Annotated in this window: 53 protein-coding genes and 2 pseudogenes (1 of these 55 running past the window's edge); 41 read left to right on the top strand and 14 right to left on the bottom strand. The window is 70.2% G+C overall.

The genetic code is table 11. The features are described 5' to 3' along the window. Positions 1–206: the 3' end of a glycoside hydrolase family 3 N-terminal domain-containing protein gene (locus HCA58_RS10180; RefSeq protein WP_169597532.1), read on the top strand. Its footprint begins 1,324 nt before the window's first position; only the last 206 of its 1,530 coding nucleotides appear in the window; its start codon lies beyond the left edge, outside the window; its stop codon occupies positions 204–206. Here HCA58_RS10180 and HCA58_RS10175 read toward each other — a convergent pair. Then, on the bottom strand, positions 190–471 hold the full coding sequence (locus HCA58_RS10175) for a GNAT family N-acetyltransferase (protein ID WP_205808289.1): 282 nt from the start codon (positions 469–471) through the stop codon (positions 190–192). The two genes, HCA58_RS10180 and HCA58_RS10175, sit on opposite strands and share 17 nt — an antisense overlap. A gap of 59 nt (positions 472–530) precedes the next feature. On the opposite strand from HCA58_RS10175, the gene HCA58_RS10170 reads away from it, so the two are divergent. The 7 genes from HCA58_RS10170 to HCA58_RS10140 all read left to right on the top strand — a co-directional run bounded on the left by HCA58_RS10170 (position 531) and on the right by HCA58_RS10140 (position 4,819). After that, the gene (locus HCA58_RS10170; RefSeq protein ID WP_169597530.1) at positions 531–914 is read left to right on the top strand and encodes a hypothetical protein; all 384 of its coding nucleotides are present in this window, start codon (positions 531–533) and stop codon (positions 912–914) included. Positions 915–975: 61 nt separating this feature from the next. Next, a complete protein-coding gene (locus HCA58_RS10165; RefSeq protein WP_169597529.1) occupies positions 976–1,797 on the top strand; it encodes a DUF1206 domain-containing protein in 822 nt (273 codons plus the stop codon). A gap of 138 nt (positions 1,798–1,935) precedes the next feature. After that, the gene (locus HCA58_RS10160) at positions 1,936–3,150 is read left to right on the top strand and encodes a mechanosensitive ion channel domain-containing protein (protein ID WP_169597528.1); all 1,215 of its coding nucleotides are present in this window, start codon (positions 1,936–1,938) and stop codon (positions 3,148–3,150) included. 142 nt (positions 3,151–3,292) lie between these two features. Further along, positions 3,293–3,745, top strand: a complete 453-nt coding sequence (locus tag HCA58_RS10155; RefSeq protein WP_169597527.1) for a phage holin family protein — start codon at positions 3,293–3,295, stop codon at positions 3,743–3,745. Then, the gene (locus HCA58_RS10150; RefSeq protein WP_169597526.1) at positions 3,742–4,056 is read left to right on the top strand and encodes a DUF3618 domain-containing protein; all 315 of its coding nucleotides are present in this window, start codon (positions 3,742–3,744) and stop codon (positions 4,054–4,056) included. Before HCA58_RS10155 ends, HCA58_RS10150 begins: the two co-directional genes overlap by 4 nt. After that, positions 4,053–4,325 (top strand): DUF4235 domain-containing protein, encoded by a 273-nt coding sequence (locus tag HCA58_RS10145; RefSeq protein WP_169597525.1) that lies wholly within the window; start codon positions 4,053–4,055, stop codon positions 4,323–4,325. The genes HCA58_RS10150 and HCA58_RS10145 overlap by 4 nt, the downstream gene beginning before the upstream one ends. A gap of 290 nt (positions 4,326–4,615) precedes the next feature. Next, complete coding sequence (locus HCA58_RS10140; RefSeq protein ID WP_011905669.1) at positions 4,616–4,819, top strand: cold-shock protein; 204 nt, start codon at positions 4,616–4,618, stop codon at positions 4,817–4,819. 107 nt (positions 4,820–4,926) lie between these two features. On the opposite strand, the gene HCA58_RS10135 is transcribed toward HCA58_RS10140, so the two are convergent. Continuing rightward, positions 4,927–5,196, bottom strand: a complete 270-nt coding sequence (locus HCA58_RS10135) for a hypothetical protein (RefSeq protein ID WP_240955925.1) — start codon at positions 5,194–5,196, stop codon at positions 4,927–4,929. Beyond that, positions 5,190–6,173, bottom strand: coding sequence for an aldo/keto reductase (locus HCA58_RS10130; protein ID WP_169597524.1), 984 nt, complete (start codon positions 6,171–6,173; stop codon positions 5,190–5,192). Before HCA58_RS10130 ends, HCA58_RS10135 begins: the two co-directional genes overlap by 7 nt. 12 nt (positions 6,174–6,185) lie before the next feature. Between HCA58_RS10130 and HCA58_RS10125 the strand changes: the two genes are divergently transcribed. Both HCA58_RS10125 and HCA58_RS10120 read left to right on the top strand, forming a co-directional pair. After that, positions 6,186–6,374 (top strand): hypothetical protein, encoded by a 189-nt coding sequence (locus HCA58_RS10125; RefSeq protein WP_169597523.1) that lies wholly within the window; start codon positions 6,186–6,188, stop codon positions 6,372–6,374. 41 nt (positions 6,375–6,415) lie between these two features. Beyond that, positions 6,416–7,441 (top strand): adenosine deaminase, encoded by a 1,026-nt coding sequence (locus HCA58_RS10120; RefSeq protein WP_169597684.1) that lies wholly within the window; start codon positions 6,416–6,418, stop codon positions 7,439–7,441. Positions 7,442–7,727: 286 nt separating this feature from the next. On the opposite strand, the gene HCA58_RS10115 is transcribed toward HCA58_RS10120, so the two are convergent. The 3 genes from HCA58_RS10115 to HCA58_RS10105 form a co-directional block, all read right to left on the bottom strand. Further along, positions 7,728–9,137: a HAMP domain-containing sensor histidine kinase gene (locus tag HCA58_RS10115; protein WP_205808234.1), complete on the bottom strand. Its 1,410-nt coding sequence runs from the start codon at positions 9,135–9,137 to the stop codon at positions 7,728–7,730. A gap of 29 nt (positions 9,138–9,166) precedes the next feature. Further along, positions 9,167–9,856 carry a response regulator transcription factor gene (locus HCA58_RS10110; protein ID WP_169597522.1) on the bottom strand — a complete coding sequence of 230 codons (690 nt, stop codon included), beginning with the start codon at positions 9,854–9,856 and terminating at the stop codon, positions 9,167–9,169. Positions 9,857–9,979: 123 nt separating this feature from the next. Next, positions 9,980–10,930, bottom strand: coding sequence for a DUF1775 domain-containing protein (locus HCA58_RS10105; RefSeq protein ID WP_169597521.1), 951 nt, complete (start codon positions 10,928–10,930; stop codon positions 9,980–9,982). Positions 10,931–11,124: 194 nt separating this feature from the next. Here HCA58_RS10105 and thrS point away from each other — a divergent pair, with 194 nt between their 5' ends. From thrS to HCA58_RS10090, 3 genes are all read left to right on the top strand, one after another. Next, positions 11,125–13,128 (top strand): threonine--tRNA ligase, encoded by a 2,004-nt coding sequence (gene thrS / locus HCA58_RS10100; protein WP_169597520.1) that lies wholly within the window; start codon positions 11,125–11,127, stop codon positions 13,126–13,128. 146 nt (positions 13,129–13,274) lie between these two features. After that, positions 13,275–13,787 (top strand): HIT domain-containing protein, encoded by a 513-nt coding sequence (locus tag HCA58_RS10095; RefSeq protein WP_169597682.1) that lies wholly within the window; start codon positions 13,275–13,277, stop codon positions 13,785–13,787. 422 nt (positions 13,788–14,209) lie between these two features. Beyond that, positions 14,210–15,268 carry an aldo/keto reductase gene (locus HCA58_RS10090; RefSeq protein WP_169597681.1) on the top strand — a complete coding sequence of 353 codons (1,059 nt, stop codon included), beginning with the start codon at positions 14,210–14,212 and terminating at the stop codon, positions 15,266–15,268. On the opposite strand, the pseudogene HCA58_RS10085 reads toward HCA58_RS10090, so the two are convergent. Then, positions 15,254–16,729 (bottom strand): annotated as a pseudogene (locus HCA58_RS10085) (GTP-binding protein); the annotation flags it as partial. The gene HCA58_RS10090 and the pseudogene HCA58_RS10085 overlap by 15 nt on opposite strands. A 274-nt stretch (positions 16,730–17,003) precedes the next feature. On the opposite strand from HCA58_RS10085, the gene pgsA reads away from it, so the two are divergent. From pgsA to HCA58_RS10050, 7 genes are all read left to right on the top strand, one after another. Beyond that, entirely contained in the window at positions 17,004–17,636 is a 633-nt protein-coding gene (gene pgsA, locus HCA58_RS10080; protein WP_169597519.1) for a phosphatidylinositol phosphate synthase, read from the top strand. A 25-nt stretch (positions 17,637–17,661) separates the two neighbouring features. Next, positions 17,662–18,540, top strand: coding sequence for a phosphatidylinositol mannoside acyltransferase (locus HCA58_RS10075; protein WP_169597518.1), 879 nt, complete (start codon positions 17,662–17,664; stop codon positions 18,538–18,540). 13 nt (positions 18,541–18,553) lie between these two features. Continuing rightward, a complete protein-coding gene (locus HCA58_RS10070; RefSeq protein ID WP_169597517.1) occupies positions 18,554–19,714 on the top strand; it encodes a glycosyltransferase family 4 protein in 1,161 nt (386 codons plus the stop codon). 25 nt (positions 19,715–19,739) lie between these two features. Further along, a complete protein-coding gene (locus HCA58_RS10065) occupies positions 19,740–20,246 on the top strand; it encodes a hypothetical protein (RefSeq protein ID WP_169597516.1) in 507 nt (168 codons plus the stop codon). A 135-nt stretch (positions 20,247–20,381) separates the two neighbouring features. After that, the gene (pdxS, locus tag HCA58_RS10060) at positions 20,382–21,299 is read left to right on the top strand and encodes a pyridoxal 5'-phosphate synthase lyase subunit PdxS (RefSeq protein WP_169597515.1); all 918 of its coding nucleotides are present in this window, start codon (positions 20,382–20,384) and stop codon (positions 21,297–21,299) included. Between the two features lie 29 nt (positions 21,300–21,328). Continuing rightward, complete coding sequence (gene pdxT / locus HCA58_RS10055) at positions 21,329–21,934, top strand: pyridoxal 5'-phosphate synthase glutaminase subunit PdxT (RefSeq protein WP_169597514.1); 606 nt, start codon at positions 21,329–21,331, stop codon at positions 21,932–21,934. A gap of 263 nt (positions 21,935–22,197) precedes the next feature. Continuing rightward, complete coding sequence (locus tag HCA58_RS10050; RefSeq protein ID WP_169597513.1) at positions 22,198–22,947, top strand: YebC/PmpR family DNA-binding transcriptional regulator; 750 nt, start codon at positions 22,198–22,200, stop codon at positions 22,945–22,947. 91 nt (positions 22,948–23,038) lie between these two features. Here the strand turns inward: HCA58_RS10050 and HCA58_RS10045 are convergent, their stop codons facing one another. After that, positions 23,039–25,045, bottom strand: a complete 2,007-nt coding sequence (locus tag HCA58_RS10045; RefSeq protein WP_169597512.1) for a M48 family metallopeptidase — start codon at positions 25,043–25,045, stop codon at positions 23,039–23,041. A 10-nt stretch (positions 25,046–25,055) separates the two neighbouring features. Beyond that, on the bottom strand, positions 25,056–25,652 hold the full coding sequence (locus HCA58_RS10040) for a LemA family protein (protein ID WP_346775943.1): 597 nt from the start codon (positions 25,650–25,652) through the stop codon (positions 25,056–25,058). A gap of 210 nt (positions 25,653–25,862) precedes the next feature. Here HCA58_RS10040 and dnaE point away from each other — a divergent pair, with 210 nt between their 5' ends. Together dnaE and HCA58_RS10030 are read left to right on the top strand one after the other, a co-directional pair. Next, positions 25,863–29,396: a DNA polymerase III subunit alpha gene (gene dnaE / locus HCA58_RS10035; RefSeq protein WP_169597511.1), complete on the top strand. Its 3,534-nt coding sequence runs from the start codon at positions 25,863–25,865 to the stop codon at positions 29,394–29,396. 174 nt (positions 29,397–29,570) lie between these two features. Further along, positions 29,571–30,608, top strand: a complete 1,038-nt coding sequence (locus HCA58_RS10030) for an aminotransferase class V-fold PLP-dependent enzyme (protein WP_169597510.1) — start codon at positions 29,571–29,573, stop codon at positions 30,606–30,608. A 16-nt stretch (positions 30,609–30,624) separates the two neighbouring features. Here HCA58_RS10030 and HCA58_RS10025 read toward each other — a convergent pair whose 3' ends face one another. Further along, complete coding sequence (locus tag HCA58_RS10025; RefSeq protein WP_169597509.1) at positions 30,625–31,482, bottom strand: SPFH domain-containing protein; 858 nt, start codon at positions 31,480–31,482, stop codon at positions 30,625–30,627. A gap of 139 nt (positions 31,483–31,621) precedes the next feature. On the opposite strand from HCA58_RS10025, the gene HCA58_RS10020 reads away from it, so the two are divergent. After that, entirely contained in the window at positions 31,622–32,236 is a 615-nt protein-coding gene (locus HCA58_RS10020) for a transcriptional regulator (protein ID WP_346775942.1), read from the top strand. 39 nt (positions 32,237–32,275) lie between these two features. Here the strand turns inward: HCA58_RS10020 and HCA58_RS10015 are convergent, their stop codons facing one another. After that, entirely contained in the window at positions 32,276–34,198 is a 1,923-nt protein-coding gene (locus tag HCA58_RS10015; protein ID WP_169597508.1) for a helix-turn-helix domain-containing protein, read from the bottom strand. Positions 34,199–34,215: 17 nt separating this feature from the next. Further along, positions 34,216–34,998: a 3-hydroxybutyrate dehydrogenase gene (locus HCA58_RS10010; protein ID WP_169597507.1), complete on the bottom strand. Its 783-nt coding sequence runs from the start codon at positions 34,996–34,998 to the stop codon at positions 34,216–34,218. Positions 34,999–35,245: 247 nt separating this feature from the next. Between HCA58_RS10010 and ruvC the strand changes: the two genes are divergently transcribed. The 8 genes from ruvC (at position 35,246) to HCA58_RS09970 (ending at position 44,564) form a co-directional block, all read left to right on the top strand. Beyond that, positions 35,246–35,773 (top strand): crossover junction endodeoxyribonuclease RuvC, encoded by a 528-nt coding sequence (gene ruvC, locus HCA58_RS10005; RefSeq protein ID WP_169597506.1) that lies wholly within the window; start codon positions 35,246–35,248, stop codon positions 35,771–35,773. Further along, positions 35,770–36,372 (top strand): Holliday junction branch migration protein RuvA, encoded by a 603-nt coding sequence (gene ruvA, locus HCA58_RS10000; RefSeq protein ID WP_169597505.1) that lies wholly within the window; start codon positions 35,770–35,772, stop codon positions 36,370–36,372. The genes ruvC and ruvA overlap by 4 nt, the downstream gene beginning before the upstream one ends. Next, complete coding sequence (gene ruvB / locus HCA58_RS09995) at positions 36,369–37,433, top strand: Holliday junction branch migration DNA helicase RuvB (RefSeq protein ID WP_169597504.1); 1,065 nt, start codon at positions 36,369–36,371, stop codon at positions 37,431–37,433. The genes ruvA and ruvB overlap by 4 nt, the downstream gene beginning before the upstream one ends. A gap of 138 nt (positions 37,434–37,571) precedes the next feature. Next, positions 37,572–37,910: a preprotein translocase subunit YajC gene (yajC, locus tag HCA58_RS09990; RefSeq protein ID WP_346775941.1), complete on the top strand. Its 339-nt coding sequence runs from the start codon at positions 37,572–37,574 to the stop codon at positions 37,908–37,910. Between the two features lie 278 nt (positions 37,911–38,188). Beyond that, a complete protein-coding gene (gene secD, locus HCA58_RS09985) occupies positions 38,189–40,075 on the top strand; it encodes a protein translocase subunit SecD (protein ID WP_169597503.1) in 1,887 nt (628 codons plus the stop codon). A 1-nt stretch (position 40,076) separates the two neighbouring features. After that, a complete protein-coding gene (gene secF / locus HCA58_RS09980) occupies positions 40,077–41,264 on the top strand; it encodes a protein translocase subunit SecF (RefSeq protein WP_169597502.1) in 1,188 nt (395 codons plus the stop codon). 105 nt (positions 41,265–41,369) lie between these two features. After that, entirely contained in the window at positions 41,370–41,936 is a 567-nt protein-coding gene (locus HCA58_RS09975) for an adenine phosphoribosyltransferase (RefSeq protein ID WP_169597501.1), read from the top strand. Between the two features lie 195 nt (positions 41,937–42,131). Continuing rightward, positions 42,132–44,564, top strand: coding sequence for a bifunctional (p)ppGpp synthetase/guanosine-3',5'-bis(diphosphate) 3'-pyrophosphohydrolase (locus HCA58_RS09970; protein WP_346775953.1), 2,433 nt, complete (start codon positions 42,132–42,134; stop codon positions 44,562–44,564). 59 nt (positions 44,565–44,623) lie between these two features. Here HCA58_RS09970 and HCA58_RS09965 read toward each other — a convergent pair whose 3' ends face one another. Together HCA58_RS09965 and HCA58_RS09960 are read right to left on the bottom strand one after the other, a co-directional pair. Beyond that, positions 44,624–45,457, bottom strand: a complete 834-nt coding sequence (locus HCA58_RS09965; RefSeq protein ID WP_169597499.1) for a peptidylprolyl isomerase — start codon at positions 45,455–45,457, stop codon at positions 44,624–44,626. 65 nt (positions 45,458–45,522) lie between these two features. Then, positions 45,523–46,425, bottom strand: coding sequence for a peptidylprolyl isomerase (locus tag HCA58_RS09960; RefSeq protein ID WP_169597498.1), 903 nt, complete (start codon positions 46,423–46,425; stop codon positions 45,523–45,525). A gap of 235 nt (positions 46,426–46,660) precedes the next feature. Between HCA58_RS09960 and HCA58_RS09955 the strand changes: the two genes are divergently transcribed. The 10 genes and pseudogenes from HCA58_RS09955 to HCA58_RS09910 all read left to right on the top strand — a co-directional run. Then, positions 46,661–47,380, top strand: a complete 720-nt coding sequence (locus HCA58_RS09955) for an MBL fold metallo-hydrolase (protein WP_169597497.1) — start codon at positions 46,661–46,663, stop codon at positions 47,378–47,380. Positions 47,381–47,467: 87 nt separating this feature from the next. Then, positions 47,468–48,796, top strand: a complete 1,329-nt coding sequence (gene hisS / locus HCA58_RS09950; protein WP_169597496.1) for a histidine--tRNA ligase — start codon at positions 47,468–47,470, stop codon at positions 48,794–48,796. 263 nt (positions 48,797–49,059) lie between these two features. Then, complete coding sequence (locus HCA58_RS09945; protein WP_169597495.1) at positions 49,060–50,109, top strand: S1 family peptidase; 1,050 nt, start codon at positions 49,060–49,062, stop codon at positions 50,107–50,109. 198 nt (positions 50,110–50,307) lie between these two features. Next, a complete protein-coding gene (gene aspS / locus HCA58_RS09940; RefSeq protein WP_169597494.1) occupies positions 50,308–52,125 on the top strand; it encodes an aspartate--tRNA ligase in 1,818 nt (605 codons plus the stop codon). Positions 52,126–52,211: 86 nt separating this feature from the next. Further along, complete coding sequence (locus HCA58_RS09935) at positions 52,212–53,027, top strand: sugar nucleotide-binding protein (protein WP_169597677.1); 816 nt, start codon at positions 52,212–52,214, stop codon at positions 53,025–53,027. Positions 53,028–53,237: 210 nt separating this feature from the next. After that, complete coding sequence (locus tag HCA58_RS09930; protein ID WP_169597493.1) at positions 53,238–53,831, top strand: helix-turn-helix domain-containing protein; 594 nt, start codon at positions 53,238–53,240, stop codon at positions 53,829–53,831. Next, positions 53,828–55,123 (top strand): MFS transporter, encoded by a 1,296-nt coding sequence (locus HCA58_RS09925; protein WP_169597492.1) that lies wholly within the window; start codon positions 53,828–53,830, stop codon positions 55,121–55,123. The genes HCA58_RS09930 and HCA58_RS09925 overlap by 4 nt, the downstream gene beginning before the upstream one ends. 62 nt (positions 55,124–55,185) lie before the next feature. Next, complete coding sequence (locus tag HCA58_RS09920; RefSeq protein ID WP_169597491.1) at positions 55,186–55,392, top strand: hypothetical protein; 207 nt, start codon at positions 55,186–55,188, stop codon at positions 55,390–55,392. A 75-nt stretch (positions 55,393–55,467) separates the two neighbouring features. Further along, the gene (locus tag HCA58_RS09915) at positions 55,468–56,985 is read left to right on the top strand and encodes a replication-associated recombination protein A (protein WP_169597490.1); all 1,518 of its coding nucleotides are present in this window, start codon (positions 55,468–55,470) and stop codon (positions 56,983–56,985) included. Next, a pseudogene (locus HCA58_RS09910) lies at positions 56,982–57,671 on the top strand (hypothetical protein); the annotation flags it as partial. The gene HCA58_RS09915 and the pseudogene HCA58_RS09910, both read left to right, overlap by 4 nt.

Here is a 57,671-nt window from a genome sequence, read left to right as displayed (position 1 = left end):
TGGTCCGCGACCTGCACCGGCACGCCTGGATGGGGGACGCGGTCGACCGGGCGTTGGCGACTCGCCCCGACGCGGTGGTCGTCGAACTCGGTGTGCCCGCCCGGGTCACCGGTGCGGTCCACGTGGCCACCCACGGCGCGACACGGGCCGCCGGCCGCGCGGCAGCCGAACTGCTCGCCGGTGGTGTGGTCAGTCCGGGTTGGTGACCAGGTCGGTGTACTCCGGGTGACGATCGATGAAGGCGGCCATGAACGGGCAACGGGGCACCACCCGCTGCCCGTGCCCGCGGACCTGATCAAGGGTGCCGCGCATCAGTGCCGCGCCGACGCCCATGTTCTGGAAGGCCGCGTCCACCTCGGTGTGCGTGAAGATCAGCACCTGTGCGCGGTCCAGGTAAGCGGTGAAGCCGGCGAGCGCGTCGTCGACCAGGATCTCGTAGCGGTGTCTGGCGGGGTTGTCCTCGACAAGCATGCTCACCTCTGCATTGTCCACCGGCGGTCGGTTCGCCGGGGTCTCGTACGCTTGACCGCGTGACGAATCGACCCCCCGCCCGTAGCGCTCCGCGCCCCTCCACCCCCCGCCGCGCCTCCGTCCGGCTGGCCGGACTGCTGACCGGCCTCGCCCTCGGTGCGGCCGTGCTGGCCGGTTGTAGCTCGGAAGGGGCCAGCACCGACTGCGGGCTGGACGCCTGCACGGTCACCTTCGACCGGGGCGTGGACGCCCGGGCGAGCATCCTCGGCGTCGAGGCCCGTCTGGTCGAGGCGCAGGACGACGTGGTGACCATCGAGGTCGGTGGCGAACAACTGTCGCTCACCGTCGGTCAGCAGGCGGCCGATGTCGGAGGCCTCGCGGTCACCCTGGACAGCGTCACCGATTCGGAGGTGAGGGTCCGCATCGCCCGCAACCCGGGTTGACCGGACCGAGGGCGGCGGGCCAGCACGTTTGGGAATCTTCACCTTCGGAGATTGAGGCGCCATGTCTCTTTCCCGGAACGCCGAAGCCACCGCCGCCCGTACGGCAGACAGCCGGTGGCTGGAACTCCTCGCCCGGGCCGGTTTCGTCGGCTACGGGATCGTGCATCTGCTGTTCGGCTGGTTGGCGCTGCAGATCGCGTTCGGCAACTCGTCGGACGACGGCGACCAGTCCGGGGCGCTGCGGACCCTGGCCGCGCAACCCATGGGCCAGTTCCTGGTCATCGCCATCGCCGTGGGCATGCTCGCCATGGCGATCTGGCAGGCGCTGGAGGCGGTCGTCGGACACCGGGCCGAGCGGGGCAACGACCGGCTCAAGGAACGGGTCGTCTCCGCCGCCCGCACCCTGATCTACCTCTGGCTGGCCTGGACCGCCTGGAAGGTCTTCTCGGACGCCAACTCCGACAGCGCCTCCCAGCAGGAGGACCTGTCGGCCCGGTTGATGGAGTCCACCGGTGGTCGCTGGCTGGTCGGCCTCGCGGGTCTGGTGCTCGCAGGCGTCGGCGTCGGCATGACGATCTACGGCCTCAAGAAGAAGTTCATGAAGCGCCTGAAGACCGGTGAGATGAACGCCAGGACCACCCAGCTCGCCCGACGGCTCGGCATGGCCGGTTACGCCTCCCGGGGTGTCGCCTTCTCCGTCACCGGTCTGCTGGTCATACTGGCTGCGGTGAACTACGACCCCGAGAAGGCCCGTGGTCTGGACGCCGCCCTGCGTACCCTGCGTGACCAGTCGTTCGGCACCATTCTGCTCACGCTCATCGCGCTGGGCATCGCGGCGTTCGGCGTCTACTGCTTTCTCCAGTCCCGCTACCGCAAGGTATGACCTTCTCCTCCCCGGCGACCCCCGCGGTGGCCGGGACCGGCGATTCAGGGCACCATTGCCCCTTTGCCGGATCTTGAATGCCCGCACGCCGGACACCACCACCGGATATCGCTGTCGGGTCGGAAGGAGAAGCAACACGTGCACAGCTACCTCGTGACGGTCGTCGCCGCGCTCGCCGCGGCGGCGATCGCTCTTGCCGTGGTGGAGGTGGTGCACCGCCTCACCCGCCGCTGGGGCCGGCGCTCACTGCTGCTGACCGAGCTGACCGAGCACGCGCACCGTCCCTTCCAGGTCGCCGCCACGGTGCTCGCCGTGCAGCTCGCCGTCCGGTTCAGCACCGGGTACGCGATCGGCACCGGCTGGCGCCAGGCGTTGCTGCACCTGCTGGTGCTGGCCGTGATCGCCGCCGCGGCCTGGTTGGTCGCCGCGCTGCTGGTGGTGGTGGAGGACACCGCGCTCGCCCAGTTCCGGGTGGACGTGCCGGACAACCGGCACGCCCGACGGGTGCGAACCCAGGTGGTGATGCTGCGCCGGGTGACGGTCGTGGTGATCGTGGTACTGACCGTCGGTGTGATGCTGATGACCTTCCCCGCCGTACGGGGAATCGGTGCCGGCGTGCTGACAAGCGCCGGTGTGGTCGGCATCGTCGCCGCCCTGGCCGCGCAGAGTCTGCTGGGCAACGTCTTCGCCGGCCTGCAACTCGCCTTCAGCGACGCGGTACGTCTCGACGACGTGGTGGTGGTCGAGGGGGAGTGGGGCCGGATCGAGGAGCTGACCCTCAGCTACGTGGTGGTCCAGATCTGGGACGACCGGCGACTGATCCTGCCCACCTCCTATTTCACCAGCAAACCCTTCCAGAACTGGACCCGCACCGAGGCGAAGGTCCTGGGCACCGCCGAGTTCGACGTCGACTGGTCGATTCCGGTCCAGGCCATGCGGGAGGAGCTACGCCGACTGGTCGAGTGCACCGAGCTGTGGGACGGCCGGGTGTGTGTCCTCCAGGTCACCGACGCGACCGGCGGGACGATCAAGGTACGGGCGCTGGTGAGTGCCGCCAACGCGGGCGCGCTGTGGGACCTGCGCTGCCGCGTGCGGGAACACCTGGTGGAGTGGGTACGCGACCACCGCCCCACCGCGATGCCCCGACTGCGTACCGAGGTGGGTGACGGTGGGAGCGACCTGCCGTGGCAGTGGGTCCAGCCTCGGCACTCGACACGACGCGGCACCGGCACCGACGTGCCCGACGACGCCCGTCTCTTCGGCGGCAGTGACGACGGTCAGGCTCGCAACGAGGCCTTCGTCGGTCCTGACGAGACCGTCGAAGCCCGGGAGCCCGCCGAACCCCGCCGTTGACCGTCTCGTTGTCCACTCGGACGTGGAGGTTTGGCGCGGCTTTCGGCGGGGACGTGCTGCACGACGTCCCCTTTTTTCGGGAACAGGATTGACGAGCGGCGGCTCCGGGCATACAGCGCGGAGATGACGAGAGGGGGACAGCATGGCTGACGTGGCGAATGCCCAAATATCCCACAACGGGCGTACGTCCCACAACGGGACGGAGCCGTCTACCGCCGAACTGGTTCAGCGGGCAACAGAGCAGGTCTCGCGCCTGGTCCGGGACGAACTCACACTGGCCCGGGCTGAGCTGACCGAGAAGGGCAAACAGGCAGGCATCGGTGTCGGCCTGTTCGCCGGTGCCGGAGCCCTCGCCTTCTTCGGCCTGGGAGTCCTGGTCGCCGCCGCGATCCTCCTGCTGGCCCTGGTGCTGCCGGCGTGGGCAGCCGCCCTGGTCGTGGCGGCGGCCCTGTTCGTGGTCGCCGGAGTGCTCGCGCTTGTCGGCAAGCGGAGGGTAAGCCGCGCGGTTCCACCGGTGCCGGAGGCGACCGTGCGCAGCCTGCGGGCCGACGTCGACGTGGTCAGCGCTGCGGTGAAGGACAGGGGACGGGCATGACGGGCAACGGTACGGGTGACACGGAGGCGCTGCGGGAGGAGATCCGGCGTACCCGCGTCGAACTGGGCGAGACGATGGAGGCGTTGGCCGCCAAGGCCGATGTCAAGAAGCGGCTGAAGTCCTCGGCGGATCAGGCCCGCGGTCGGGTACGCGAGCAGGCAGCGGTGACCGTCGCCCGGGTACGCGCCCAGGCGGGCATCAACCACCAGCAGGGACCGGGGCGCCAGGGGCCTGCTCCGTTCATCGCGCTCGCGGCCGGTGCCGTGGCCGCCGCCGTGGTGTTGATGATCATTAGAGGGAGGCGTGCGTGAGCAAGGGAATCGGCAGGGCCGCCTACAAGCCGGTCGGCGTGCTGATGGGCTTCGCCGCCGGCGCGATCGCGGGCGCGGTCTTTCGCCAGGTATGGAAGATGACCTCCGGTGACGGTGAGGCTCCCAACCCGACCGACGAGGACCGCCGCTGGGGTGAGATCCTCGCGGCGGCGGCCCTGCAGGGAGCCATCTTCTCGGTCGTTCGGGCTGCCGTGGACCGAGGCGGTGCCGTCGGCGTCCGTCGGCTGACCGGCAACTGGCCGGACTGAAAACACTCGTGTCAAGGCCCTCTCACCAGTTGACGGTGAGGGGGCCTTTCGCCTTATCGATCGTCGCCACCCGACAGATCCCACGCATCCGTCAGGTCACATGTCGGAGAATTTCGTCGGGTAGGCTGTGCACAGTTTCTGCGTACGTGGTTAAGCTGTTCCACGCTGTTGAGAGATGGCGTGGGTTGAGAGAAGTCTCCTGCACTGGGGGCCGCCTCAGGCACCGCTGCTCGATAACGGCCAACCGGCCGCACGGTGTGCTCGGCCGCCAGTTTTAGAAGGAGATACACATGGCGCAGGGAACCGTGAAGTGGTTCAACGCTGACAAGGGCTTCGGCTTCATCACCGTCGACGGCGGGGGTGCTGACGTGTTCGTCCACTTCTCGGCCATTCAGACCAGCGGCTACCGCACGCTGGAGGAGAACCAGCGGGTGGAGTTCGAGATCGCCCAGGGCCAGAAGGGTCCGCAGGCCGAGCAGGTCCGCCCCCTCTGAGGCACCGGTCGGCGACCGTCGGCCAGTGGCGAGGCAGTCCCCGAATCAGTGCGAAGCCCCGCGCCCCCACGGGCGCGGGGCTTTCCGCGTCGTCGTTCGCGGCTGCCTCAACGGCGGCTGCGGGCGCGCGTACCGAGCCAGAGCAGAGCCAACCCGACAAGTATCAGCAGCGGTCCGAGTATCGCCCAGATCCGTTGGCCGGTCAGCACGCTGCCGTCGACGTAACCGAGCCCCTGCACCGTCCACACCGCACCGACGACCACGGCCAGCAGGCCGAGCGTGAGTCGCAGCCAACCGTCCAGTGGTGTCCCGTTCTCCTGCGGACCGTCACCTGGCTGCGCGTCGCCGGACGCTCCGGCTCGCCCGTCACTCACCATCGGTGGTGCACCTGGGGACGGATCAGGTCGTCGTAGACCGCCGTCACCTCGGCCAGTTCCTCACGGGACAGCGCGGGCTGGGCGGCCACGGCGGCATTGCCGCGGGCCTGGGTGGCGTCGCGCGCTCCCGGAATGACCACGGTGACACCGGGCTGATCGAGCACCCAGCGCAGCGCGAACTGTGCCATCGTGCGGCCCTCGCCCACCAGCGGAACGATTCGTCGCACGGCGGCCAGGCCGGTGGTGAAGTCCACCCCGGAGAAGGTTTCGCCGACGTCGAACGCCTCGCCGTGCCGGTTGTAGGTGCGGTGATCGTCGGCGGCGAAGGTGGTGTTCTCGTCGTAGCGGCCGGAGAGCAGGCCGCTGGCCAGCGGAACCCGGGCGATGATGCCGACCCCGGCGGCCGAGGCGGCCGGAAGCACGCGTTCGAGTGGCTTGTGACGCAACGCGTTCAGGATGATCTGCACACTGGCCACCCCGGGCCGGGCGATCGCGGTGAGCGCCTCGTCGCAGGTCTCCACGCTGACGCCGTACCCGGCGATCCGCTTCTCCGTCACCAGGGTGTCGAGCGCGTCGAAGACCTCGTCGGTGCCGAAGACGGCCGTCGGCGGGCAGTGTAGCTGCACCAGGTCCAGGGTCTCCACGCCCAGGTTCTTCCGGGACCGGTCGGTCCATCGGCGGAAGTTGTCCAGGGTGTACGCCTCGGGGGTCTGTGTCACCCGCCGGCCCATCTTGGTCGCCACGGTCAGGCCGGCGTCGGGGCGGGCCGCCAGGAAGCGTCCGATCAGCTGCTCGCTGCGCCCGTCACCGTAGACGTCGGCGGTGTCCAGGAAGGTGACCCCAGCGTCGACTGCGGCGGTCAGCACCGCCATCGCGTCGTCCTCGGTCACCGTGCCCCAGTCGGCGCCGAGTTGCCAGGCACCGAGCCCTACGACGCCGACCTGGCGATCCAGCCGAGGGAACATGCGTTGCTCCATACCGTGAGCCTAGTGACCCGGCTCGTCACGACGGTCGCCGGGCCGTACCGCAACAAGACGTACGTACGGCTTTCGGGATCGTGGTCGACGTCCACCGCGGCGGGGCGATCCCGGTCCCAACCGCTGCGCCTGACTGCCGGCGTCGACCCGGTCGACCACCCCCGTTCGCTGGTCGCTGGCGGCGGCACCGTTACCGCCTGAGAGACTACGTACGTGCACAAGCTGCGGGAGAACTCGTGACCATGACCGACTTGCGTACCTTCATTGCCGGGCTGCCCAAGGTGGAGCTGCACGTGCACCACGTCGGCTCCGCCTCGCCCCGCATCGTGGCCGAGTTGGCCGCCCGGCACGAGGGACGCAGCCCCGTCCCGGCGGACCCGCAGCTGCTGGCCGACTATTTCGTCTTCCGCGATTTCGCCCACTTCATCGAGCTGTACCTGAGCGTGGTGGACCTGATCCGCGACCCCGACGACGTCTGGGTCCTCACCCACGAGGTGGCGCGGGAACTCGCCCGCCAGCAGGTCCGCTACGCCGAGCTGACCATCACCCCCTACTCCCACGTGCGACGCGGCATCGCGGCACCGGCGTTCTGCGAGGCGATCGAGGACGCCCGCACACGGGCCGCCGCCGACTTCGGCATCGAGCTACGCTGGTGCTTCGACATCCCCGGCGAGGCGGGCCTGCCGGCAGCCGAGGAGACGCTGCGGATCGCGCTCGACGAACGCCCCGACGGGCTGATCAGCTTCGGTCTCGGTGGCCCGGAGATCGGCGTGCCGAGGCCACAGTTCAAGCCCTACTTCGACAGAGCACGGGCCGCCGGCCTGCGGTCGGTGCCACACGCCGGGGAGACCACCGGCCCACAGACGATCTGGGACGCGCTGTACGAGCTGGGTGCGGAGCGCATCGGCCACGGCATCTCCGCCGTACAGGATCGGGAACTGCTGGCGTACCTGGCCGAGCGGCAGATCGCCCTGGAAGTCTGCCCGACGTCGAACGTGCGCACCCGAGCCGTGGCCGACATCGACGGGCATCCGCTGCGCCGGCTCGTCGACGCGGGACTGCTGGTCACCATCAACTCCGACGATCCGCCCATGTTCGGCACCACCCTCGCCGACGAGTACGCCGTCGCTGCCCGGCTGCTCGGAGCCGGCCCGGACGAGGTGGCCGAACTGGCCCGCAACGCGGTGACCGCGTCCTTCCTCGACGAGAGCGGCAAACAGCGGATACTCGCGGAGATCGGCATCTACCTCGCCGGTCACCACGCCTGACGACGTCGCCTACGGGCGAACCGATCGAGCGGGTACGCAGCCCGCGCGACGTCAGCTCGGTCGGCTCCGGCCACGTGGCGCGCGACGGGAGAGAGGTGTGGGGGGACCGTGTCTCCCGCCGCGCGCACGGCTCCACCGGCCGGATGCGCTGGGAGGGAAGGCCGGAGGAACTACTGGGTTCGCAGCCATACTGTCAGCCCGGATTTGTCGGGTGGAACGCGGTTAATTCGGATCTAAGGAAGACTTGTGCCGGCGCACAACCCGAGGTGCGGGCCCACCCCGGTGCTCAGTTGTCTGTCGCGCGCTGCCGGGGCCAGCGGCGTCCACCGGTCTTCGGTTCCCGGCCCTCGCGTGCCATCCGACCCACCAGGCCGAACCGGCTGACCTGACGCGGGGTCGCCTCCGGGTCGGTCAGCAGCATCACGACGCTCGCCCCGCCCAGCCGTGCCCGGTCGATGCTCACCGAACCGTTGGCCTGCAACGCCACCCGCTTGGCGATGTCCAGCCCCAGCCCGGTGGAGCCCTGGTCACTGGCGCCGCGTCGCAGGGCCCGATCCGGGTTGGCGATTCCGGGTCCGGCGTCATCGATGCGCAGGGCCACATAGCCGTCCCGCCGCGACACCGCCACCTCGAACGCGGTGCCCTGTGGGGTGTAACGGAACACGTTGCCGATCACGGCGTCCAGGGCAGCGGCCAGCTCGGCCCGAGGGACCGGCGCGGGAATGCGCAACTGGGCACCGGATACCCGGTGCGGGCGGTTCTGGTCACCGGCGAGAGCCGCCCAGAAGACCATCCGGTCTCGGACCACCTCGCTCACGTCGCACATCGCCGGGGGTGGCGTGGCCTCGGTCGTCACCGCCTTCCGGGTCGTTTTGATCAGTACGTCGATCTCACCCTCCAGGGTGACGATCGCCTGTCGGATCCGCCGGATGCCCCGCCGGTAGTCCAACTCGGCCTGACTGAACGAACCGATACTCGTGTCGTCGGACTCCAGTGCCTCGGCGTCCAGCCGCAGCACGGTGAGCGGGGTGCGCAGCCGGTGGGACAGATCCGCCACCAGCTCCCGCTCCTCGGTGCGCGCCGCCACCAACCGTTGTGCCATCCGGTTGAAGGCGTGGCCGGCCTCGACCAGCTCGCGCGGACCGTGCGGCTCGACGCGTACCCCCAGGTCGCCGTCGCCGATCGCGAGCGCCGCCTTGACCAGACCCCGGCTCGCCTCCACCGCCCGGGCGGCGAGCCGGTCCACCACGAGCATCGCGGCGCCCACGAGCGCGACGGCAACCCCGGCCAGCAGCAACCACCGGCCGCCGCCACCGGCGTCGAGCGCGGTGTCCGGGACGAAGACCTCCACCACTGCGGTCCGGTCGCCCACCACCACCGGATCCAGCCGCAGCACCCCGCCGTCGACGTCGACGACAAGTGACCGGCCCTGCTCCCGGGCCTGCTCCAGGTGGGCAGAGTCGGCCCGTCCAGCGGCGGAGTCCACGTCGAGCCCGTGCACGACGGGTCGACTGACCGGGTCGCCGCCGCTGGCCTCGATCGCCCGGGTCACCACCTCCGACTCGGTGCTGATCGCCAAGGCCCCGGTCACCAACGCGCTGCGCCGGGCCGCGTCGGCGATCGCCTCCTCCCGTGCCTGCCCGCCCAGGGTCAGCCCGAGCGGTACGAGGAAGGCCAGGGTCAACAGGGTGCCCATGCCGGCCGTCAACAGGGCCAGCGCGGTTCTCAGTCCGGTGCCACCAGCCGGAAGCCCACCCCCCGCACGGTGCGCAGGTAGCGCGGCTTCGCCGCGGACTCGCCCATTTTGCGCCGTAGCCAGTACAGATGAACGTCGATGGTCTGATCCTCGCCGACCGATGGCTGCCGCCATACCTCCTCCAAAAGTTCCCGCCGGGACACTACCCGGCCAGGACGGGCGGCGAGATACGCCAGCAGGTCGAATTCCTTGCGGGTCAGTGCCAGCGCCGCACCGTCGAGGTGGGCACTGCGTTCGCCGACATCCACCCGCAGCCCACCCACGCAGTGCACGGCCGGTTGGGCTGAGCGACTCGCCCGGCCCGCGCGACGCAACACGGTGGTGATCCGGGCGTCCAGGTGCGCTCCGGTGAACGGCTTGATCATGTAGTCGTCGGCGCCTGCCCGCAACAGCTTGACCACCGACTGCTCGTCGTCCCGGGCGGTGGCGATGATGATCGGCACGTCGGTGATGCCCCGGAGCATCCGCAACGCGTCCGAGCCGTCCAGATCCGGCAGGCCGAGGTCGAGCACCACCAGATCCGGTGTCTCGGCGGCTACCCGGCGCAACGCGTCCAGGGCGGTGCCCACCGCGTGTACGGCGTGACCCCGGTCGGTGAGGGAGCGAAGCATCGCGCCGCGTACGACGTGATCGTCTTCGACCAGGAGGACGGTGGCCACCCAAGCACGGTACTCGGAGCGGCAAGTGGCGCAATCGCGGCCCACCCGGGTACCGCCCGAGCCGACGTGACGGTGACGTTCAGCTCTCCGGGCCGGCCCAGGCGGATGCGCCGCACCCACCGGTCACCGCCGCGCGCCCGCCTCGGCCACCTCGGAGTCGGCGCTCCGCGACGCCGCACCACAGTCCTCGGCCCCGCTGGTCGTTGCGGCCGGGGCCACCTCAGGTGCGTTCGTGCCGCCCGTCTCGCCTCCGCCGGATCCCGCCGGCTCAGGGCCGACTGCCGGCTGCTCGACGGACGGCTCCTCATCGAGCACCGACCTGTCGATCTCCTCTGCCGTGGAGCGGCGTCGACGGCTGATCAGCCAACCCACCACGGCGCCGCCACCGAGGCCGGCGACCAGCCCGGCAGCGAGCAGACTGTTGGCGTTCGGTCCGCCGTCGGACGTGGCGGTGGTCGGTGGGGTTTGGGCCGGTGCGGCACCGCCGGGAGCCCCGCCGTGCGCGCCGTGCCCGCCGTGCGCGCCCGGGTACGCCGGGTCGCCCGGCAACAGCGTCAGCGCCGGTAGCGGACGCTTACCGGCACCGTTGCCCCAGTTGACCTCAAGGCCGTCGGCGTACGTCTGCACCACTTCGAAGTACATCCGCTCAGACAGCGGCAGCGGCGCCATCGAGAACACCAGCCGGGCCGGGCCGTCACCGGCCTGGCCGTCGGCCCGGGTCCAGATCAGCGAAGCGGTCACCACGTCGGTGGCCGGCCCGTGCATGCCCGCCACCGGCCGGTCCAGCCGGCGAGTGGTGATCGTCGGCGCCCAACCGTCCACCGACAACGGGTACACCTCGGCGATCGGCGGGTCCTCCGGAATCTTGATCTCGACCTTCTCGGTACGGACACCGGGCCGTTCGTCGGGCACCACGAACTCGAGCTTGACCGCGTTGCCCTGCTGCGCCTCGGCCGGCGAGAAGGTCACCCCGTCGGCCCATGCGGCGGCGGGCCAGAGCAGCATCCCTACCGTGGCCAGGGCGGCCAGCAGCACGCCCCGGCGTCGACGGCTCCCGCCGTGCGTCATCGCCATCTGGTTCCCATCCGTGTCCACGCGGCCGGAACCGGCTCCGGCCACACCTGGTAGTTCGGATCCCGGGCGGGAAAGGTTCAACGGTGATGACGATCGTCTGCCGCCGGTGTCGACGACGGTCAGTCCCGGGCGACCGATAGCATCAGTTGGCCGGCATCGGCACCATCCGTCACAACTGCTGCGAGGAGTCATCCGTGTCCGCACCCCGTACCCCCGCCGTGGCCGACCCTGTCGTCGTCGCCGCCGGGACGACGGCGGCCGACGCGGTGACCGCGGCCGGACTGCCCAGCAACGGACCCCGGGCGATCGTGGTGGTTCGCGACCCGCACGGGGTGCTGCGCGACCTGGACTGGCGGCCGGCGGAGGAGACCGTCGTCGAACCGGTCACGCTGGAATCGCCGGACGGGCTCGACGTGCTGCGCCACTCCACCGCCCACGTGCTGGCCCAGGCTGTGCAGGACATCTTCCCGCAGGCGAAGCTCGGCATCGGCCCGCCGATCGACAACGGCTTCTACTACGACTTCGCGGTCGACAAGCCGTTCCAGCCCGACGACCTGGCCAAGCTCGAAAAGCGGATGCAGGAGATCATCAAATCGGGTCAGCGGTTCCGGCGTCGCCGCTTCGCCAGCCTGGACGAGGCAAAGGGCGAGTTGGCGGCCGAGCCGTTCAAGCTGGAGCTGATCGACGTCAAGGGCGAGGGACTGGACTCCTCCGAGGTGATGGAGGTCGGTGGGGGCGAGCTGACCATCTACGACAACCTCGCCGCCGACGAGGACAAGGTCTGCTGGTCGGATCTGTGCCGGGGCCCCCACCTGCCGACGACCCGGTTGATCGGCGCGTTCAAACTGATGCGCTCGGCCGCCGCGTACTGGCGTGGATCGGAGAAGAACCCGCAGCTGCAGCGGGTGTACGGCACCGCCTGGCCGACCCGCGACGCGCTGAAGGCGTACCTGAAACTGCTCGAGGAGGCCGCCCGGCGCGACCACCGCAAACTCGGCGCGGACCTCGACCTGTTCAGCTTCCCCGACGAACTGGGCTCCGGCCTGGCGGTGTTCCACCCCAAGGGCGGCATCATCCGCCGCGAGATGGAGAACTACTCGCGGCTCAAACACGAACAGGCCGGGTACGAGTTCGTCAACACCCCGCACATCACCAAGGGCCACCTGTACGAGGTGTCCGGACACCTGGACTGGTACGCGGACGGGATGTTCCCCCCCATGGAGATGGAGGGAGCCCGGTACTACCTCAAGCCGATGAACTGCCCGATGCACGACCTGATCTTCCGCTCCCGGGGCCGTTCCTACCGCGAACTGCCGCTGCGGATGTTCGAGTTCGGCACCGTCTACCGGTACGAGAAGTCCGGTGTGGTGCACGGCCTGACCCGGGTACGCGGCATGACCCAGGACGACGCGCACATCTTCTGCACCGAGGAACAGATGGCGGGCGAGCTGAAGTCGCTGCTCGCCTTCGTGCTCGAACTACTACGCGACTACGGCCTGGACGACTTCTACCTGGAACTGTCGACCCGCAACCCGGACAAGTCCGTCGGCACCGACGAGAACTGGGGGCGGGCCACCGAGGCGCTGCGCTCGGCTGCCGAGGAATCCGGACTGGCCCTCGTGCCCGACCCGGGTGGCGCGGCCTTCTACGGGCCGAAGATCTCCGTGCAGGCCAAGGACGCCATCGGTCGGACCTGGCAGATGTCCACGATCCAGGTCGACTTCAACCTGCCGGAGCGGTTCGGCCTGGAATACCAGGCGGCGGACGGCACCCGGCAACGCCCCGTCATGATCCACCGGGCGCTGTTCGGCTCGATCGAACGGTTCTTCGGCGTCCTCACCGAGCACTACGCGGGTGCCTTCCCGGCCTGGCTGGCCCCGGTGCAGGTGGTCGGAATCCCGATCCGTGCCGAGCACGCCGACCATCTGCACGGCTTCGTCGCCGCGCTACGTGCCGAGGGCATCCGCGCCCAGGTCGACGCGGGCGACGAGCGGATGCAGAAGAAGATCCGCACCGCCCAGCAACAAAAGATCCCGTTCATGGTCATCGCCGGTGACGACGACGTGGCCGCGGGTACGGTGTCGTTCCGCTACCGAGACGGCTCACAGCGCAACGGGGTGCCCCTGGCCGAGGCGGTCAACCACGTCCTCGACGTGGTCAACTCCCGTACCAACACCGGCCCCTCCGCGGAGATGTAGGCGAGGGCACCTGTCGACGCCTGCCCGGTCAGGAAGGCCTCCCTTCCCAACCGTCGGCGGGCACGTCGGGCCGTACGTCGGTGGTGCCGGGCCTGGCCCGTAGGATCGCCGGTGTGACTGGGGCGGAGGAGCACACCGACAAGGGCATGGCCGACGGGATGGACCGGCTCTGGACGCCCCACCGGATGACGTACATCTCCGGTGCGGATCGACCGGAGGGCGGCTACGAGCAGCCCTCCGGTTGCCCGTTCTGCCTGGCCCCGGCCCGGCCAGCCGAGGAAACTCTGGTCGTGGCGCGTGGCGGGCACGTGTTCGTGGTGCTCAACCTGTACCCGTACAACCCAGGGCATCTGCTCGTCTGTCCGTACCGGCACGTGGCCGACTACACCGACCTGGACGGGCCGGAGACCGCCGAGCTTGCGTCGTTCACCCAGACCGCCATGCGGGTGGTCCGTCAGGTCAGCAGCGCGCACGGCTTCAACCTGGGAATGAACCAGGGTGGGGTGGCCGGCGCCGGCATCGCCGCCCATCTGCACCAGCACGTGGTGCCCCGGTGGGGTGGCGACGCCAACTTCATGCCGGTGATCGGGCGTACGAAGGTGCTGCCGCAGCTACTCGGCGACACCCGGGACCTGCTCGCCCGAGCCTGGCCCTCCTGACCGGGTGCCCGCCGCGGCGCTTCGCGTCCGCGCGTCGCTGCCCGTTGCCGGTGGCGGCAGCCCTACATGAGCCGCCGGTGGCGGCAGCCCTACATGAGCCGCCGGTGGCGGCAGCAGCCCCTGTGAGCCGCCGGTGGCTCGTCGAGGCGGTCCGGCGCTGCGACGACCCACCGTCGCTCTGCTTGATCCCGCTCCGATGGTCACCCAGTGAAGTCGATGCGTGTCGGTGAGCAGAGCACAGGTGCCGCACAGCAGAACGGCTTCCACACTGCGGCCCAGGTCGCTAGCGATACGACCTGGAAGCCGGAGGAAACCGCACCGGTTGCACCCCGTCCGGGTGATCCGTACGGACACCGGTGCCCGTACGGATGATCGTGCTGGAACTTCGTCAACGTCTGTCCGAAAGATGGCACGATGCGCCGGTGGCCGAGTCGACGCGGACACTGGGCCGCAGCGGCATCCAGGTCAGCGCCCTGGGTATGGGCTGTTGGGCGATCGCCGGCCCGTGGGCTCAGGGGCGTATGCCGTTGGGCTGGGGGGCCGTCGACGACGAGGAGTCGGTGCGGGCGATCCGCCGGGCACTCGACCTCGGCGTGAACCTCTTCGACACCGCCGACAGTCACGGAGCCGGGCACGGCGAGCGAATCCTCGGGCGGGCCCTGACCGGCCGTCGCGACGACGCGGTGATCGCCACCAAGTGGGGGTACACGTTCGACGAGCGGACCCGGCAGGCGATCGGGCCTGACGCCTCACCGGGGTACCTGCGGCGGGCCGTGTGGGATTCACTGCGACGCCTCGGCACCGACCGGATCGACCTCTACCAGCTGCACCTGGCCGACCTGCCGGTGCCCCGGGCCCATGAGCTGATCGGTGCGCTGGAGGACCTGGTGTCCGACGGACTGATCCGCGCGTACGGCTGGAGCACCGACCGGGCCGACCGGGCGGCTGCCTTCGGCCACGACGCCCCGCACGCCGCCGCCGTGCAGCACAGCCTTTCGGTGTTGCGGGACGCACCTGAACTGCTCACCGTTTGCGAGAAGTACGACCTGGCCAGCATCAACCGTGGTCCGCTCGGCATGGGGCTGCTCACCGGCAAGTACCGTCCCGGGTCGGTGCTGCCCCGCGACGACGTGCGGGGGATGACCTCGGGCTGGTTGGAGTGGTTCCGCGGTGGACGGCCGGCCCCGGAGTGGTTGCGCCGGGTTCAGGCGGTCAGGGCGACGTTGACCGCCGACGGACGCACCCTGGCCCAGGGGGCTCTGGGCTGGATCTGGGCGCGCAGCGACCGGGCCGTTCCGATTCCGGGTTGCCGTACTGTCGCCCAGGTGGAGGAGAACGCCGCCGCGCTGGCCCTGGGCCCACTCACCCGGGACCACTTCGTCGAGGTGGAGCGGCAACTCGCCGCCCTGCGGGCCGCCGCGCTACGGGAGGCCGACCGCCCCTACTGGCCCAGCCCGATGCTCCCCACCGCCCGCCCGTAGTCGGTCGAGGACCACGTCGGCGTGCGCCTCACCCATGCACCACAGCACCAGTTGGTGGGTCTCCGGGTTGCGCTCCAGTCGCAACGTCGGGTCACCGGCCACCAGCCGACCGAGGTTGCGGGCCAGGGCGTCCTCGTCGGACCGGGACTTCGCCACGACCGCCACCGGAAGCAGCGGCTCCGGCATCTCCCACGGTGCGATCAGCAGCGGGTTCTCCCGGGCGGAGATGGTGTCACCGGTCTCCGCGCTGCCGGACTCAGTGATCGCGCAGATGTCGCCGGCCACCGCCACCCCCACCTCTCGCAGGGTGGCACCGAGTGGGCTGTAGAGCCGGGAGATCCGCTCGTCGGCGTCGTGGTCGGGGTGACCGCGTTCGACCAGACCGTGCCCGGACACGTGCACGATCTGCTCCGGGCGGAGTGTGCCGGAGAAGACCCGGACCACGCAGACCCGTCCGACGTGCCGGTCGATCGTGGTCCGCACCACCTCGGCGACCAGCGGGCCGTCCGGGTCGCAGGTGAGTGGTGGTCTTGGGGAGCCGTCCACCCCGGACACCGCGGGCAGGGCATGCTCCGGTGGGGCCGGGAAACCGGCGGTGAGCAACTCCAGCAGCGTGTCCAGGCCGACTCCGGTCGCCGCGCAGACCGGTACCACCGGGTAGAAGTGGCCCCGGGCGACTGCCTTCTCCAGCTCCTCCACCAGGATGCCGGGGTCGATTTCCTCGCCGTCGAGGTACCGGTCCATCAGGGTGTCGTCTTCGCTCTCGGCGATGATCCCCTCGATCAGTTCGTCACGGGACTCGACGATGGCCGGCAGGTGCTCCGGGTCGGGTTCACGTACCTGCGGCGGCAGCCCTGCGGTGTAGTCGAGGACCCGCCGTGTGATCAGCCCCAGTAGACCGACTGTAGACTCCCCGTCGTCGCCGAGCATCGGCAGGTAGAGCGGGAGCACATTGTCCCCGAAGACCCGCTGGCACAACGCCACCGCCTCGTCGAAGTCGGCCCGGGGATGATCCAGCCGGGCCACCGCGACGGCCCGGGGCATGTCCACTGCCGCGCACTCCTCCCACAGCGCCGCGGTCGCCGCGTCCATCCCGTCGACGGCGGAGACCACGAACAATGCGGCGTCGGCGGCCCGCAGCCCGGCGCGCAGCTCACCGACGAAGTCGGCGTACCCGGGCGTGTCGAGCAGGTTCACCTTGATTCCGTCGTGCAGGAGTGGCGCGCAGGCCAGGGCCACCGACCGTTGCTGGCGTACGGCGGCCGGATCGTGATCGCAGACGGTGGTGCCGTCGGGGACCGAGCCGGCCCGGGGGATCGTGCCGGAGGCCGCCAGCAGCGCCTCGACGAGCGTCGTCTTCCCCGCCCCCGAGTGCCCGACGAGCACCACGTTGCGGATTCTGGCGGGTTCGGTCACCGCCGGTACACCGATGGCACCCTTGTCCTGACTTCTCTGCGCCACCGGGGCGCACCTCCCTCAGCGTTGGTGGGTGGTGACCGCCGCACGCGACGGGAATGCGGCCCGAGCGGGGTGCCGCGGCGATATCCTCCGGGGGCCAACGAGGAACCGGGCAGTCAACAGGCGGCAGGGTGAGCCGGGTCACCATTCTGGGTGGATTCACACCCGACGACGGGCCCGCACAACCCCTCGCGGCGAGCCACGCGCCAGCCGAGCATGGCTGGTCAGATGGCCGGTGTCGCCGGGGTGGAACGCCGACCGTTATCGTGGGACCGCCATGGCGAAGATCTTCCAAGTGTCGGTCCGCGCGGGGATGACCCGTGTCGTCGAGCCGATCGCCCGTAGCCTGCTGCAGGCGGGCGTGTCCCCCAACGCGGTCACCGTCGCGGGCACCCTCGGGGTGCTCGTCGGCGCGTTAGGCTTCGGCGCCCGAGGTCACCTGGTCGCCGGTGCGCTGATCGTGACGGTCTTCGCGCTCACCGACCTGCTCGACGGGACGATGGCCCGGATGAGCGGTGGTTCGACCCGGTTCGGCGCGTTCCTCGACTCCAGCATGGACCGGGTGGCCGACAGTGCGGTGTTCGGCGCGGTCGCCTTCTACCTGGCCACGGAGGGCGACCGCGCGGGGTTGGCCGCCGCGCTGATCTGCCTGGCCGCGGGCGGGCTCGTGTCGTACGTCAAGGCCCGCGCCGAGGGGCTCGGGATGACCTGCAACGTCGGAATAGCCGAGCGTACGGAGCGGCTGCTGATCGTCGGTGTCGGTGGTCTGCTCGCCGAGCTGGTCCATCCGGTGGCGCTGCCGATCGCGCTGTGGCTGCTCGCGGCGGTGTCCCTGTTCACCGTCGGACAGCGGATGCGACACGTGTACCGGCAGGCCCAGCAGGTCGACGTGCCGGGCGGCCACGGGTGATCGGCACAGCCGGGCGGAGTGACCGGTGAACCTCACCGAGTTCGGTTTCGTCGCCGGCTGGCGGCTGGTCCGCGCGCTACCTCGACCGGTCGCCGCCGCCGCGTTCAGCGCCGTGGCCGACCGCGCCCACCGCCGCCGGGGGGCTGGGGCCACCCGGCTACGCGCCAACCTCCGCCGCGTCGTCGGTCCGGAACTGCCCGAGGCCGAACTCGACGACCTGGTCCGCCGGGGCCTGCGGTCGTACGCCCGCTACTGGATGGAGGCGTTCCGCCTGCCGTCGCTGAGCCGTGGCCAGGTTCTTGCCGGATTCCGACTGGACGGCACCGAGTTGCTTGCCGCCGACGTGGCCGCCGGCCGGGGTGCGGTGGTGGCGTTGCCGCATGCCGGCAACTGGGACATGGCCGGCGCGTGGGTGGTGGCGAACGGTTGGCCGTTGTCCACCGTCATGGAACGACTCAAGCCGGAGGGCGTCTATCAGCGGTTCACCGCGTTCCGGGAACGGTTGGGGATGGAGATTCTGCCCACCACGGGTGGGGTCCGGCCGCCGCTGGACGTGCTCACCGACCGGGTGGCCGCTGGGGCGGTGATTCCGCTGCTGGCCGACCGGGACCTCTCCGCCCGGGGCGTGGCGGTGGACTTCTTCGGCGGTCGGACCCGGATGCCGCCCGGGCCGGCGCTGCTGGCGTTGCGTACCGGCGCGCCGCTGTACGTGGCGTCGATGTGGTACGAACCGGATGCGGCGTGCGCCTCGCTTGTGGGTCCGCTGCCGGTGCCGGGGCCCGAGGTGGGCACGCTCGACGTTCGGGTCAGGTCGCTGACCCAGCTGATCGCAGACGGTCTCGCGGCGGGCATCGCCCGCCATCCGGAAGACTGGCACATGCTGCAACGGATGTGGCTGGACTGAGGGGACGGGCGCAATGCGGATCGGCATCGTCTGCCCGTACTCCTTCGACGTACCCGGCGGAGTGCAGAACCACGTCATGGACCTGGCCGAGGCGTTGATCGGGCTGGGCCACGAGGTGAGTGTGCTCGCCCCGGCGGACGAGGACTCGCCTCTGCCGCCGTACGTGGTGTCGGCGGGCAGGTCGGTGCCGCTGCCGTACAACGGCTCGGTGGCCAGGATCGCCTTCGGGCCGGTCTCCACCGCACGGGTGCGCCGTTGGATCACCCGGGGCGACTTCGACGTGCTGCACGTGCACGAGCCGCTCGCCCTGAGCCTGTCGATGCTGGCTGTGCTCTCTGCCCGGGGGCCGGTGGTGGCCACCTTCCACACCGCGATGACCCGATCCCGGATGCTCGCCGCCGCCCAGGGGGTGCTTCAGATCGTGCTGGAGCGGATCACCGCGCGGATCGCGGTGAGTGCCCTGGCCCGCAAGGTGCAGGTCGAGCACCTCGACGGCGGGGCGGTGGAGGTTCCCAACGGGGTGGCGGTGGCCAAGTTCGCCGGGATCGAGCCGTTACCCGGTTGGCCGGGGGAGTGCGGGCCGGGCACCGGCGGCACTCTCGGTTTCCTGGGCCGCTTCACCGAGCCCCGCAAAGGTTTCCCGATCCTGCGGGACGCTTTCGTGGAGCTGGCCCGGCAGCGTACCGGCCTGCGTCTGCTGGTCGCCGGTCCCGGCGACCCGGACGACCTGTTCGCCCGGTTCCCGCCCGACCTGCGGGACCGGGTCACCTTCCTCGGCCTGGTCTCCGAGCCTGAGAAGGCGCGGATGCTGCGCAGTGTGCACCTCTACGTCGCGCCTAACACCGGCGGTGAGTCGTTCGGCATGATCCTCACCGAGGCGCTGGCCGCCGGCACCACCGTCGTGGCCAGTGACCTGGACGCCTTCCGGCGGGTGCTGGACGGGGGCCGGGCCGGTCGGTTGTTTCCGACCGGGGACGCGGCGACCCTGCACGCGACGCTGTCGCAGTTGTTGGACGACCCGGTCCAGCGGGCGGAGCTGACCGCCTGCGGTGATCAGGTGGTGGCGAATTTCGACTGGCCCGTGGTTGCCCGGCGGGTTCTGGAGGTATACGCAGCGGCGATCGAGGCCACCGACGGGCGGGTGATCGACCAGGAGTGGGTGGGGTTGACCTGATCGGGTAAACGGGAGCAGCACTACGATGCCGGGCATGTGGTGGGTGGTGGGCGCGACGGTGGTCGTCGCCCTGGTCGCGGTGTACCTGGTCTGGACGGCAGGGCGGGTCGAGCGGCTCCAGGACCGCGCTCAGCTCGCTGCCCGCGCACTGGACGCCCACCTGTTGCGCCGGGCCGCCGCGGCGGCGGTGTTGGCCGAGCGCCGCGAGGGCGTCGAGCTGTACGCGGCGGCCCGCATCGCCCTCGACGCGGGGCCGGAGGAGCGCGAGGCAGCCGAGAACGACCTGACCCGGCAGCTGCGGGCGGTTCGGCTCGATCCCAGCGACGCTGACTGCGAGGCGATCGTCGCCGCCAGCCGGCGGTTGGCGCTGGCCCGCCAGGTGCACACCGATCTGGTCCGTGATGCCCGGTCGGCGCGCGGCCGGCCGCTGGTGCGGTTGTTGCGGATGGGGCGTGGGCACACGTGGCCGCGCTACTTCGACATCGACGACCCCACCCTCACCGTTCCCGCCGCGGACGTGCCCAGTCGCTGAGTTCGCCAGCGGGTCGCGCGGGTGACGGCGGCCACAGAGCAGGCCACCACGGGGCTGATTGGCTGTCGGAGTGGCGTCGGGGGCGGGCGTAGCATCTGCGCTGCCACCTCCCGAGGACGCCTGAGGAGCGACGACGTGTCCGAGACGACTTCCCCGAACGCCGGTGCCGCCCAGGTCGTCGGCACTGCGCGCGTGAAGCGCGGCATGGCCGAGATGCTCAAGGGCGGGGTGATCATGGACGTGGTCACCCCCGAGCAGGCCAAGATCGCCGAGGATGCCGGTGCGGTCGCGGTGATGGCGTTGGAACGGGTGCCCGCGGACATCCGAGCTCAGGGCGGGGTGTCCCGGATGAGCGACCCCGACATGATCGACGGCATCATCGACGCGGTCTCCATCCCGGTGATGGCCAAGGCCCGCATCGGCCACTTCGTCGAGGCGCGGATCCTTCAGTCCCTCGGTGTCGACTATGTCGACGAGTCCGAGGTTCTCACCCCGGCCGACTACGCCAACCACATCGACAAGTGGGCGTTCACGGTGCCGTTCGTCTGTGGTGCGACGAACCTGGGCGAGGCGCTGCGCCGGATCACCGAGGGCGCCGCGATGATCCGTTCCAAGGGTGAGGCTGGTACCGGCGACGTCTCCAACGCCACCACCCACATGCGGAAGATCCGTCAGGAGATCCGCCGGCTGACGTCCCTGCCCGTCGACGAGTTGTTCGTCGCGGCGAAGGAGTTGCAGGCACCGTACGAACTGGTCAAGGAGATCGCCGAGACCGGCAAGCTGCCTGTGGTGCTCTTCACCGCCGGTGGCATCGCCACCCCGGCCGACGCGGCGATGATGATGCAGCTCGGCGCCGAGGGCGTCTTCGTCGGCTCCGGCATCTTCAAATCCGGCAATCCCGCCCAGCGGGCCGCCGCGATCGTCAAGGCGACCACCTTCCACGACGACCCGGATGTGCTGGCCGAGGTGTCCCGGGGCCTCGGCGAGGCGATGGTCGGCATCAACGTCGACGACATTCCCGTTCCGCACCGCCTCGCCGACCGCGGCTGGTGAGGTGCGAGCAGGAGGGGTGAGGAGCGCACGTGCCAGCACCTGTGATCGGTGTCCTCGCCCTGCAGGGTGACGTCCGTGAGCACGTCACGGCCCTGACCGCGGTGGGCGCACAGGCCCGTCCGGTACGCCGTCCGGCCGAGCTGGACGCGGTCGACGGCCTGGTCATCCCGGGTGGGGAGTCCACCACGATCAGCAAGCTCGTCGACATTTTCGAGCTGCGTGGCCCGATCGACAAGCGGATCGCGGACGGGATGCCGGTCTACGGTTCCTGCGCCGGGATGATCATGCTGGCTGCGGAGGTGCTCGGCGGTCGACCGGACCAGCGTGGCTTCGACGGCATCGCGATGACCGTCCGCCGCAACGCGTTCGGCCGGCAGGTCGACTCGTTCGAGGCGTTGGTGGAGATCTCCGACATCCCCGGTGGGCCGCTGCACGCGGTCTTCATCCGTGCGCCCTGGGTCGAGTCGGTCGGCGAGGACGTGGAGGTCCTCGGTAGGGTTTCCGATGGACCGGCTACCGGCCGGATCGTCGCCGTACGGCAGCGCAACCTGCTGGCCACCTCCTTCCACCCGGAACTAACCGGCGATCCTCGGCTGCACGCCTACTTCGTGGATCTGGCCCGTGCCGCCAGGTGACCGGCGATGTGCGGGCCGTACCTCCGCTCTGACCCGCACCAGGGAATTCGTCCGTTTTGTGGGCATCGGGAAGGCGTGTCGACGGGTGACGTGCGGCGGGTGACGACCAGCTGCCGCACGCCGGTAGGATTGTCGAGATTCGGGCAGGGCCATCTGGCCGCCTCAGCTTCCACCAGAGCTGACCGGCACCACCGTGTGCGCCGGTGCGGAGCGGGGCGCTCGGTGCGGTCGATGCAGACGGCGGGTAGCAACGGAGGTAACAGATGTCCGGCCACTCAAAGTGGGCGACGACCAAGCACAAGAAGGCGGTCATCGACGCCAAGCGGGGCAAGATGTTCGCCAAGCTGATCAAGAACGTGGAGGTCGCGGCGCGTACCGGCGGCGGTGATCCGGCCGGTAACCCGACCCTGTTCGACGCGATCCAGAAGGCCAAGAAGAACTCGGTCCCCAACGACAACATCGACCGGGCGGTCAAGCGCGGCTCGGGTCTGGAGGCCGGAGGCGCGGACTACCAGACGATCATGTACGAGGGGTACGGCCCGAACGGTGTCGCGTTGCTCATCGAGTGCCTGACCGACAACCGAAACCGCGCCGCCACCGAGGTACGCACCGCCCTGACCCGTAACGGCGGTTCCTTCGCCGACGCCGGCTCGGTGTCGTACATGTTCTCCCGCAAGGGCGTCGTGATCGTGCCGAAGGCCGGCACCACCGAGGACGACGTGATGCTCGCTGTCCTCGACGCCGGTGCCGAGGAGGTCAACGACCTGGGCGAGGCGTTCGAGGTGGTCTCCGAGCCGGGTGACCTGGTGGCCGTGCGGGCCGCCTTGCAGGACGCCGGCATCGAGTACGAGTCGGCCGAGTCCTCCCTGGTGCCGAGCGTCACCGTGCCGCTCGACGAGGAGGGTGCGCGCAAGATCTTCAAGCTGATCGACGTGCTGGAGGACAGCGACGACGTGCAGAACGTCTACGCGAACTTCGACGTGTCGGACGAGGTCATGGCCGTCGTCGGCTGACAAGAAGCGCGCGACCGCCCATCGGCTGGTGGAGGTCTCGGTGCTCACCCTGGGCAGCATGCACCCCCCGTGCAGTCCGCCGCCCGGTCGGTCAGTGGGTGCCGTGGCCGACCATGGGCGGCAGCGGGCAGTGCAGGAGTCCGCAGATCGTCCGCAGCAACTCGATCTCGGCCACGGTCATCATCCCGTCGTGGCTGATCACCGCGACCGTGGCCGCCACCAGCTGTTCCTTGTCGGTCGGCCGTAACCCGTCGAGGACCGGCCAGGCGGTCTCCAGGGCGAGCACACCGTTCTCCGGAGGTGCGTACGGCAGAGGTGTCCCCGGTAGCAGCGTGTCGACGCCGGACCGGTAAGCCCGTTCCGCCTCGGTGTGGTCAGGGTGCCCGACCGAGGCGAGGACAGCCAGCAACGCGGCGGCGGCAGAGCGCGCGTCGGTGAGTCTGCGCCGGTCGGTACGCCAGCGTGAGTCCGGCCGTAGTGACTCCTCCAGCCCGGCGAGCAGCAGTCGGGACAGGCAGTACTCGGTCACGTTGATCGCGCCGTCGGCTCGGATCAATGTGAAGACCGCTGCCAGCAGTGCTTCCAGCTCGGTGTCCGGACGCTCACGGAGCGCCGGGAAGGCCAGTTCGGCCAGGGGCAACCGCAGCTCGGCGGTGAGATCACCCAGGTCTTCGGCTGCGCGCCGCGCGCTGTCGGCCAGTTGCTGGCCATGCCGCTGGGCCACTGCGGCGTACTGGTGTTGCCGGGCCTCCGGCTCGGCGCTGAGCAGCAGCCCGAGGAGCAGCGGTACGGCCGCCTCTCGACTACGGGCCTGTTCGAGGAGCGGGTCCGGAATCCGGTCGAGGATCGCGGCGGCGTGGGCGTAGGCGCTCGCCGTGGGGGCGGCGACTTGAGCCAACACGTCGTCAGGCGCGACGCGCACCTGCTCGCCGCGTGCCGCTGACCCGTGTCGAGCCTGCGGATCCCGGCCTGCCCGATCCGTCCGGCCCGCCACGTCCGGTTGGTTCGTCGGGCCCGCGCGGCCCGTCGACCGGGCCGGGGCCAGGCCGAGGGCGATGTCCTCCTGCCGGCCTGACGGTGGGGCCGCCGCCCACTTGCGGGACAGCTGGTGCAGCTCGGTCGGGTCGAACGACGGCTCCAGTGCCTTGATCCGGTCGGCCAGCGGGGGATGGGTGGCGAACCACGAGGTGCGGGCGGCCTCGCCGAAGAGCATGTGCCCCACTTCGTCGCGTTTGGCCGATCGTAGTTCGGAGCCGTCGGTGAGACCCCCGATCTTCTTCAGCGCGCCGGCGATGCCGCGGGTCTGGCGGGTGTACTGCACCGCTGAGGCGTCGGCGAGGAACTCCCGCTGCCGGGAAACCGATGCCTGGATCAGCCGCCCGGCGAGAACTCCGACGTAGCCGGCAACCAGCAGGGCCAGGCCCACGAGCGCCAGCGGGGCAGCGCTGCCGCCGCTGTTGTCACCGCGTGACCGGCCGCCACCGATGACTCCGGCGCGGGCCAGCCCGCGGCCGATCACGGTCAGGAAGAGGATGCCGAACAGCAGGCCCATCAGCCGGATGTTGAGCCGCATGTCGCCGTTGACGACGTGGCTGAACTCGTGGGCGATGACCCCTTGGAGTTCGTCGCGGTTGAGTCGCTGCAACGCGCCCCGGGTGACGGCGACGGCGGCGTCAGACGGGGTCCATCCGGCGGCGAAAGCGTTGATCGCCGTCTCCTCCGGCAGCACGTACACCTCGGGAACGGGTACGCCGGAGGCCAGTGCCATCTCCTCGACGACGTTGCGTAGCCGGCGCAGCTCCGGATCGGTGGTGTTCGCTGGCACGGGCACCCCGCCCAGCTCGCGGGCCACCTTCCCACCGCCGCCGCGTAACGCGAGCGTACGGACCAGGGCGGCCAGCCCGATCGCGGTGAGGGTGGCGACGGTGACCACGGCGACGAACCCGCCGAGCTGGCCGGGATCGTCGGCGGTGGCGTTGAAGGCGAACAAGGCTGCGAGGTTCACCACCACCACGATGCCGGCGACGGCCAGTACGAACAGCAGCACCAGCCGGGTCGACAGTCGGCGCACCTGGCGCTGCCGTTCGAAGAAGTTCATCGGCGCCTGCTCAGAACGAGACCTGCGGCGCCTGGCGCTGCTGCGGGTCGTCCGGCTGGAACAGCTCCGCCGGGCCGAACGAGAACGTTCCCGCGACCATGCTGGCGGGGAAGACCTCGCGCTTGTTGTTGTAGGCCATCACCGCGTCGTTGTACGCCTGGCGGGCGAAGGCCACCCGGTTCTCCGTGGAGGTCAACTCTTCCGACAGTTGCATCATGTTCTGGTTGGCTTTGAGGTCCGGGTACGCCTCGGAGAGTGCGAACAGCCGGCCCAGGCTCGCGGTCAGTGCGTTCTCCGCGCCGCTGAGCTGCTGCATCGCAGCCGGATCGCCGGGGGTCGCGGCGGCGGTGGCCTGCGCGTTGACGGCGACGTTGCGGGCGTTGATCACCGCTTCGAGGGTTTCCCTCTCGTGTTTGAGGTAGCCCTTGGCGGTTTCGACCAGGTTGGGGATCAGGTCGTGCCGCCGGACGAGTTGCACGTCGATCTGGGCGAAGGCGTTGCGGTACGCGTTGCGGGCCCGGACCAGCCCGTTGTAGATCGACACGCCGAAGCCGAGGAACGCCACGACGATCAACACCAGGCACACCAGTCCGATGATCAATTCCACGGCCGCTCCCTCGGTGTGTGTTGGTACTTCCGCTGATCATCGTACGTTCGCTGGTCCGGGCCCGCTCCCGCTCACCGTGTCGACCGAAGCCGCGGTCCGGGTGTCTCGCCGACGCGTGTCGAGTGCCCCGCGCGGCGCGCTGGAGTGGCCGGCGACGGCGGGGTTAGGGTTGTCGCCGACCAATTCGATCATTTGACTCGGGGGCCCCGTATGGGCGAATCGTTCGCGCATCTGCACGTGCACACGGAGTACTCGATGCTCGACGGGGCGGCCCGGCTGAAGGACCTTTTCGCCGAGGTCAAGCGGCAGGGGATGCCGGCGGTGGCGATGACCGACCACGGCAACATGCACGGCGCGAACGACTTCTACAAGCAGGCGATGGCCGCCGGGGTGACCCCGATTCTGGGCATCGAGGCGTACGTGGCGCCGGAGTCGCGGTTCCACAAGTCTCGGGTGCGCTGGGGCCGCCCGGAGCAGAAGAGCGACGACGTCTCGGGTAGCGGTGGATACACCCACAAGACGATCTGGGCGCGTAACAAGACCGGCCTGCACAATCTGTTCGCACTCACGTCGCGGTCGTACACCGAGGGCTACTTCGTCAAGTGGCCGCGGATGGACACCGAACTTCTCGCCGAGTACGCCGACGGTCTGATGGCCACCACCGGCTGCCCGTCCGGGGAGGTGCAGACCCGGCTACGGCTCGGGCACGACGCTCAGGCCCTCGAAGCCGCCGCGAAGTACCAGGAGATCTTCGGCCGGGAGAACTACTTCCTGGAGTTGATGGACCACGGGCTGGACATCGAGAAGCGGGTCCGCGACGGGCTGTTGGAGATCGGCCGCAAGCTGAACATCCCGCCGGTGGTCACCAACGACTCGCACTACACGCACGAAGCGCAGTCGGAGGCACACGACGTGCTGCTCTGCGTGCAGACCGGCAGTAACGTGGCCGACCCGAACAGGTTCAAGTTCGGCGGCAGCGGCTACTACATCAAGTCCGCCGAGGAGATGCGCGGCGTGGACCACTCCGATCCCTGGTTGGAGGGTTGCCGTAACACCCTGCTGGTGGCGGAGCGGGTCGACCCGACCGGAATGTTCGAGTTCCACAACCTGATGCCGCGTTTCCCGGTACCGGAGGGGGAGACCGAGGAGTCCTGGTTCCGCAAGGAGACCTTCGCCGGCCTGGCCCGGCGCTACCCGGAGGGCATCCCCGAGGGGCACGTCGTGCAGGCCGAGTACGAGCTGGGTGTCATCATCCAGATGGGCTTCCCGTCGTACTTCCTCGTGGTCGCCGACTTCATCCAGTGGGCGAAGGCGCAGGGCATCGCCGTCGGTCCGGGCCGTGGTTCCGCAGCCGGCTCCCTCGTCGCCTACGCGCTGGGCATCACCGACCTGGACCCGATTCCGCACGGGCTGATCTTCGAGCGGTTCCTCAATCCCGAGCGGGTCTCCATGCCGGACGTCGACATCGACTTCGACGAGCGTCGGCGCGGTGAGGTGATCAAGTACGTCACCGACAAGTGGGGTGAGGACAAGGTCGCGCAGATCGCCACCTTCGGCACCATCAAGGCGAAGGCTGCGATCAAGGACTCGGCCCGGGTGCTCGGCTACCCGTACGCGGTGGGTGACCGGATCACCAAGGCGATGCCACCGGCGGTGATGGGCAAGGACATCCCGCTCACCGGCATCTTCGATCCGAAGCATCCGCGCTACGCCGAGGCCGGCGAGATCCGGGGGCTGTACGAGTCAGACCCGGACGTCCGGAAGGTGATCGACACCGCCAAGGGCATCGAGGGGCTGATCCGGCAGACCGGGGTGCACGCCGCCGGGGTCATCATGTCCGCCGAGCCGATCATCGAGCACATCCCGCTGATGCGGCGCGACGCCGACGGGGCGATCATCACCCAGTTCGACTACCCGACGTGTGAGTCGCTCGGGCTGTTGAAGATGGACTTCCTCGGTCTGCGCAACCTGACCATCATCGACGACGCGTTGAAGAACATCGAGCTCAACCACGGCCGCAACGTGGACCTGCTCAAGCTGCCGCTGGACGACAAGCCGACGTACGAGCTGCTGGCCCGGGGCGACACTCTCGGGGTGTTCCAGCTCGACGGTGGCCCGATGCGGTCGCTGCTGCGGCTGATGAAGCCGGACAACTTCGAGGACATCTCCGCCGTCCTGGCGCTTTACCGGCCAGGTCCGATGGGTGCCAACTCGCACACCAACTACGCGCTGCGCAAAAACGGTCTCCAGGAGATCACCCCGATCCACCCGGAGCTGGCGGAGCCGCTGGAGGAGATCCTCGGCCCGACCTACGGTCTGATCGTCTACCAGGAGCAGGTGCAGCGCGCCGCCCAGGTCCTCGCCGGGTACAGCCTCGGCAAGGCCGACCTGCTGCGGCGGGCGATGGGCAAGAAGAAGAAGGAGGTCCTCGACAAGGAGTTCATTCCGTTCCGCGACGGGATGAAGAGCAACGGCTACTCCGACGAGGCCATCAAGACCCTGTGGGACATCCTCGTCCCGTTCGCCGACTACGCCTTCAACAAGGCGCACACCGCCGGCTACGGCCTGGTGTCCTACTGGACGGGTTATCTCAAGGCCAACTATCCGGCCGAGTACATGGCGGCGTTGCTGACCTCGGTCGGTGACGACAAGGACAAGATGGCCATGTACCTGTCGGAGTGCCGGCGGATGGGCATCCAGGTGCTGCCGCCGGACGTGAACACCTCGGCCGGCCCGTTCACCCCGGTCGGCCGGGAGATTCGCTTCGGCCTCGGTGCGATCCGTAACGTCGGCGCGAACGTGGTCTCCGCGATCATGCGCTGCCGCGAGGAGAAGGGCGACTACGCCGACTTCTACGATTTCCTGTCCAAGGTGGACGCGGTGGTCTGCAACAAGAAGACCATCGAATCCTTGATCAAGGCGGGGGCGTTCGACTCGTTGAAGCACCCCCGCAAGGGGCTGCTCGCCGTGCACGCCGACGCTATCGACGCGTACGCCGACGTCAAACGTAAGGAGGCGGTGGGGCAGTACGACCTGTTCGGTGCGGGCTTCGGCGACGCCGAAGTGGCGACGAACACCACGGTCATGCCGACGATCAGCGACGGGGAGTGGGACAAACGGGACAAGCTCGCCTTCGAACGTGAGATGCTCGGCCTGTATGTCTCCGACCATCCGCTGTTCGGTCTGGAGCACATCCTCAGCGCGGCGGCCGACACCACCATCGCCGCCCTGTCCGAGGAGGGCACCGTCGCCGACGGTGCGGTGGTCACCCTCGCCGGCATCCTCTCCGGCGTGCAGCGTCGGGTCACCAAGCAGGGTCGGGCGTGGGCCTCGGCCACCCTGGAGGACCTGGCCGGCGGGGTGGAGACGCTGTTCTTCCCGAACACCTACGAGGTGATCGGGCAGTACATCGCCGAAGACGCGATCGTGGTGGTCAAGGGCCGGGTGGACCGACGTGACGACACTCCGCGCATCATGGCGATGGACATGTCCCTGCCGGATGTCAGCACCAGCACGGCGAACAAGCCGGTCACCCTCACCATCCCGGTGACCCGCTGCACCCCGCCACTGGTGGAACGCCTCAAGGAGACCCTGGTGCTGCACCCCGGCGACGCCGAAGTGCACGTCAAACTCCTCAACGGCACCCGCACCACCACCCTCCGCCTGAGCCCGGTCCGGGTGGCCGCCACCACTGCCCTCATGGCCGACCTGAAAACCGTCCTGGGGCCCGCCAACGTCACCTGACACCCCACCCCTCTCGCGTCGATCATGCAGTCGTGGTGGTTGCTGTGCCCCCGAGAGTCGGCTCCGTGCAGGGCTGCAACTGCATGATCGGCGAGGAGGGCGGGGCGACGAGCGGGGGCCACCAGGGCGGGAGTGGCACTGACGGGTTGGTGGTGGGACGGCTAGCGTCGGCGTGTGGATCTGGAACAGGCGCAGAAGTTGTGGCAACCGCAGCCGGGCTGGCTGAACACCGCCAGTTACGGGTTGCCGCCCGACCCGGCCTGGGACGCGTTGCAGGACGCGCTGGCCGCGTGGCGGGTGGGGCGGGGCGCGTGGGAGGACTGGAGCGCCTCGACCGACAGGTGCCGGGCGGCCTTCGCCCACCTTGTCGAGGTGCCGGTCGCCGACGTGACGGTCGGTGCCACCGTCTCCCAGTTGCTGGCGCCGGTGGCCGCCGCGCTACCCACCGGGGCCAGAGTGCTGGTGCCGGAGGCCGAGTTCACCTCGAACCTGTTTCCCTGGCTGGTGCAGACCGAACGGGGCGTCGAGGTGCGCACCGTACCGCAGGACGAGTTGGTCGTCGCGATCGACGCTGACACCGATGTGGTGGCGTTCAGTCTGGTGCAGTCCGCCGACGGCGCGGTCGCCGCGTACGACGAGATCGTCGCGGCGGCCCGGACGCACGGTGCGCTCGTCGTGGTGGACGCCACTCAGGCGTGCGGCTGGCTGCCGTTCGACGGGTCCCGCGCGGACGTCGTGGTGACCGGCGGCTACAAGTGGCTGATGGCGCCCCGGGGCACCGCCTTCGCCTACCTGGCGCCCGAGCTGCGGGGCCGGCTGCGTCCCGACGCCGCCGGCTGGTACGCGGGTCGCGATCCGCACGCCTCCTACTACGGACCGCCGCTGCGGCTGGCCGACGACGCCCGCCGGTTCGACCTCTCACCTGCCTGGTTCAGCTGGGTGGGCGCCGCCCCCGCGCTGGAACTGCTGTTGGATGTCGGCGTCGAGCAGGTGCGGGCACACGACGTGGCGCTTGCCAACCGGTTCCTCGCCGGCCTGGGGCAGCCTTCCGGGCACAGCGCGATCGTCACCGTCGAGGTGCCCGGTGCCCAGGAGAAGCTGGAACGCGCCGGGGTACGCGCGGCGGTGCGGGCCGGTCGGGTGCGGGCCTCGTTCCACCTCTACTCCACCACCGAGGACGTGGACCTGGCCCTCGACGCACTCACCTCCTGACCGCGCCGCCCGGCGACTACTTGCCGGTGACGATGCCCGGGTTGATGCACAGTCCCGGCGAACTGCCGTGCTTGTCCGCGATCTCCAGGCAGCGGGTCACCTTGTCCACCGTCGCGTTGGTCTCGGTGACCTGTTTCTGGATCTCTGCGTTGAGGCGGTCCTGTTCGAGATTGCGGGTCTGCGCGAGCTTGTCCTGGAACGCCTTGATGTTCCCCTCGGTCTTGTCGTCGTGGTTGACCCGGGTGATGGTGACCGAGAGGATCTCGACGTCGTCGGTCAGCCGTCCCTCGGCGTTCGACTTGATGCTCGCCGAGAAGGGCTTGAGGTCGACGTTCAGGTTGCCGGTCTTCGAGTCGATGCGCTCCAGCGGGTTGTAGGTGGCGAAGGCGTCGTTGACCGCGCTGTCGAGTTGGACGCCTACCCGTTGTCCCCGGAAGCTCTCGAAGTCACCTTTGTAGTCCATGAACTGCTGCGGGGCGTTCTCGGGCCGTACCTGCCATTCGACGAGCACCTCCACGCACGCGTCCGCGAGGGTGCCGGTACGCACCCGTACGCAGTGCTGGTTGCCGATGTGGTCGTATTTCTGCCGCCCGGCGTCCCACTCGCCGACCCGCTGCCACGGGGTGACCCATTTGAGGCCGGAGCCGGTGACCTCACCTGTCGGTTTGCCGAAGCTGGTGACGATGCCCACTGAACGGATCGGTACCGAGTGGGCGCTCGACGCGACGGTGAGGATCGCTGTTCCGGCCAGGGCGCCGACCGCCGTCAGCACGCCGATCTGGCGTATCTGACGTTGGGGACTGAACAGGGTGATGGCGACGGCGACGACCGCGACGATCGCGGCGACGATGGCCAGGATGAAGCCGAAGGGCATGGCGTTACCTTTCCGAGAAACGACCTCGCTGAGTTGATCATCAACGTAGCGGTCCGGGTCAAGGGTCGTGACGAGCGCATCCGTGGCGGGGCTCGACGACGAATTCCCGGTGGAGACCTGTCCACTGGGAGGAAATCTGGTGTCTGGGATACCGATGCCGGCTGAGGTCGTGCAGGTCGCACGCAAACGCCTGACCGCCGCGGCCGAGGAACTCGACGGCAGCCGGATCACCGCGCTGGTTCTCGAACTGGCTGGGGAGTGGGGAGTGGCACGAGCCTGGGACGACGTCTGCGTGCCGGTACTCACGGCGTCGTACGGGCCCACCCCTGTCGGGATCGCCGTCGAGCACACCCTGTCCGGAGGCGTCCAGGTCGGTCTCGACGTGTTCCGCCGGTTGCCGGGTGTCGGCCTGCCCGCCGACGGCGGGGTGCTGCTGGCCGGAGCCGAGCGGGAGGAACACTGCCTCGGACTGCATGCCCTCGCTGCCGCGTTGCGTGAGCGCGGCCGGGACTGTCTGCTGGTCGGGCCGGCACTGCCGTGGCCGGCGTTGACCAGCGCCGTTCACCGGGCCCGGCCGCACACCGTCGTGATCTGGTCCCAGTCACCGGTCACCGGTCGGTCGTACCGCATCGGCCGCTTCGCCCGCGACTTCCCGACGATCCGGGTGTACGGCGCCGGGCCCGGCTGGGTCGAGCCGCTGACCCGACCCGTGACCCGGCTCAGCACGCTGTCGGCCGCCCTCGCGCAGCTGTGAAGCCTCCACCCCAGCGGCTGAGCGGAGCGGTCTGTCCGGTCAGCCGCCAGGGGCGCGCAGCCGGTGCAGACGCAGGGCCAACTGCACCTCGAGGGCCCGTTCGGGTCGCTGCCAGTCGGCACCGAGCAACTGTCCGACTCGTTCCAAACGCTGCGTGACCGTGTTGACGTGTACGTGCAGCTGTTCGGCGGCCCGGGCCAGGCCGCCACCCACCCCGAAGTACGCCTCCAGGGTCCGCACCAACGCGGTGCCCCGCCGGGCGTCGTACTCGATCACCGGCCCGATGGTCGCGGTGAGGAACCGGGTCACGTCGGTGTCATCTCCACCGTTGTCGACGGCCCCCAGCAGCAGCCCGACGAAGCCCAGCTCGGCGCTGCTCGCCCCCTGCCCGGCCCGGCCCAGCGCGCCGAGCGCGGTGAGGCAACGGTCCGCCTCCCGGAAGGCGGCGGCCAGCGACGCCGGGTCGGTCGCCGGGCCGCTCGCCCCGGCGGTGACCGGTCGACCGGTGATGCGGGCCAGGTCCCGGGCCACCGCCCGGGCGCTGCCACCCGCGTCCTGACCGGGCAGCATCAGCGCCACCCGGCCGTCCCGGGCCGCGGCCAGCCCGCCCCGGGTCGAGGCGTACGTGGTGGCCCAGGAGAGCACCCGCTGCCGGGCGGAGCCGGTCGCGGCGATGGCGTCGTCCCCGACGGCCACCAGCACGTGCGGGGCGTCCAGGTCCACGCCCAGCCGCCGCGCCCGGACCCGCAGCGCGTCGGTGTCGCGCAGGGGCCGGGCGATCAGATCGTCGAGCAGCTCGCCCCGGACCCGTCCCTCCGCCTCGGCGACGGTACGCCGGAAGAGCAGCAGCAGGGCGGTCGCCAGCGCCGCCCGTTCCAGGATCCGCTGGTCGGCGTCGGTCGGCTCACCATCGGGACGCAGCACCAGCACGCCCAGATTCTCCGCGCCCGCCACCACCGCGGCGTACCACAACCTGCCGCGGCGTACGCTGCGTTGCTCGGTTCGCGACGCCGCGACCGCCTCCCCGATCTCCGTCCGCTCCGGCTCGTCCATCTCACCGACCTGGGCCAGCCGTCGCCCTTCGGCGTCCAGCGCCAGCAGCGCGCCACCGAGCACGTCGGTGACCGCCGCGGCCACGTCCTCCACCCCGCCGCCGCGCAGCACCAGCGCGGTCATCCGGTCGTGCGCCGCAGCGGCCCGTTCCACCGAACTGCTGTGTGCCCGGATGGTGGTGTTCGCCGAAGACAGCTCCGCAAGCGCCGAGCGGGTCTCGGCCAGCAGCCGCGCGGTGTCGATCGCCACCGCGGCGTGGGCCGCCAGCGAGAGCAGCAGCGCCACCTCCTCGCGGGCGAACGGTCGGGCCGAGCGGTTGGCCGCGTAGAGCACGCCGATGCTGGTCGGACCGAGCCGCAGCGGTACCCCGAGGATCGCCACCAGCCCTTCCTCGCCCACCCCGGCGTCGATCTCCCGGGTGTGGTGGAAACGCTCGTCCTCCGGGTAGTTCGCGGTGACGTACGGGGCGCCGGACTGGGCCACCAGGCCGCCGAGCCCGGCACCCATGGGCAGCCGCAGCCGTTGGAACCGGGCCGAGACCGAGCCGTCGGTCACCCGCATGTAGGTGTCACCGCGCTCGGCGTCGTCGAGCGTCATGTAGGCGACGTCCGCGCCGAGCAGGTGCCGGGCCCGGTGCACGATCGCCCGCAACACCTCGTCCAGGTCGCGCAGCCCGGCCAGGTCGCTCACCGTGTCGTACAGGCCGGACAGTTCGCTCTCCCGGCGGCGACGGCGTTCCAGCAGTGCCCGTACCCGCAACGCCACCGTCTTGGCCTGCTCCAACTCGGCGAGGTGTTCGGCGGACGATCCGGCGGACCGGGCGGCGACCAGCGGCCCCTCGAACTCGACCGCGGCAGCCTCCCGGGCGAGTAGTTCCAGGAACTCCACCGGCGACGACATGACCGACATTCTGCTGGTGGTCGGCGTCAGTTCGCCGTCCAACCCCCGTCGAGGGCGATCGAGGCGCCGGTGAGGAACCCGGCCGGCGGCGAACAGAGGTACGCCAGCAGCTCTGCCACCTCCTCGGGCTCGATCAGCCGCTTGACCGCCGCGCGAGCCAGCATGATCTTTTCGATGACCTCGGACTCGGGGATGCCGTGGGCGCTCGACTGGTCGGCGATCTGGCTCTCCACCAGCGCGGTACGCACGTACGCCGGGTTGATGCAGTTGGCCGTCACCCCGTGCGCCGCCCCTTCCAGCGCCACCACCTTCGACAGCCCTTCGAGGGCGTGCTTGGCGGAGACGTAGGCCGCCTTGTACGGCGACGCGCGGAGCCCGTGCACCGAGGAGATGTTGACGATCCGGCCCCAGCCGCGCGCGTACATGTGCGGTAGCGCCCGCCGGATCAGCAGGAACGGTGCCTGCACCATCACGCGCTGGAGGTGATCGAACCGTTCGACGGGAAACTCCTGCACCGGTGCCACGTGTTGCAGCCCGGCATTGTTGACCACGATGTCGACGTCGGCGTCCAGCGCGTCCACCGCCGCCGGATCGGCGAGATCCATGCCCTCGGCCCGGCCGCCGGCCTCGGCGGCCACCAGCTTGGCCGCCTCGACGTCGCGGTCCACCACCACGACGATGGCGCCGGCTGCGGCCAACCGCAGGGCGCAGGCTCGGCCGATGCCGCCGCCTCCGCCCGTCACGAGGGCGGTACGACCGGTCAGGTCGACGTTCACGACGTGGGGGACCGCCACCGGTTCTGCCGTCATGGCGCATGAAGTTACGAGCTGTGTGGTCGAGCGCACATGGGATGGCAGCACATACTCCCATCGGACCGGGTGGGTGTCAGCTACATCCCGACGGGTGCACCCCGCCGGGCGGGTCGCCGCGCGGCACACCGTGCCGACGTGCCGACGTATCGGCGTGTCCCGCGGCGGCGTGTCCTGTGGCGTGGTCCGGCGGGAGCATCGGTAGGGTGTCGAACACACGTACTGGCTGGCGGTGGAAGGGGGCGGGGTGCGGGTGCTCGGCGTCGACCCGGGGCTGACCCGCTGCGGCGTCGGCGTGGTCGAGGGGGTGCCTGGACGACCTTGCCGGCTCGTCGCCTACTACGTCGTCTACACCGACCCGGCCGACGAGCTGCCCACCCGCCTGCTGCACCTGGATCGTTCACTGACCGAGCTGGTCGCCGAACACCGACCGGACAGTGTGGCCGTGGAGCGGGTGTTCAGCCAGCACAACGTGCGTACGGTGATGGGCACCGCCCAGGCCAGCGGGGTCGCGGTGCTGGCCGGCGCACGCGCCGGGCTGCCGGTGCAGACGTACACCCCGAGCGAGGTGAAGGCGGCGGTGACCGGCTCCGGCCAGGCGGACAAGGCCCAGATGACCGCGATGGTGACCCGCCTGCTGCGGCTGCCCGAACCACCCCGGCCGGCGGACGCGGCGGACGCCCTCGCGCTTGCCATCTGCCACGTGTGGCGCGGCGGCACCCGGTCGAAACTGGCCGCCGCGGCGGACCGGGTCAGACGAGGAGGAGCGAGATGATCGCCAGTGTGCGTGGCGTGGTGACCGCCACCGGGCCGGATCACGCGGTGGTCGAGGTCGGCGGGGTCGGTTTGGCCGTGCAGTGCGCCCCCGGCACCCTCGCCGACCTGCGGGTCGGTCAGCCGGCGCGGCTGGCCACCAGTCTGGTCGTCCGGGAGGACTCGCTGACCCTCTACGGCTTCGCCGACGACGACGCCAAGGCACTGTTCGAGTTGTTGCAGACCGCCAGCGGGGTCGGTCCGCGGCTGGCGCAGGCGGTGCTCGCCGTGCACACCCCCGACGCGGTACGCAAGGCCATCGCCAACGCCGACACGGCGGCACTGACCCGGGTGCCCGGTATCGGGAAGAAGGGTGCGGAGCGGCTGGTGCTGGAGTTGCGCGACCGCATCGGCCCGGTGTCGGTGGGCGCCGACGGTGCGGCCGGGTCGACCGGTGGCAGCTGGTCGGACCAGGTCCGTCAGGCGTTGGTCGGGCTCGGCTGGACGGCCGGTCAGGCCGATCAGGCGGTAGCGGCTGTCGCCGAGACGGTCGACGGCCCCACCCCGCCGGTGCCGGTGTTGTTGAAGCAGGCCATCCGGCTGCTGGGTCGTAGCCGATGAGCAGCGAGAACCTGGTCTCGGCGTACGTCGACGACGCGGAGCGGGACGCGGAGGTCAGCGTCCGGCCGAAGCGGCTGGACGAGTTCATCGCCCAGCACCGGGTCCGGGACCAGCTCGACCTGCTGCTGCAGGGTGCGATGCGGCGCGGCTCGCCACCTGATCACATTCTGCTGTCCGGGCCGCCCGGCCTGGGTAAGACCACCCTGGCCAACATCGTCGCCGCCGAGTTGGGGGCCGGCATCCGGGTTACGAGCGGGCCGGCGATCGAACGTTCCGGGGATCTGGCGGCGATCCTGACCAGTCTGGCCGAGAGCGACGTGCTCTTCATCGACGAGATTCACCGGATCGCCAAGCCGGCGGAGGAACTGCTCTACAGCGCGATGGAGGACTTCCGGGTCGACGTGGTGGTGGGCAAGGGTCCGGGCGCCACCGCCATTCCGCTCGATGTGGAGCCTTTCACCCTGGTCGGCGCGACCACCCGGTCGGGTCTGCTCACCGGTCCGATGCGGGACCGGTTCGGTTTCGTGGCCCATCTCGATTTCTACTCGCCGGAGGATCTGGAGAAGCTGCTGCGTCGCTCGGCGCGCATTCTCGGGGTGCCGATCACCGACGACGGGGCGACGGAGATCGCCGGCCGGTCCCGGGGTACGCCGCGGATCGCCAACCGCCTGTTGCGTCGGGTGAGGGACTACGCCGAGGTACGCGCCGACGGTGTCGTCACCGTCGACACCGCGCGGGCGGCGTTGACCGTGTACGACGTGGATGCGCTCGGGTTGGACCGGCTCGACCGGGCGGTGCTGACCGCCCTGGTGGATTTGTTCCGGGGTGGGCCGGTGGGCCTGTCGACGCTTGCCGTTGCGGTGGGGGAGCAGCCGGACACGGTGGAGGAGGTCTGCGAGCCGTTCCTGGTGCGGGCCGGGTTGTTGGCGCGTACGCCCCGGGGGCGGGTGGCGACCGGGGCCGCTTGGCGCCATCTGGGACGTACGCCACCGAATGGTACATTTGCCACGGAAGCTCCTCCCGCGCCCGATCTGTTCTCGCTGGACGGCGGCGAGCCGTGATCCGTTCGTGATCTGTGCCGCATTCGGCGTTCCCAGACAGAGCGACTAGACTCGCCGCGGTCTGTACAGGACGTTAGAATCCGCCTCCGTTGCGGCGCCGACGCGCCGTTGTGGCGGCCAATGGGAAGGTCGACAACCGTGCACTACGCAGCAGAAGGCGGCGGAGCGGGAGGCTTCACGCCGATCCTCATGATCGCACTGCTCTTCGGCGTCATGTACTTCATGATGATCCGTCCGCAGCAGAAGCGCCGCCGCGAGGCCGAATCGATGCAGGCCAACCTCTCGGTGGGCGACGAGGTGGTCACGATCGGCGGGCTCTACGGCACGGTCACCGGTGTCGAGGACGACAGTGTCCTGCTGGAGGTCGCTCCCGGAGTGCAGACCCGTTACGCCCGGCCGGCGATCGCCCGGGTGGTCACCCCGGTCGAGCGCCCGGTCGAGTCGTCTACCGAGGAGTCCGACTCCGTCAAGGACTGACGTCGAGTCCGGGGCGCAACACCGGTCGCCTGACAACCCGGCCGGGGCGTCCGGATGTGTCCCGAGCGGGTATCATCCCGCGCACTGTGCATTGAGACAATTGAATAGCAGGCCGACGCCGGGAGCCGGCGCGCCGGCTCGTACCCGGTCCACGCGGCGCGTCGACCGCCGAGGCGGCGGCGTTCCCCTGAGCGTCGGCGAAAGGCAGACCGTCGGCCGGGGTCGGCCGACCCGCCGTCGCGCCCGCGGCGGCGTGACCACAGGGAGACAGGACAGCCGTGGCACCACCTCAGGGACAGATGCGCCCGGGACGGCAGTTGGCCGTACTCGGGGCGATCTTCGTCGTCCTCTATCTTCTGGTGTTCTTCTCGGGCGGCGCCAGCGGTGGCTGGAAGGACCGGCTCGAACCCCGCCTCGGTCTTGACCTGGTCGGCGGCACGCGGCTCACGCTGGAGGCCACGAACACCCTTGACGGCCGCGCCCCGACCGCAGAGAACCTGGAGCGGGCCCGCCAGATCATCGAGAGCCGGGTCAACGCTTACGGCGTGGCCGAGGCTGAGGTGGTCACCGAGGGCGACCGCAACATCGTCGTCTCCCTGCCCGGCGAGAACCGCGAGCTGAACGAGGTCGGCAGCGCCGCCGAACTTCGTTTCCGCAAGGTGCTGCAGATCGCCGACGGCAGTGGCGCTATCCCGTCGCCGGCGCCGAGCGAGAGCCCGTCGGCGACCCCGTCCGGCTCCACGAGCCCCGGGGTCACCCCGTCGGGCACTGCGAGCCCCACCCCGGACGCCGCAGCTTCCGCCTCGCCCGAGGCTGGCGGTCAGGGGGGTGGCGCCCCGACCCCGTCGGCGACCCCGACGCCCACGCCGGCGCCGACGGCGGACGAAGAGGTCCCGCAGAGCATCGAGGAGCAGCGCCGGGCCGTCGAGCAGAAGGTCGGCGCCGAGGCGTGGGCCGCCGCGAGCGGGTTGCAGGCTCCGGCGGACCTGAGCGCCGACCCGACGCTCGCCGACAAGCTCAAGCCGTTCGCTGAGCTGGACGGCCGCGAGGTCGCGGTACTGCCGGCGCAGCTGCAGTTCAACGTGCCGACGATCAGTTGCGTCCAGCTCGACGACCGGCCGCCGGCGTCCATCTCCGACCCCGAGCAGCAGGTCGTCGCCTGTGAGGGCGGGTACGCCAAGAACCTGCTGGACGTGGCGAAGGTGCTCGGCACCGACGTCTCCGACGCCAACGCGGTGCGTGACCAGACCAGCCAGTGGGTGGTCAGCCTCAACTTCACCGGTTCGGGCCAGGACAAGTGGACGGCGTTGACCCGCGAGGCGTTCAACAACGAGGGGCAGGCGTGCGACGCGTCCGCGCTCGGTGACGAGGGCAAGTGCCGGGTCGCCGTGGTGCTCGACAATGAGATCATCTCGTCGCCGCAGATTCAGGGCGTGCTGACGGGCAACTCCCAGATCACCGGCAACTTCAGCAACGCCGAGGCAAGTGAGCTGGCCGGCTACCTCAGCTACGGTGCCCTGCCGGTGACCTTCGAGGCGCAGGAGCAGCAGAACGTCACCGCCACCCTGGGCGCCAGCCACCTGCGGGCCGGTCTGCTGGCGGCCGGCATCGGCATGCTGCTGGTCATCATCTACTCGTTCTTCTACTACCGCCTGCTCGGCTCGGTGATCTTCCTGAGCCTGATCCTGTCGGCGCTGCTGCTCTTCGGTGCCCTGGTGGTGCTCGGCCGGCAGATCGGCTTCACGCTCACCCTCGCCGGCATCGCCGGCATCATCGTCTCGCTCGGTGTGGCGGCGGACTCCTTCGTCATCTACTTCGAACGGCTCAAGGACGAGATCCGGGAAGGGCGTAGCCCGCGTAGCGCGGTGCCCCGGGCCTGGATCCGGGCCCGCCGGACGATCATCTCCGCGAACGCGATCACGATCATGTCGGCCCTGGTGCTCTACATCGTCTCGGTCGGTACGGTGAAGGGCTTCGCCTTCGCCCTCGGGCTGGCCACCGTGCTGGACCTGCTGGTGGTCTTCCTCTTCCGGCACCCGATCATGACGATGTTCGCCCGCACGAAGGCGTTCCTGTCCCCACGGGTCAGCGGCCTGGGCCGGGCACTGCCGGCCAGGTCGGAGCAGGCTGCCCCGTCCCGCAACCCGCGTGCCAAGGAGGCCTGAGATGGCTCAGACTGGTCTGGCAGCCCGCCTCTACCGGGGCGAGGCCGGCCTCGACATCGTCGGCCGGCGCAAGATGTGGTTCACCGTCGCCACCGTACTGGTGGTGATCGCGCTCGGAAGTGTCATCTTCCGGGGCTTCAGCCTCGGTATCGAGTTCGCGGGCGGCAATTCCTTCCAGGTGCCGACGAGCGTCGGCACCCTGGAGCAGGTGGAGCAGCGGGCCGGCGAGGTCCTGACCGGTCAGGGTGGCCGGGTGGTGACCACCCAGCAGGTCGGCGGGGGTGGCGGCGAGTTCTACGAGCTGCGCACCACGGAGCTCGACGCCGAGCAGGCCGAGGCGGTCCGGGTCGAGTTGGGGCAGGTGTTCGACATCGACCCGGCGGAGATCGCCAGCAACCGGGTCAGCGAGGCGTGGGGCAGCCAGGTGACCAACCGGGCGTTGCTCGGTCTGGTGATCTTCCTGGCGCTGGTGACGGTCTACCTGGTGCTGCGGTTCGAGTGGCAGATGGCGGTCGGGGCGATCTCCGCCCTGGTGATGAACCTGGTCCTCACCGCCGGGCTCTACTCGATCGTCGGGTTCGAGGTCACCCCGTCGACGATCATCGGTTTCCTCACCATCCTGGGCTTCGCCCTCTACGACGTGGTGGTGGTCTTCGACAAGGTGCAGGAGAACACCAGAGGGATCACCGCAAACAACAACCAGACGTACGGCGAGGCGGCGAACCTGGCCGTGAACCAGAGCCTGATGCGGTCGATCAACACCTCGGTGGTCGCCCTGCTCCCGGTCGGCGGCATCCTGTTCATCGGTGCCGGCCTGCTCGGCGCGGGCACCCTGAAGGACCTCGGCCTGGTGCTGTTCGTCGGTATGGCGATGGCCTTCCTCACCTCGATCACGCTGGCCACCCCGCTGCTGGTGGTGTTGAAGAACCGCGAACCACGGATCCAGGCACACAACAAGCGGGTGCTGGCCCGGCGGAGCACGGCCAGCCGCGGCGACACCCCGGCCCGGGCCGGTGGTGCGTCGGGACCGGCCGAGCGGGACGACGAACCGGTGGACGTGGAGGCCGGTGCCCTCGCCGGTGCCGCCGCGCCGAAGGTGGGCGCCCGGCCGACCGGCAAGCGTTCCGGCGGTGCCCGGGGCGGTCGTCCCGGTGGCGGTAACCGTCCGGGCGGCGGGAAGCGGCGCTGAGGACGCCTGGGGCGACCCGGTAGGAACAGTCGACGGCGGTGTCCTGCATGCTGTGCGAGCAGCGTGCGGGACGCCGCTGTCGTGTGGAAGGGATGCAGAACTGCCGTGACGGAGACCCACAGCGCCGGAGTACGCGGGGACAGCGGGCCGCAGATGGCCCGGCTGGTGGCCAGCCGGGTGCTCGACGTGCCCAACTTTCCCAAGCCCGGTGTCATGTTCAAGGACCTGATGCCGTTGTTCGCCGACGGTGACTCCTTCCGGGACGTGATCGACGGGATCGTCGCGTACCACGGTCGGGAGTCGTTCGACGCGGTGGTCGGTATCGAGGCGCGGGGGTTCGTGGTGGCCGCCGCGATCGCGTACGCGACGGGTGTCGGAGTGGTGCCGGTGCGGAAGGCCGGCAAGTTGCCTCGACCGGCCTATGCCGCCTCGTACGAGCTGGAGTACGGCGAGGCCACGCTCGAGGTGCACCAGGACGCCTTCACCGCCGGGCACCGGGTGCTGGTGGTCGACGACGTGCTGGCCACCGGTGGTACGGCGGCGGCCACGCTGGATCTGGTGGAGCGGGCGGGTGGCACCGTCGCGGGTTTCACGGTGCTGCTGGAGTTGTCGTTCCTCGGCGGGCGGGAGCGACTGGCCCCCCGTTCCGTACATGCCCTGTTGACCGTTTGAGACGACGTCCGCTCCGGACGGGCCGGGCACGGTCCGTCCGGGGGAGCGGCGCGGTACCCCCGGTGGGGGTAGCATTGCCCATTGCTGACCGGGCGGTTACCGCCTGAGCGGCGCTAGACCAGACCGGCCGGCGCACGGTCGGTGTCGTCCCGGCGAGGGGTGAGGAGGCCGGTGTCCCACGAGGTCGTTCCTCCGGTGGAGGGCACGGTGCATCCGACAGGTGACGCGGAGGGTTCGCTTACCGACCGTAACGGCGCCGTACCGGCGTCGGGTGGCGGGTCGGGCGCGGCATCGCAGTCCGGTGACACGGATCGGGTGGCCGTCGGCGCCGGGGACGCTGATTCCTCGGCGGCCGGTGGATTTGGTCTGTCCCACGCGCCCACCGGGCGCCGGGTGCGGGCGCGGCTCGCCAGGTTCAACGCGCCGTGGCAGTCGTCGCAGGTCAGCGAGGTCCTGGAGCCGCTGATCGCGTCACACCGGGAAAATCACCCCAAGGCTGACGCGAGACTGTTGCAGCGGGCCTTCGACACGGCGGCGCGTTGGCACTCCGGTCAGTACCGTAAGTCCGGCGACCCCTACATCACCCACCCGCTCGCGGTGGCGACCATCCTGGCGAACCTGGGCATGGACACCACCACCCTGGTGGCGGCGTTGCTGCACGACACCATCGAGGACACGGAATACTCCCTCGACCAGATGCGGTCCGACTTCGGTGGTGAGGTGGCCCTGCTGGTCGACGGGGTCACCAAGCTCGACAAGGTCAAGCTCGGTGACGCGGCGAAGGCCGAGACGATCCGCAAGATGGTCGTCGCCATGGCCAAGGATCCACGCGTCCTGGTGATCAAGCTGGCCGACCGGCTGCACAACATGCGGACGCTCACCTTCCTGCCCCGCCCCAAGCAGGAGCAGAAGGCGAAGGAGACGCTGGAGATCCTCGCCCCGCTGGCCCACCGGCTCGGTATGAACACGATCAAGTGGGAGCTGGAGGATCTGGCGTTCGGGACGTTGTTCCCGAAGCGGTTCGAGGAGATCAACCGGCTGATCGGGGAGCACCAGCCGCAGCGGGAGGCGTTGCTGCGGCAGGTGACGCAGAAGGTGCAGACCGACCTGAAAGCCGCGAAGATCAAGGCGGAGACGACGGGTCGGCCGAAGCACCTTTACTCGATCTACCAGAAGATGATCGTGCGAGGGCGGGACTTCAACGACATCTACGACCTGGTGGGTGTGCGGATCCTGGTCGACACGGTGCGGGACTGCTACGCGGCACTGGGGGTGATCCACGCGAACTGGCAGCCGGTGCCGGGCCGGTTCAAGGACTACATCGCCATGCCGAAGTTCAACATGTACCAGTCGTTGCACACCACGGTGATCGGGCCGACCGGTAAGCCGGTGGAGATGCAGATCCGCACGTACGCGATGCACCGGACGGCGGAGTTCGGCATCGCGGCGCACTGGAAGTACAAGGAGCACAAGGGCACCCAGATCGTCGGCCCGCCGGCCCACATCGACGAGATGACCTGGCTTCGGCAGCTGCTGGACTGGCAGCGGGAGGCCGCCGACCCGAGCGAGTTCCTGGATGCGCTGCGGTTCGACCTGTCCAGCCAGGAGGTGTACGTCTTCACCCCGAAGGGCGACGTGATCCCGCTGCCGACGGGGTCGACGCCGGTGGACTTCGCGTACGCGGTGCACACCGAGGTGGGGCACAAGTGCATCGGGGCACGGGTCAACGGCAAGTTGGTGCCGTTGGAGTCGACGCTGTCCAACGGTGACGTGATCGAGATCTTCACCTCGAAGTCCGACACGGCCGGCCCGACGCAGGACTGGTTGGGCTTCGTCAAGAGCCCCCGGGCGCGGACGAAGATCCGGCAGTACTTCAACAAGGAGCGGCGCGAGGAGGCGATCGAGGAGGGCAAGGACGCGATCGTCAAGGCGATGCGCAAGCAGGGCATGCCGTTGCAGCGGATGCTCACCTCCGACAACCTGATGGCGATCGCCCGGGACCTGCACCTGGCCGACGTGGCGTCGCTGTACGCGGCGGTCGGCGACAGTCAGGTCTCCGCCCAGTCGGTGGTGCAGAAGTTGATGGCCTCCTACGGCGGCGAGGAGGGCGCCGCCGAGGACATCGCCGAGACCGCCGTGGCGACCCGGCCGCCACGCAGCCGTTCCTCCAGCCACGATCCGGGTGTGGTGGTCCGTGGTGTCAGCGACGTGTGGATCAAGCTGGCCCGCTGCTGCACCCCCGTCCCGCCGGACACGGTTTTCGGTTTCGTGACCCGCTCCGGCGGCGTCAGTGTGCACCGCGACGACTGCGCCAACGCGCAGGACCTGCGCGCCCAGGGCGAGCGGGTCGTCGAGGTGAACTGGAAACTCACCTCCGCCTCGACGTTCCTGGTGGCGATCCAGGTGGAGGCGCTCGACCGGCACAAGTTGCTCGCGGACGTCACCCGGGTGCTCTCCGAGGAACGGGTCAACATTCTCTCCGCCACCGTCACCACCACCCGGGACCGGGTGGCGGTGAGCCGGTTCAGCTTCGAGATGGCCGACCCGAAGCATCTGGGTCACCTGCTGGCCGCGGTCCGCAAGGTCGACGGTGTCTTCGACGCCTACCGGGTGACCTCCGGCGCCTGAGCCCGCGCGAAGAAGCGCCCGCCGGCTGTCGTGCCGACGGGCGCTTCGGTGTGTCGATGTCAGGCGTCGCTCATGGTGAGGTCGGTGATGACGACCTCCTTCTTGGGGTGACCGCCGCCGGCCTGCTCTGCGAACGCGCCGTCGTCGCCGGCTGCCGCGACATCCTCGACGATGTCCATGCCGCCGGTGATGGTGCCGAGGACGGTGTAGTTCGGGTCCAGCGGTGAGTCCCCGTAGACGATGAAGAACTGGCTGCCGCTGCTGGACGGCTGGCCTGAGTTGGCCATCGCGATGACGCCCGCCGGGTACGGCGGACGCTTGTCGGTCGGCAGGTTCTCCTCCGCCATCCGGTAGCTCGGGCCGCCGGTGCCGTCGGTGTCCCGCCAGCCGTCGCCGGTGGCGCTCGGGTCGCCGCACTGGAGCACCTTGATGCCCTCGGTCACCAGCCGGTGGCACTTGCTGTTGTCGAAGAAGTTCTGTTCCGCCAGGTGGGTGAAGCTGCCGGCGGTGCAGGGCACGGCGGACCGGTCGATCCGGGCGGTGATCGGTCCGAGGTTCGTGGTGATCGTCATGGTCTGGACACCCGCCAGGCTCTGCTGGGTGTCCGGCAACCCGACGTCCTTGACCTGCGGGGTGCGCTCGCCCTCGGCCAACTCGACCCAGTCGCACTGAACGGTGTTCCCGTCCTGTGCCGCGCTGTCGGTGTCGCTGTCGTCGCCGAGCACGTTGCTGGCCAGCCAGGCCGTGCCGGCGACCACAAGCAGCAGGACCACACCGGCCCCGACGACCGCCTGCGTCTGGCGGCGCTTACGGGCCCGAGCGGCCCGTTCGGCCATCTCCTTCTCGAGCCGGGCGCGGGCCGCCGCGCGCTGCCGCTCTCTGGTGGACGTCACGCCTCGATCCTCCTGGACTGTATGTGGATGCCGCTGCGGTGGGGTGGGCCCGGATCGCCCGGTGGTCAGCCGGCGCTGGCGCTGGCCTCGGGTGCGCCGGAGGCCTCCGGCGCACCCGAGGGGGCCGGATCGGCGGGCGACGTCGGGTCCAGCACGGGCTCGCCGACGGTCAGGCTCTGGACGACCACGTCGTCGTTCTCCGGCTTGACCTTCTCCCCGGCCCCATTGTCCACCGTCGGCAGGGCGCCGATCTTCTCGACCACGTCGAGACCCTCGGTGACCCGGCCGATGATCGGGTACTGCGGCTCCTCGGCCGGGGTGTGGTCCTTGAAGAAGATCAGGAACTGGCTGCCGTTGGCTCCGGGCGGGTTCGAGATCATCGCGACGGTGCCCTTGGGATACGTCGGTGGCTCCTCCGGTGCCGGGCTCGCCTCCGGGGCGGTCGGCACGTTCTCGCTGAAGAACGAGTAGGCCGGGCCGCCCAGCCCGGTGCCGCTGGGGTCGCCGCAGCGCACCGCACCGTCGGCGGTGATCTCGTGGCACTTGGTGTTGTCGTAGAACGACTGGCTGGCCAGGTGGGCGATGCTGGCTGCGGCGCACGGGGCACTCGCGAGATCCAGCTCGACGGAGATCGGCGCACCCTGGTTGGTGACGATGGTCATCGGGCGGGTGCCGGTGACCGGCAGGCCGGTGGTCGGTGGCTCGCCGACGTTCCTGAGGCTGCTGTTGCCGTCGGTGTTCTGCGGGGTCCAGAGGCAGACCTCGTCGGCGGCGGTGTCCTCGGTCGGTTCCCGGTCGAACGCGCCGAGCGCCCACGCCGAGCCGGCGACGACCAGCACCAGGATGAGGGCGGCGCCGGCACCGGCCTGGATACGTCGGCGACGTCTGGCGGCGGTGGCCCGGCGGGCCAGTTGCCGGTCGAGCTTGGCCCGCGCCAGTTTGCGCTGCCGGTCCCTGCTGGAAGCCACCCGTGCTCCCCTTCCTCTACCCTTGTCGTCACCCGGTGGTCGTGTACCTGTCGGGCGGCAGGTGTGCCACGCCACACGCCCGCCAGAGTGTACGGGTACCGGCTGTGAAAGTGGTGTACGAGGTCGCTGCCCATCTTCATCGTGATCGGTCAGTGTCTCCGGCGGGTCGGACCGGTCGGGTGGCCGCGCCGGTAGGCTGCCGGATGAGGACGACTCGACGGAAAGGGGAGCGGACGTGCTCGTGGCCGGCTTTCCCGCGGACGCCTTCGGCACCAACTGCTACGTGGTCGCCACCGGGCCGGGGGAACAGTGCGTGGTGGTCGATCCCGGCATCGGGGTGATCGACCGGCTCGACGCGCTGCTCGCCGAGCATCGTCTGCACCCGGCCGCGGTGCTGCTCACCCACGGCCACCTCGATCACACCTTCTCCGTCGCGCCGGTCTGCGACGCCCGCGGAATCACCGCGTACGTCCATCCGGACGACCGGGAGCTGCTCGCCGATCCGGCGAAGGCACTGTCGATGGACCTCACGCAGCTGTTCGGTGGGCGGCTGCCGTACGCCGAGCCGGAGGACGTGGCCGAGTTGACCGACGGCACGATGCTCGCCCTCGCCGGGCTGGAGATCACCGTCGACCATGCGCCCGGCCATACCGGCGGGTCGGTGCTCTTCCGGCTGCCCGGTGACGGCTCGCCCTGGGAGGCGGACCAGGTCTGCCTCTCCGGTGACGTGCTCTTCGCCGGCTCGATCGGCCGCACCGACCTGCCGGGGGGCAGCATGCCGACGATGCTCACCAGCCTGCGGGACAAGATCCTCCCGCTGGCCGACGACACCGTCGTCCTGCCCGGCCACGGCCCCGCGACCACCATCGGCCGGGAACGAGCCACCAACCCGTACCTCGCCGAGGTGGCGGAGCGGGGCGGCGCGCGACCGGCGGCACCCACCCGCGGCCTGTAACGGTCGCGTCGAGACCGCACCGCGTGGATCGCGCGGGATCGCCAGCAGACTCTGCCGCGCAGCGCGCGGCTGCCGAGGGAGTACGTCATGAGTAAGCCCACGCCCATCTCCGGGTTCCCGGAGTGGACGCCCGCCCAGCGGATGATCGAGCAGTTCGTGCTGGATCGGATCCGGTCGACCTTCGAGGTGTACGGCTTCGCGCCGCTGGAGACCCGGGCGGTGGAGCCGCTGGACCAGTTGTTGCGCAAGGGGGAGACCTCCAAGGAGGTCTATGTGATCCGGCGGCTGCAGGGCGACCCGGAGGGCCCGACCGGCGACGATGCACTCGGCCTGCACTTCGACCTGACCGTACCGTTCGCCCGGTACGTGCTGGAGAACGCCGGTCGGTTGAGCTTCCCGTTCCGTCGCTACCAGATCCAGAAGGTGTGGCGTGGCGAGCGCCCGCAGGAGGGGCGTTACCGGGAGTTCGTCCAGGCTGACATCGACATCGTCGACCGGGATGATCTCGCCACCCACCACGAGGCGGAGATGCCGCTGGTCGTCGGGGACGCGCTGCGGTCGCTACCGATCCCGCCGGTGCGTGTCCAGGTCAACAACCGCAAGATCTGTGAGGGGTTCTACCGGGGTGTCGGGCTCACCGACCCGGAGGCGGTGCTGCGCGCGGTCGACAAGCTCGACAAGATCGGGCCAGCCGGGGTGGCGCAGCTGTTGGCTGACTCGGCGGGGGCGAGCGAGGGGCAGGCCAAGGCGTGCCTGGCGCTGGCGGAGATCTCCGCGCCGGACGCCTCGTTCGCCGACGCGGTGCGGGCGCTGGGCGTGAACGACCCGCTGCTCGACGAGGGGGTCGAGGAACTGGTCCGGGTGGTGGAGACCGCCGCCGCGTACGCGCCCGGTCTCTGTGTGGCGGACCTGCGCATCGCCCGGGGTCTGGACTACTACACCGGCACCGTCTACGAGACGCAGCTGCTCGGGTACGAGCGGTTCGGCTCGATCTGCTCCGGTGGCCGGTACGACAACCTGGCGAGCGCGGGCAGCGTCCGCTTTCCCGGGGTCGGTATCTCCATCGGGGTGACCCGGCTGTTGGGGTTGCTCTTCGGCGCCGGTGCGTTGTCGGTGTCCCGGGAGGTGCCGACCTGCGTGCTGGTCGCGGTGGCCAACGAGGAGCTGCGCGCGGCGAGTGACTCCGTCGCCGTGGCGCTGCGGTCGCGGGGCATCCCGACCGAGGTGTCACCGAGCGCGGCGAAGTTCGGTAAGCAGATCCGGTACGCGCAGCGGCGGGGCATCCCGTACGTCTGGTTCCCGGGTGTGGGCGGCGCACCCGACGAGGTCAAGGACATCCGGTCCGGTGAGCAGATGGCTGCCGCGTCAGGGGAGTGGACGCCGCCGCGCGCGGATCTCAGGCCGTTGGTGAGCTGAGCCGGCGGCAGCGTTACCGCTGTTATCGCTTTCCTGCTCAGGGGTGTCATACGGAGGTCAACTTGCCGTGTGACACCCCTGCGTTCGTCTGTGTCCGGTGTGTTACGGATTGCCAATGGGTGAATTCGGGCAAAGCCAGATCTTGCTTATGATCTTAAATATGTGAATACTTTCCTTCGCTTGGCCATTTCCCCAGGTGGTCGAGCTGCCCCCGTCCCTGTCGACGTGACAGGGCCCCATCCCCCTTATCGGGAGGCTGTTACATGCGACCCACGAGGTCAATGCTGCGTCGTGTCGTCACCGTCGCTGCGGCCGGAACCCTGGTCGCCGGTGTACTGGCCGGCACCCCCGCCCACGCGGCACCCGGAAGCGTCTCGCCCGACGCCGCCACCGCCCTCGCCGAGCGGCTCGGCGACCGCGCCGCCGGTGCCTACGCCGACGCCAGCGGCAAGATGGTCGTCGCCGTCACCGACACCGTCGCCGCCCGCCAGGTGGCCGCCGCCGGTGGCACCCCCAAGGTCGTCGAGCGCGGCGCCGCGGAGCTGAACCGTGCCACCGCCGTGCTGGAGCGCTCTGCCAAGATCCCCGGCACCGCATGGTGGACCGACCCGGTGACGAACCAGGTCGTCATCTCCGTCGACAGCACCGTCACCGGCGCGAAGCTGGAGCAGGTCAAGGCCGCCGCCGCACGCACCAACGGTGCGGTTCGCATCGAAGCCGAGGCCACCCCGCTGAGCACCCTCATCTCCGGCGGCCAGGCGATCTACGCCGGTGGCGGCGGACGTTGCTCGCTCGGCTTCAACGTGCGCAGCGGCAACACCTACTACTTCCTCACCGCCGGGCACTGCACCAACATCTCGTCGAGCTGGTACAGCAACTCCGGCCAGACCTCCCTGCTGGGCACCCGCGCGGGCACCAGCTTCCCGGGCAACGACTACGGCATCGTCCGGCACAGCAACTCCGCCAACGCCGCCGGTAACGTCTACCTCTACAACGGCAGCTACCGGGACATCACCAGCGCCGGCAACGCGTACGTCGGGCAGTCGGTGCAGCGCTCCGGTAGCACCACCGGTCTGCGTAGCGGCTCGGTGACCGCCCTCAACGCGACCGTGAACTACGCCGAAGGATCGGTCTCCGGCCTGATCCGTACCAACGTCTGCGCCCAGCCCGGCGACAGCGGCGGCTCGCTGTTCAGCGGCAGCATCGCCCTCGGTCTGACCTCCGGCGGCAGCGGAAACTGCAGCTTCGGCGGCACGACCTACTTCCAGCCGGTCACCGAAGCGCTGAGCCGCTACGGCGTGAGCATCTTCTGACCAACTATCAGCGGATTCCTCCTCCGCCAGCGGGCCACCGGATTCCTCCTCCGGTGGCCCGCACCACTGTGCGGGGTGTGCGGCAGTGCCCGTGCCCTACCGCAGGCGTTAACAAGGGACCCTTCCGCACACCCGGTGAAGGGGGACGGGCAGAATGCCGGGGAGTGGACAAATGGCAAGACGAGGGAGACGCACGTCGTGATCCGTACCCATGACGCCGGCAGCCTGCGCGCAACGGACGCCGGCACCACGGTGACGCTCGCCGGGTGGGTGGCCCGCCGGCGCGACCACGGCGGTGTCGTCTTCGTCGATCTACGCGACGGTTCGGGCGTGGTGCAGGTGGTTCTCCGCGAGGAGGACGCGCACGCGCTGCGCAACGAGTACTGCGTCAAGGTCGTCGGTGAGGTGACCCGGCGGCCCGAGGGCAACGACAACCCGGAACTGCCCACCGGCGAGGTCGAGGTGACGGTCACCGAGCTGGAGGTGCTCTCCGAGGCCGCGCCGCTGCCGCTGCCCGTGGACGACCAGGTGGTGGCCGGCGACGACGTGCGGCTCAAGTACCGCTACCTCGACCTGCGGCGGGGCGGCCCGGCTCGGGCGATGCGGTTGCGGTCCCGGGCCAACCAGCTGGCCCGGTCGGTGCTGCACGAGCGGGACTTCCTGGAGATCGAGACGCCGACGCTCACCCGGTCCACCCCGGAAGGTGCCCGCGACTTCCTGGTCCCGGTGCGCCTGCAACCGGGCAGCTGGTACGCGCTGCCCCAGTCGCCGCAGCTGTTCAAGCAGCTGCTGATGGTCGGTGGGATGGAGCGCTACTACCAGATCGCCCGCTGCTACCGCGACGAGGACTTCCGGGCCGACCGGCAGCCGGAATTCACGCAGCTCGACATCGAGATGTCGTTCGTCACCGAGGATGACGTGATCGACCTCGGTGAGGCGATCGTCGCCACCCTCTGGTCAAAGCTCGCCAACCACGAGATCCCGCGCCCCATCCCGCGCATCAGCTGGCACGACGCCATGGCACGGTACGGCTCGGACAAACCCGACCTGCGTTACGGAGTCGAGCTGACCGAGCTGACCGACTACCTGCGTGGCACCCAGTTCCGGGTCTTCGCGGCGGCGATCGACGCGGGCGGTTACGTCGGCGCAGTGGTGATGCCGGGTGGTGCCGGCCAGAGCCGCAAGGAACTCGACGGCTGGCAGGACTGGGCCAAGGCGCGCGGCGCCAAGGGGCTCGCGTACGTGGTGCTCGACGCCGAGACCGGCGAGGCACGTGGACCGGTGGCGAAGAACCTGTCGGCCGAGCACCTCGCCGGCCTGGCCGACGCGGTCGGCGCCAAGCCCGGCGACGCGATCTTCTTCGCTGCCAGCGGGAACGTCCGCGAGGCCCAGGAGTTGCTCGGTGCGGCCCGGATCGAGATCGCCAGGCGGGCTGGCCTGGTCGACGAGAGCGCCTGGGCGTTCTGTTGGGTGGTCGACGCGCCGATGTTCGAACCGGTCGCCGATCAGGACAGTGGCGGAGCAGGTGGTTGGACCGCCGTGCACCACCCGTTCACCTCCCCGAACTCCGAGTGGGTGGACCGGTTCGAGCAAGCGCCCGACCGGGCGCTTGCGTACGCGTACGACATCGTCTGCAACGGCAACGAGATCGGCGGTGGCTCGATCCGTATCCACCGCCGCGACGTTCAGCAGCGGGTGTTCGACCTGCTCGGCATCACGCCCGAGGAGGCGCAGGACAAGTTCGGCTTCCTGCTGGAGGCGTTCAGCTACGGCCCGCCCCCGCACGGTGGTATCGCGTTCGGCTGGGACCGGGTCTGCATGCTGCTCGCCGGGGCCGACTCGATCCGTGAGGTGATCGCCTTCCCGAAGACCCGCGGCGGGTTCGACCCGCTGACCGGCGCACCCACCCCGATCACCGCCCAACAGCGCACCGAGGCCGGCATCGACGCCAAGCCCAAGCCCCCGGCGCATGCCGGTACCGCCGGCCCGGCCGCCCCCGTCGCCGACCCCACCTGACCCCGGGGTCTGCAAGGAAGGGCGCCTTCCTGATGCCTCAGGAGGAACGGCGCCTTCCGCACGGCGGATGGCGGGAGGAGGCGGCCATGCGGGTGCTGGTGGTGGGTGGAAGTGGTTTTCTGGGACGGGAGCTGTGTCGGCAGGGGGTCGCCGCCGGGTGGTCGGTGGTGGGGACGCGACTCTCCGGTGAGATCGGGGTGGCCGGTGCCGAGGTGCGCCGACTTGACGTGACCGACCGGGCCGCCGTGGTCGCGCTTGTCGCGGCGGTACGCCCGGATGCTGTCGTCGCCACCCCCTACCGGTACGGCGACTGGGCGGTCACCGCCGACGGCGCGGCGCACGTGGCGTACGCTGCCGCGCGGGTGGGGGCGCGGCTGGTGCACCTCTCCAGCGACGCGTTGCACGCCGGCCGGATGCGGGCGTACGCCGACGACGACCTGCCCACGCCGATCTTCCCGTACGGGGCGGCGAAGGCTGCCGCGGAGACGGCGGTGCGGGCGATCGACCCACAGGCCGTGCTGGTGCGTACCTCGTTGATCCTGGGGGAGGGGAGCAGACAGATCCAGCTCTGCCGGGACGCGCTGGCCGGGCGGACGGCCCTGTTCAGTGACGAGCTGCGCTGTCCGGTCGACGTCGGTGACCTCGCTTCTGCTGTGCTGGAACTGGTGGTGGCCGATGTGGCGGGTCCGCTGAACGTCGCTGGCCCGGAAGCGGTCAGCCGGGCGGAGCTGGGCCGGCTGGTGGCCCGCCGGGAGGGTCTCGACCCGGCCGGTCTGAAGACCACCACCGGCACCGCTGCCGGGGTGGTGCGCCCCAGCACGGTGCGCCTCGACTCGTCCCGAGCCTGCGGCTTGCTCCGTACCCGGCTACGCGGCGTCTCGGAGCTGCTCGTCCCTGGCTGAGGTTGGGTGTCGCATCAGCCGGAGCGCTGATTCGAGCGCGTTGTCGACGAGATCCGGGGGCGCTGTCGGCGTGGTCCGGCGCCTCCGGGCCTGGCTCTTCTTCCGCTGCACGATCATCTCCGCGAACGCGGTGACGTCGCTGTGGGGCGGCAGGCTCCAGCCTATGCACAATAATTGTGCATAGAAGTTGTGCACAGCTAGTGTGTGCGGATGGGCACCGAGCATCGTCCGCCGCCACGGCAGGTCCGGATCGATCACCAGCAGGTTCGGGTGTTGGCGCATCCGCTGCGGGCCAGGCTTCTCGGCGCGCTACGGGTCGGGGGCTCTGCCACCGCGACCACGCTCGCCAAGCTGCTCGACAGCAACACCGGCGCCACCAGTTACCACCTGCGTCAGCTGGCCGCGGTCGGCCTGGTGGTGGAGGAGCCCGACCGGGGCCGGGGCCGACAGCGTTGGTGGTGTGCCGCACATGAGAGGACCAGCTGGGAGAACACCGACTTCGACGACGACCCGGACGCTCGGGCCGCGATCGAGTGGATCCAGGCCGAGCAGGTACGCCACTTCGTCGAGCACACCGGAAGATGGTTCGCCTCCCGGGACGACTGGTCGCCGCAGTGGCGCGACGCCTTCGGTATGGGGGACCTCTTCCTGGCCATCTCGGTGGACCGCCTGCAGCAGCTTCAGGCGGAGATGTGGCGGATCCTGGAGCGCTACCGGGCCGAGGCCGACCCCGGCGAGCCCGGTGCCGAGCAGGTGCAGATCTTTCTCGCTGTCCTTCCGACGCTGCTCGGGAGGAAGGAGTGAACCAACTCTCCGTTCCCCGGATCCGGCGCCGTTTTCTCGTCCTGCACGGGCTGCGCTGGCTGCCGACCGGCCTGCTGATCCCGGTGGTGGTCCTGTTGATGCAGGAGCGGGGTCTGACCCTGACCCAGATCGGTCTGGCCGCCGCCGCCCAGGGGGCGGTGGTGCTCGCCCTGGAACTGCCGACGGGTGGGCTCGCCGACGCCCTCGGTCGTAAGCCCGTCCTGGTGGCAGCCAACTCGGTCGGTCTGGTCTCGCTGGGCCTGCTGGTGCTGGCGGACTCGTTCGCCCTGCTCGCGGTGGTCTGGGCGTTGCAGGGTGTGTTTCGAGCCCTGGACAGTGGCCCACTGGAGTCCTGGTACGTGGACAGCATCCTTGCGGTGGATCCGGATGCCGAGTACGAGAAAGGGCTCGGTCAGGGTGGCACTGTGCTCGGCCTGAGCATCGCAGCCGGTGCGCTGATCAGCGGGGGTTTGGTCGCGCTCGGCCCGCTGGGCCCGGTCAGCGCCCTGACCGTGCCGGTGCTGGCTGCCGCCGGCCTCCAGGCGGGTTCGCTGCTGGCGTTGCTGATCCTGCTCGTGGAACGGCGTCCGGTGGACGGGCCCGGTACGGTGCGGGCGTCGGTGCGGGCCGCGCCACGGATGGTCGGTGAGGCGTTCAGCCTGTTGCGCCGTTCCCGGGTGCTGCTCGCACTGGTCGCGGTCGAGCTGTTCTGGGGCTTCGGGATGGTCACCTTCGAGAGCCTGCTACCGATCCGGTTGGCCGAGGTGATCGGCGACGCCGACCGGGCCGCGGCACTGCTCGGCCCGGCGAGCACCGTGGCCTGGCTGGCCTCTGCGGCCGGCGCGGCGAGCACCCCGCTGCTCATCCGTCGGTTCGGGGCTGCGGCCGGTGCCGCGCTGCTGCGGATCGTGCAGGGCCTCACCGTGGTCGCGATGGCGTTGCTCGCCGGACCGGTCGGTGTGCTGATCGCCTTCTTCGTCTGTCACGCCGTGCACGGTGCGTCGAACCCGCTGCACATGGGACTGCTGCACCGGCAGGTCGACGGCCCGTACCGGACCAGCGTGATCTCGGTGAACTCGATGGTGGCCATGCCGGCTGCTGCCCTCGGTGGTGTGCTGCTCGGCTTCATCGGTGACCGGGCCGGGGTGAGTACGGCGATGCTTGTCGGTGCGGTCGCCCTGGCGGTGGCCGCGCCGCTGTACCTGCCTGCCTGGCGGGCAGCCGCGCCCGTAGCCCCGGTCATGCACCGGGGCGACACGAGCGGGGACCGCGTGATCCACCGTGGAGATTGACGAGCCGACCGATCGGGTACATCCCGCGCCGACCTACTGGCAACCCCCACCGGAGGAACGTCATGCTCGCCGTCGCCGCGGCCGTCGTCTTCGGCTTCGCCCTGTTGCTCGACCTGCTCGACACCAAACTGGGCGCACCGGATCTGCTCAATTGGAACACTCTGGTGCTCATCGGTCTGCTGCTGCTTTCGCTCTACCTCGCCGGTGTCGGCCGGGGCTCGGGCGGCGGCGGCCGCTGGTACCGGGGCCGCCGCCCGGGCCGCGGCTGACCGAAAACGATCATCTTGGGCTCGGCTGACGGCGCGATTCCGGCGTTGTCGGCCGAGCCCGGTACTGTTCCCGTGATGGAGTCCGACGCCCTTTTCACGCTCGGTGAACCTGCCACCGCTCCCGGTGCGCAGGCGAGTGCCGGTGGCTTCATCCCGACGGGCCCGGACGCGCCGCTGCCGGTCCGGATGCGCCCAGCTGATCTGGACGAACTGGTCGGTCAGGAGCACCTGCTCAGTCCCGGTGCGCCCCTGCGGCAACTCGTCGCCGGCAGTGCACCGATGTCGGTGATCCTCTGGGGGCCACCGGGGAGTGGCAAGACCACGATCGCCCATCTGGTCGCCGCTGCCTCGGACCGGCGGTTCGTCGCCATGTCGGCCCTGACCGCTGGGGTGCGGGACGTCCGTGCCGTGATCGACACGGCCCGACGGCAGCGGCGTACGGGGGGCCCGCCGACGGTGCTCTTCATCGACGAGGTGCACAGGTTCAGCAAGACCCAGCAGGACTCGCTGCTCGCTGCGGTCGAGGACCGGACGGTAACGCTGTTGGCGGCCACTACCGAGAATCCGTACTTCTCGGTCATCTCCCCGCTGCTGTCCCGGTGTGTCCTGCTCACCCTGCGGCCCCTCGGCGACGAGGCGGTACGCGGGCTGCTGCGTCGTGCGGTGATCGACGAGCGAGGTTTGGGTGGGGCGCTCACGCTCGTTCCCGAGGCGGAGGCTCACCTGGTCCGGCTGGCCGGCGGGGACGTCCGCAAGGCGCTCACGGCGTTGGAGGCGGCGGCCGCCGCCACCACCGCGCTGGGCAACGACCAGATCGACCTGGCCACCGCCGAGCGCGCGGTGGACACCGCCGCCGTCCGCTACGACCGGGCGGGGGACGCCCACTACGACGTGACGAGCGCCTTCATCAAGAGCCTGCGTGGATCCGACGTGGACGCGGCGCTGCACTGGTTGGCCCGGATGCTTGTCGCCGGGGAAGATGCCCGGTTCATCGCGCGGCGGTTGGTCATCTTCGCCAGCGAGGACGTCGGCATGGCCGACCCGACGGCAATCGGTCTGGCGACCGCCGCCGCCCACGCGGTGGAGTACGTCGGTCTGCCCGAGGCACAGCTCAATCTCGCCCAGGCCGTGATCCACCTGGCCACCGCGCCCAAGTCCAATTCGGTGACCACCGCGATCGGGGCGGCCATCGCCGACGTACGAGCCGGTCGGGGCGGGCCGGTGCCCCGGGGGCTGCGCGACGCCCACTACTCCGGTGCCCGGGGTCTCGGACACGGACTCGGCTACCGCTACCCGCACGACGACCAGCGGGGTGTGGTCACCCAGCAGTATGTTCCCGACGACCTGGTCGGCGCCGACTACTACCGGCCGAGCCAGCACGGCGCAGAACGATCGGTGGCCGGCCGGCTACCGTTGCTGCGCCGGATCGTCCGCGGGCTGCCCACCCCCGCCCGCCCGGACGAGCCGACGAAGGGTGGTCAGCCGGACCGGCCGACGTCGTCCGGAGGCGACGATGACGACCGGCGTCCGGCTACGGCAGCCCAGGTGGCTGAAGAGGTCGGCGCGAGCGCCGACGGGAGGGGTAGACAGTGAAATCGTCGGACCGGCCGGACGAGGGCCCGGACGCGCGGCGCGGCAAGGGCCGGCGGTGGGGGCGGGGAAAATCTGAGGCCGCCCCGGAGGAACGAGCCGGTGGCGAGGATCTCGGCTGGATCGACGATCTGCGGTCGGCCAAGCAGCAGCGCGCCGAGCTGGGCCCCGACGGCGTCGCTGTCGAGCCGCCCACCGTTGTCCGTAGCGTGCCGGAGCGGCCAGGTCAGGAGCCGCCCGTACGGCCCGGCGCCGCGCCGGTCAGCCGCCGGGGGCCGGACGGACCTTTCCCACCATCGTCCGGCCGTGGCCCGGCCGACTCCGCACGGGCGCGTCCGGTCGACGGCCCCTGGCCGGGCAACCCGCCCGCCCGGCCGCCGGCCCGCCCGCCCGCCGGCCCGCCTCCCGCAGGCCCCCCTCCGGCGGGTAGGGAACGGCAGCTGGACACCGCGCCGTTCACCAGCCCACCGCAGGGCGTCGACCGTCCCGGTCCCGGCGCACCGAACACTTCGCCGGCCGGTTGGCCGCCGCAACCGGGAGCCCCCGGGCCGTCCGGCCGGGTCGCCGGGCCGGGCCGGGCCCGGCCCGCCGAGGCTCCGGCAGGACCCTCCTCACCCGCTCCCGTGGACCCGACGCCGCCGGGTGGCGGTCGCCGCGTCGCGCCGGACCCGGTCGCCGACCCGGCCGGT

Source organism: Micromonospora sp. HNM0581 (assembly GCF_012726175.1).
Taxonomy (GTDB): domain Bacteria; phylum Actinomycetota; class Actinomycetes; order Mycobacteriales; family Micromonosporaceae; genus Micromonospora.
Note: the sequence above shows the minus strand (reverse complement) of the source record. Positions and strands in the feature narration are given on the sequence as shown.

Bases quoted from the DNA above. Each gene is read 5' to 3' on its own strand.
- secF (WP_169597502.1), top strand. From the start codon at position 40,077: ATGGCTCAGACTGGTCTGGCAGCCCGCCTCTACCGGGGCGAGGCCGGC.
- HCA58_RS10165 (WP_169597529.1), top strand. From the start codon at position 976: ATGTCTCTTTCCCGGAACGCCGAAGCCACCGCCGCCCGTACGGCAGAC.
- HCA58_RS10015 (WP_169597508.1), bottom strand. From the start codon at position 34,198: ATGTCGGTCATGTCGTCGCCGGTGGAGTTCCTGGAACTACTCGCCCGG.
- HCA58_RS10050 (WP_169597513.1), top strand. From the start codon at position 22,198: ATGTCCGGCCACTCAAAGTGGGCGACGACCAAGCACAAGAAGGCGGTC.
- HCA58_RS10140 (WP_011905669.1), top strand. From the start codon at position 4,616: ATGGCGCAGGGAACCGTGAAGTGGTTCAACGCTGACAAGGGCTTCGGC.
- HCA58_RS10105 (WP_169597521.1), bottom strand. From the start codon at position 10,930: ATGGCGATGACGCACGGCGGGAGCCGTCGACGCCGGGGCGTGCTGCTG.
- HCA58_RS10065 (WP_169597516.1), top strand. From the start codon at position 19,740: ATGCCGGGCATGTGGTGGGTGGTGGGCGCGACGGTGGTCGTCGCCCTG.
- dnaE (WP_169597511.1), top strand. From the start codon at position 25,863: ATGGGCGAATCGTTCGCGCATCTGCACGTGCACACGGAGTACTCGATG.
- HCA58_RS10095 (WP_169597682.1), top strand. From the start codon at position 13,275: ATGGCCGACGGGATGGACCGGCTCTGGACGCCCCACCGGATGACGTAC.
- HCA58_RS10070 (WP_169597517.1), top strand. From the start codon at position 18,554: ATGCGGATCGGCATCGTCTGCCCGTACTCCTTCGACGTACCCGGCGGA.
- pgsA (WP_169597519.1), top strand. From the start codon at position 17,004: ATGGCGAAGATCTTCCAAGTGTCGGTCCGCGCGGGGATGACCCGTGTC.
- HCA58_RS10045 (WP_169597512.1), bottom strand. From the start codon at position 25,045: ATGAACTTCTTCGAACGGCAGCGCCAGGTGCGCCGACTGTCGACCCGG.
- ruvA (WP_169597505.1), top strand. From the start codon at position 35,770: ATGATCGCCAGTGTGCGTGGCGTGGTGACCGCCACCGGGCCGGATCAC.
- HCA58_RS10115 (WP_205808234.1), bottom strand. From the start codon at position 9,137: ATGGGCACCCTGTTGACCCTGGCCTTCCTCGTACCGCTCGGGCTGACC.
- HCA58_RS09920 (WP_169597491.1), top strand. From the start codon at position 55,186: ATGCTCGCCGTCGCCGCGGCCGTCGTCTTCGGCTTCGCCCTGTTGCTC.
- HCA58_RS09945 (WP_169597495.1), top strand. From the start codon at position 49,060: ATGCGACCCACGAGGTCAATGCTGCGTCGTGTCGTCACCGTCGCTGCG.
- HCA58_RS10135 (WP_240955925.1), bottom strand. From the start codon at position 5,196: ATGGTGAGTGACGGGCGAGCCGGAGCGTCCGGCGACGCGCAGCCAGGT.
- HCA58_RS10130 (WP_169597524.1), bottom strand. From the start codon at position 6,173: ATGGAGCAACGCATGTTCCCTCGGCTGGATCGCCAGGTCGGCGTCGTA.
- HCA58_RS10150 (WP_169597526.1), top strand. From the start codon at position 3,742: ATGACGGGCAACGGTACGGGTGACACGGAGGCGCTGCGGGAGGAGATC.
- HCA58_RS10175 (WP_205808289.1), bottom strand. From the start codon at position 471: ATGCTTGTCGAGGACAACCCCGCCAGACACCGCTACGAGATCCTGGTC.
- HCA58_RS09935 (WP_169597677.1), top strand. From the start codon at position 52,212: ATGCGGGTGCTGGTGGTGGGTGGAAGTGGTTTTCTGGGACGGGAGCTG.
- HCA58_RS09930 (WP_169597493.1), top strand. From the start codon at position 53,238: ATGGGCACCGAGCATCGTCCGCCGCCACGGCAGGTCCGGATCGATCAC.
- ruvB (WP_169597504.1), top strand. From the start codon at position 36,369: ATGAGCAGCGAGAACCTGGTCTCGGCGTACGTCGACGACGCGGAGCGG.
- HCA58_RS10155 (WP_169597527.1), top strand. From the start codon at position 3,293: ATGGCTGACGTGGCGAATGCCCAAATATCCCACAACGGGCGTACGTCC.
- HCA58_RS10010 (WP_169597507.1), bottom strand. From the start codon at position 34,998: ATGACGGCAGAACCGGTGGCGGTCCCCCACGTCGTGAACGTCGACCTG.
- HCA58_RS10025 (WP_169597509.1), bottom strand. From the start codon at position 31,482: ATGCCCTTCGGCTTCATCCTGGCCATCGTCGCCGCGATCGTCGCGGTC.
- hisS (WP_169597496.1), top strand. From the start codon at position 47,468: ATGAGTAAGCCCACGCCCATCTCCGGGTTCCCGGAGTGGACGCCCGCC.
- HCA58_RS10120 (WP_169597684.1), top strand. From the start codon at position 6,416: ATGACCGACTTGCGTACCTTCATTGCCGGGCTGCCCAAGGTGGAGCTG.
- HCA58_RS09915 (WP_169597490.1), top strand. From the start codon at position 55,468: ATGGAGTCCGACGCCCTTTTCACGCTCGGTGAACCTGCCACCGCTCCC.